General features: G+C 70.3%; 50 protein-coding genes and 1 pseudogene (1 of these 51 only partly in view). 21 read left to right on the forward strand and 30 right to left on the reverse strand.

Annotated elements, in window-relative coordinates:
- Positions 1-224: 224 nt before the first annotated feature.
- The 6 genes from glmU to AB0915_RS11400 all read left to right on the forward strand — a co-directional run bounded on the left by glmU (position 225) and on the right by AB0915_RS11400 (position 5859).
- Positions 225-1658 carry a bifunctional UDP-N-acetylglucosamine diphosphorylase/glucosamine-1-phosphate N-acetyltransferase GlmU gene (glmU, locus tag AB0915_RS11375; RefSeq protein WP_366690857.1) on the forward strand — a complete coding sequence of 478 codons (1434 nt, stop codon included), beginning with the start codon at positions 225-227 and terminating at the stop codon, positions 1656-1658.
- Positions 1659-1778: 120 nt separating this feature from the next.
- Complete coding sequence (locus AB0915_RS11380) at positions 1779-2753, forward strand: ribose-phosphate diphosphokinase (RefSeq protein ID WP_358857551.1); 975 nt, start codon at positions 1779-1781, stop codon at positions 2751-2753.
- 183 nt (positions 2754-2936) lie between these two features.
- On the forward strand, positions 2937-3521 hold the full coding sequence (locus AB0915_RS11385; protein WP_366690858.1) for a 50S ribosomal protein L25/general stress protein Ctc: 585 nt from the start codon (positions 2937-2939) through the stop codon (positions 3519-3521).
- 127 nt (positions 3522-3648) lie between these two features.
- Complete coding sequence (pth, locus tag AB0915_RS11390; RefSeq protein ID WP_358857553.1) at positions 3649-4242, forward strand: aminoacyl-tRNA hydrolase; 594 nt, start codon at positions 3649-3651, stop codon at positions 4240-4242.
- 86 nt (positions 4243-4328) lie between these two features.
- Positions 4329-4799, forward strand: a complete 471-nt coding sequence (locus AB0915_RS11395) for a hypothetical protein (protein WP_366690859.1) — start codon at positions 4329-4331, stop codon at positions 4797-4799.
- 271 nt (positions 4800-5070) lie between these two features.
- Complete coding sequence (locus AB0915_RS11400) at positions 5071-5859, forward strand: LPXTG cell wall anchor domain-containing protein (protein WP_366690860.1); 789 nt, start codon at positions 5071-5073, stop codon at positions 5857-5859.
- Positions 5860-5928: 69 nt separating this feature from the next.
- On the opposite strand, the gene ppc is transcribed toward AB0915_RS11400, so the two are convergent.
- Positions 5929-8658, reverse strand: coding sequence for a phosphoenolpyruvate carboxylase (gene ppc, locus AB0915_RS11405; RefSeq protein ID WP_366690861.1), 2730 nt, complete (start codon positions 8656-8658; stop codon positions 5929-5931).
- Between the two features lie 314 nt (positions 8659-8972).
- Here ppc and AB0915_RS11410 point away from each other — a divergent pair, with 314 nt between their 5' ends.
- The 4 genes from AB0915_RS11410 (at position 8973) to AB0915_RS11425 (ending at position 13163) form a co-directional block, all read left to right on the forward strand.
- Positions 8973-9971, forward strand: coding sequence for a fatty acid desaturase (locus AB0915_RS11410; protein WP_366690862.1), 999 nt, complete (start codon positions 8973-8975; stop codon positions 9969-9971).
- Positions 9968-10654: a TetR/AcrR family transcriptional regulator gene (locus AB0915_RS11415; RefSeq protein ID WP_366690863.1), complete on the forward strand. Its 687-nt coding sequence runs from the start codon at positions 9968-9970 to the stop codon at positions 10652-10654. The genes AB0915_RS11410 and AB0915_RS11415 overlap by 4 nt, the downstream gene beginning before the upstream one ends.
- A 104-nt stretch (positions 10655-10758) precedes the next feature.
- A complete protein-coding gene (locus AB0915_RS11420; RefSeq protein WP_366690864.1) occupies positions 10759-11163 on the forward strand; it encodes a hypothetical protein in 405 nt (134 codons plus the stop codon).
- Between the two features lie 224 nt (positions 11164-11387).
- Positions 11388-13163 carry a VCBS repeat-containing protein gene (locus AB0915_RS11425; protein WP_366690865.1) on the forward strand — a complete coding sequence of 592 codons (1776 nt, stop codon included), beginning with the start codon at positions 11388-11390 and terminating at the stop codon, positions 13161-13163.
- A 68-nt stretch (positions 13164-13231) separates the two neighbouring features.
- Here the strand turns inward: AB0915_RS11425 and AB0915_RS11430 are convergent, their stop codons facing one another.
- Complete coding sequence (locus AB0915_RS11430; RefSeq protein ID WP_366690866.1) at positions 13232-13597, reverse strand: VOC family protein; 366 nt, start codon at positions 13595-13597, stop codon at positions 13232-13234.
- A complete protein-coding gene (locus AB0915_RS11435) occupies positions 13597-14394 on the reverse strand; it encodes a trans-aconitate 2-methyltransferase (protein WP_366690867.1) in 798 nt (265 codons plus the stop codon). Before AB0915_RS11435 ends, AB0915_RS11430 begins: the two co-directional genes overlap by 1 nt.
- A gap of 88 nt (positions 14395-14482) precedes the next feature.
- Between AB0915_RS11435 and AB0915_RS11440 the strand changes: the two genes are divergently transcribed.
- The gene (locus tag AB0915_RS11440; RefSeq protein ID WP_266984776.1) at positions 14483-14980 is read left to right on the forward strand and encodes a MarR family transcriptional regulator; all 498 of its coding nucleotides are present in this window, start codon (positions 14483-14485) and stop codon (positions 14978-14980) included.
- On the opposite strand, the gene AB0915_RS11445 is transcribed toward AB0915_RS11440, so the two are convergent.
- From AB0915_RS11445 to galT, 4 genes are all read right to left on the reverse strand, one after another.
- Entirely contained in the window at positions 14939-15724 is a 786-nt protein-coding gene (locus AB0915_RS11445) for a response regulator transcription factor (protein ID WP_366690868.1), read from the reverse strand. The two genes, AB0915_RS11440 and AB0915_RS11445, sit on opposite strands and share 42 nt — an antisense overlap.
- 357 nt (positions 15725-16081) lie before the next feature.
- Positions 16082-17245 (reverse strand): galactokinase, encoded by a 1164-nt coding sequence (galK, locus tag AB0915_RS11450; RefSeq protein ID WP_366690869.1) that lies wholly within the window; start codon positions 17243-17245, stop codon positions 16082-16084.
- Entirely contained in the window at positions 17242-18222 is a 981-nt protein-coding gene (galE, locus tag AB0915_RS11455; protein WP_366690870.1) for a UDP-glucose 4-epimerase GalE, read from the reverse strand. The genes galK and galE overlap by 4 nt, the downstream gene beginning before the upstream one ends.
- Positions 18219-19262 carry a galactose-1-phosphate uridylyltransferase gene (galT, locus tag AB0915_RS11460; protein ID WP_366690871.1) on the reverse strand — a complete coding sequence of 348 codons (1044 nt, stop codon included), beginning with the start codon at positions 19260-19262 and terminating at the stop codon, positions 18219-18221. Before galT ends, galE begins: the two co-directional genes overlap by 4 nt.
- 318 nt (positions 19263-19580) lie before the next feature.
- Here galT and AB0915_RS11465 point away from each other — a divergent pair, with 318 nt between their 5' ends.
- Positions 19581-19877: a hypothetical protein gene (locus tag AB0915_RS11465; RefSeq protein WP_366690917.1), complete on the forward strand. Its 297-nt coding sequence runs from the start codon at positions 19581-19583 to the stop codon at positions 19875-19877.
- 32 nt (positions 19878-19909) lie between these two features.
- Here the strand turns inward: AB0915_RS11465 and AB0915_RS11470 are convergent, their stop codons facing one another.
- The 5 genes from AB0915_RS11470 to AB0915_RS11490 form a co-directional block, all read right to left on the reverse strand.
- Positions 19910-20605, reverse strand: a complete 696-nt coding sequence (locus AB0915_RS11470) for a LuxR C-terminal-related transcriptional regulator (protein ID WP_366690872.1) — start codon at positions 20603-20605, stop codon at positions 19910-19912.
- A 245-nt stretch (positions 20606-20850) separates the two neighbouring features.
- Positions 20851-22731 carry a PQQ-binding-like beta-propeller repeat protein gene (locus AB0915_RS11475; protein WP_366690873.1) on the reverse strand — a complete coding sequence of 627 codons (1881 nt, stop codon included), beginning with the start codon at positions 22729-22731 and terminating at the stop codon, positions 20851-20853.
- Between the two features lie 85 nt (positions 22732-22816).
- A complete protein-coding gene (locus tag AB0915_RS11480; protein WP_366690874.1) occupies positions 22817-24643 on the reverse strand; it encodes a PQQ-binding-like beta-propeller repeat protein in 1827 nt (608 codons plus the stop codon).
- A gap of 438 nt (positions 24644-25081) precedes the next feature.
- Complete coding sequence (locus AB0915_RS11485; protein ID WP_366690875.1) at positions 25082-26761, reverse strand: PQQ-binding-like beta-propeller repeat protein; 1680 nt, start codon at positions 26759-26761, stop codon at positions 25082-25084.
- A gap of 90 nt (positions 26762-26851) precedes the next feature.
- Complete coding sequence (locus tag AB0915_RS11490) at positions 26852-28669, reverse strand: ABC-F family ATP-binding cassette domain-containing protein (RefSeq protein ID WP_366690876.1); 1818 nt, start codon at positions 28667-28669, stop codon at positions 26852-26854.
- A 219-nt stretch (positions 28670-28888) separates the two neighbouring features.
- On the opposite strand from AB0915_RS11490, the gene AB0915_RS11495 reads away from it, so the two are divergent.
- The gene (locus AB0915_RS11495; protein ID WP_366690877.1) at positions 28889-29530 is read left to right on the forward strand and encodes a lipoprotein; all 642 of its coding nucleotides are present in this window, start codon (positions 28889-28891) and stop codon (positions 29528-29530) included.
- A 54-nt stretch (positions 29531-29584) separates the two neighbouring features.
- On the opposite strand, the gene AB0915_RS11500 is transcribed toward AB0915_RS11495, so the two are convergent.
- The 6 genes and pseudogenes from AB0915_RS11500 to rsmI all read right to left on the reverse strand — a co-directional run bounded on the left by AB0915_RS11500 (position 29585) and on the right by rsmI (position 34165).
- Positions 29585-30478, reverse strand: a complete 894-nt coding sequence (locus AB0915_RS11500) for a 4-(cytidine 5'-diphospho)-2-C-methyl-D-erythritol kinase (RefSeq protein ID WP_366690878.1) — start codon at positions 30476-30478, stop codon at positions 29585-29587.
- Positions 30475-31377: a 16S rRNA (adenine(1518)-N(6)/adenine(1519)-N(6))-dimethyltransferase RsmA gene (rsmA, locus tag AB0915_RS11505; protein WP_366690879.1), complete on the reverse strand. Its 903-nt coding sequence runs from the start codon at positions 31375-31377 to the stop codon at positions 30475-30477. The genes AB0915_RS11500 and rsmA overlap by 4 nt, the downstream gene beginning before the upstream one ends.
- Positions 31374-31679: pseudogene (locus AB0915_RS11510) on the reverse strand (transglycosylase family protein); the annotation flags it as partial. The pseudogene AB0915_RS11510 and the gene rsmA, both read right to left, overlap by 4 nt.
- A gap of 132 nt (positions 31680-31811) precedes the next feature.
- Positions 31812-32678: a TatD family hydrolase gene (locus tag AB0915_RS11515; protein WP_366690880.1), complete on the reverse strand. Its 867-nt coding sequence runs from the start codon at positions 32676-32678 to the stop codon at positions 31812-31814.
- Between the two features lie 53 nt (positions 32679-32731).
- Positions 32732-33112, reverse strand: coding sequence for a hypothetical protein (locus tag AB0915_RS11520; RefSeq protein ID WP_366690881.1), 381 nt, complete (start codon positions 33110-33112; stop codon positions 32732-32734).
- A gap of 159 nt (positions 33113-33271) precedes the next feature.
- On the reverse strand, positions 33272-34165 hold the full coding sequence (gene rsmI, locus AB0915_RS11525) for a 16S rRNA (cytidine(1402)-2'-O)-methyltransferase (protein ID WP_366690882.1): 894 nt from the start codon (positions 34163-34165) through the stop codon (positions 33272-33274).
- Between the two features lie 53 nt (positions 34166-34218).
- On the opposite strand from rsmI, the gene AB0915_RS11530 reads away from it, so the two are divergent.
- The gene (locus tag AB0915_RS11530) at positions 34219-35997 is read left to right on the forward strand and encodes a phospholipid carrier-dependent glycosyltransferase (RefSeq protein ID WP_366690883.1); all 1779 of its coding nucleotides are present in this window, start codon (positions 34219-34221) and stop codon (positions 35995-35997) included.
- On the opposite strand, the gene AB0915_RS11535 is transcribed toward AB0915_RS11530, so the two are convergent.
- The gene (locus AB0915_RS11535) at positions 35994-36164 is read right to left on the reverse strand and encodes a hypothetical protein (RefSeq protein ID WP_366690884.1); all 171 of its coding nucleotides are present in this window, start codon (positions 36162-36164) and stop codon (positions 35994-35996) included. The two genes, AB0915_RS11530 and AB0915_RS11535, sit on opposite strands and share 4 nt — an antisense overlap.
- Positions 36165-36284: 120 nt before the next feature.
- Between AB0915_RS11535 and AB0915_RS11540 the strand changes: the two genes are divergently transcribed.
- The 4 genes from AB0915_RS11540 (at position 36285) to AB0915_RS11555 (ending at position 40511) form a co-directional block, all read left to right on the forward strand.
- On the forward strand, positions 36285-36680 hold the full coding sequence (locus AB0915_RS11540; protein ID WP_366690885.1) for a hypothetical protein: 396 nt from the start codon (positions 36285-36287) through the stop codon (positions 36678-36680).
- Between the two features lie 762 nt (positions 36681-37442).
- Entirely contained in the window at positions 37443-39080 is a 1638-nt protein-coding gene (locus AB0915_RS11545; RefSeq protein WP_366690886.1) for a penicillin-binding transpeptidase domain-containing protein, read from the forward strand.
- A 64-nt stretch (positions 39081-39144) separates the two neighbouring features.
- On the forward strand, positions 39145-39663 hold the full coding sequence (locus AB0915_RS11550) for a YbaK/EbsC family protein (protein ID WP_366690887.1): 519 nt from the start codon (positions 39145-39147) through the stop codon (positions 39661-39663).
- Positions 39660-40511: an EamA family transporter gene (locus AB0915_RS11555; RefSeq protein WP_366690888.1), complete on the forward strand. Its 852-nt coding sequence runs from the start codon at positions 39660-39662 to the stop codon at positions 40509-40511. The genes AB0915_RS11550 and AB0915_RS11555 overlap by 4 nt, the downstream gene beginning before the upstream one ends.
- A gap of 90 nt (positions 40512-40601) precedes the next feature.
- Here the strand turns inward: AB0915_RS11555 and AB0915_RS11560 are convergent, their stop codons facing one another.
- The 5 genes from AB0915_RS11560 to AB0915_RS11580 form a co-directional block, all read right to left on the reverse strand.
- Positions 40602-41396: an SDR family NAD(P)-dependent oxidoreductase gene (locus tag AB0915_RS11560; protein WP_366690889.1), complete on the reverse strand. Its 795-nt coding sequence runs from the start codon at positions 41394-41396 to the stop codon at positions 40602-40604.
- Positions 41393-42556: a serine hydrolase domain-containing protein gene (locus tag AB0915_RS11565; protein ID WP_366690918.1), complete on the reverse strand. Its 1164-nt coding sequence runs from the start codon at positions 42554-42556 to the stop codon at positions 41393-41395. The genes AB0915_RS11560 and AB0915_RS11565 overlap by 4 nt, the downstream gene beginning before the upstream one ends.
- A 194-nt stretch (positions 42557-42750) precedes the next feature.
- The gene (locus AB0915_RS11570; RefSeq protein WP_366690890.1) at positions 42751-43527 is read right to left on the reverse strand and encodes an ABC transporter ATP-binding protein; all 777 of its coding nucleotides are present in this window, start codon (positions 43525-43527) and stop codon (positions 42751-42753) included.
- Positions 43515-44276 carry a cobalt ECF transporter T component CbiQ gene (gene cbiQ / locus AB0915_RS11575; protein ID WP_366135796.1) on the reverse strand — a complete coding sequence of 254 codons (762 nt, stop codon included), beginning with the start codon at positions 44274-44276 and terminating at the stop codon, positions 43515-43517. Before cbiQ ends, AB0915_RS11570 begins: the two co-directional genes overlap by 13 nt.
- The gene (locus AB0915_RS11580) at positions 44276-45331 is read right to left on the reverse strand and encodes an energy-coupling factor ABC transporter permease (RefSeq protein ID WP_366690891.1); all 1056 of its coding nucleotides are present in this window, start codon (positions 45329-45331) and stop codon (positions 44276-44278) included. Before AB0915_RS11580 ends, cbiQ begins: the two co-directional genes overlap by 1 nt.
- Positions 45332-45528: 197 nt before the next feature.
- Here AB0915_RS11580 and AB0915_RS11585 point away from each other — a divergent pair, with 197 nt between their 5' ends.
- A complete protein-coding gene (locus tag AB0915_RS11585) occupies positions 45529-45882 on the forward strand; it encodes an SsgA family sporulation/cell division regulator (protein ID WP_366690892.1) in 354 nt (117 codons plus the stop codon).
- Between the two features lie 142 nt (positions 45883-46024).
- Here AB0915_RS11585 and AB0915_RS11590 read toward each other — a convergent pair whose 3' ends face one another.
- Entirely contained in the window at positions 46025-48253 is a 2229-nt protein-coding gene (locus tag AB0915_RS11590) for an MMPL family transporter (protein ID WP_366690893.1), read from the reverse strand.
- Between the two features lie 116 nt (positions 48254-48369).
- Positions 48370-48942, reverse strand: coding sequence for a TetR/AcrR family transcriptional regulator (locus tag AB0915_RS11595; protein WP_366690894.1), 573 nt, complete (start codon positions 48940-48942; stop codon positions 48370-48372).
- 170 nt (positions 48943-49112) lie between these two features.
- Between AB0915_RS11595 and AB0915_RS11600 the strand changes: the two genes are divergently transcribed.
- Positions 49113-52394 (forward strand): S41 family peptidase, encoded by a 3282-nt coding sequence (locus AB0915_RS11600; RefSeq protein ID WP_366690895.1) that lies wholly within the window; start codon positions 49113-49115, stop codon positions 52392-52394.
- Positions 52395-52564: 170 nt separating this feature from the next.
- Here AB0915_RS11600 and AB0915_RS11605 read toward each other — a convergent pair whose 3' ends face one another.
- The 4 genes from AB0915_RS11605 to AB0915_RS11620 all read right to left on the reverse strand — a co-directional run bounded on the left by AB0915_RS11605 (position 52565) and on the right by AB0915_RS11620 (position 56208).
- A complete protein-coding gene (locus tag AB0915_RS11605; RefSeq protein ID WP_366690896.1) occupies positions 52565-52744 on the reverse strand; it encodes a hypothetical protein in 180 nt (59 codons plus the stop codon).
- A 97-nt stretch (positions 52745-52841) separates the two neighbouring features.
- On the reverse strand, positions 52842-53735 hold the full coding sequence (locus AB0915_RS11610) for an SDR family oxidoreductase (protein ID WP_366690897.1): 894 nt from the start codon (positions 53733-53735) through the stop codon (positions 52842-52844).
- On the reverse strand, positions 53732-54676 hold the full coding sequence (locus AB0915_RS11615; RefSeq protein WP_366690898.1) for an alpha/beta hydrolase: 945 nt from the start codon (positions 54674-54676) through the stop codon (positions 53732-53734). The genes AB0915_RS11610 and AB0915_RS11615 overlap by 4 nt, the downstream gene beginning before the upstream one ends.
- Positions 54673-56208: an NAD(P)/FAD-dependent oxidoreductase gene (locus AB0915_RS11620; RefSeq protein ID WP_366690899.1), complete on the reverse strand. Its 1536-nt coding sequence runs from the start codon at positions 56206-56208 to the stop codon at positions 54673-54675. The genes AB0915_RS11615 and AB0915_RS11620 overlap by 4 nt, the downstream gene beginning before the upstream one ends.
- Before the next feature lie 168 nt (positions 56209-56376).
- On the opposite strand from AB0915_RS11620, the gene AB0915_RS11625 reads away from it, so the two are divergent.
- On the forward strand, positions 56377-56709 hold the 5' portion of the coding sequence (locus AB0915_RS11625; RefSeq protein WP_366690919.1) for a MerR family transcriptional regulator. 330 nt of this gene lie beyond the right edge of the window; the window shows 333 of its 663 coding nt (coding positions 1-333); it begins with the start codon at positions 56377-56379; the stop codon falls past the right edge of the window.

Raw genomic sequence — 56709 nt, forward strand, 5'->3', positions numbered from 1 at the left:
TTAACCGCCCCCTGGGGTGTTTTTGGTGAATTTGGGGGGGTTCCTACCGGGGCGGGGGCCCCCGCCCGGGGCGCCCCCCCCCCCGCCGGGCGGGCGCCCGCGCCCGTTCCGGCCCGTAGCTCCCCCGGTATCCTGCGGATGTCCACCATCCGAAGCCGAAGGGCACATCCGTGTGCGCCGGACCTCCTCAGGTCCCCGGCGCCGCTCGATCAGGGGAGGCCCCCGTGGCAGCCGTCATCGTCCTCGCAGCGGGTGAGGGCACCCGCATGAAGTCGAAGACCCCGAAGGTTCTGCACGAGATCTCCGGGCGCTCACTCGTCGGGCATGTCGTCACCGCCGCACGCGAGCTGAACCCCGAGCACCTCGTCGTGGTCGTCGGCCACGCGAGCGAGCAGGTCACCGCACACCTCGCCACCGTCGACAGCCAGGTGCGGACCGCCTACCAGGCTGTCCAGGGCGGGACCGGCCACGCCGTGCGCACCGCGCTCGAAGAACTCGGCGGCACCGTCGAGGGCACGGTGATCGTCGTCTGCGGCGACACCCCGCTGCTCTCCGGCGCGACGCTCACCGCGCTCGCCGCCGTCCACACCGCCGACGCGAACGCCGTCACCGTGCTGACCGCCGAGGTCCCGGACGCCACCGGCTACGGCAGGATCGTCCGCGACGCCGCAAGCGGCGCGGTCACCGAGATCGTCGAGCACAAGGACGCCACCGACGCGCAACGCGCCATCCGCGAGATCAATTCCGGAGTCTTCGCGTTCGACGGACGGCTGCTCACGGACGCCCTCGGCAAGGTCCGCTCCGACAACAGCCAGGGCGAGGAGTACCTCACCGACGTGCTGTCCATCCTGCGTGAGGCCGGGCACCGCGTCGGCGCCTCCGTCGCTGCCGACCACCGCGAGATCCTCGGGATCAACAACCGCGTCCAGCTCGCCCAGGCCCGCACCCTGCTGAACGAGCGGCTGCTGGAGCGGGCGATGCTCGCCGGCGTGACCGTCGTGGACCCGGCGACGACGCTGATCGACGCCACGGTGACGTACGAGCAGGACGCGATCGTGCACCCCGGCACCCAGTTGCTCGGCACCACACACCTCGCCGAGGACGCCGAGGTCGGCCCGAACAGCCGGCTGACGGACACCGCCGTCCACGCGGGCGCCCGCGTGGACAACACGGTCGCGGTCGGGGCGGAGATCGGCCCGGGCGCGACGGTCGGCCCGTACGCGTATCTGCGCCCCGGCACCACGCTCGGCCCGAAGGCCAAGGCCGGTACGTACGTGGAGATGAAGAACGCCACGATCGGCGAGGGCACGAAGGTGCCGCACCTGAGCTATGTCGGCGACGCGACCATCGGCGACCACACCAACATCGGCGCCGCGAGCGTCTTCGTGAACTACGACGGGGTGTCGAAGCACCACACGACGATCGGGTCACACTGCCGCACCGGGTCGGACAATATGTTTGTGGCTCCTGTCACGGTCGGGGACGGCGTCTACACCGCCGCGGGCTCGGTCATCACGAAGGACGTACCGGCCGGTTCGCTGGCCGTCGCCCGCGGCCAGCAAAGGAATATCGAGGGTTGGGTGGCCCGTAAGCGTCCGGGCAGCGCCGCCGCGCAGGCGGCTCAGGCCGCCGCGGAGGAGACCGACAGCGAAAGCTGACCGGAAACGGGTACGCCGCGCACGGCGTACCGTGATAGATGCTCACCCCATTTCGGCTGGCTCGTTGCACATCGGGACACATGCGTGCGGCGCCAGGAACACGTCTGAGGAGACTGTGCTGTGACCGGGATCAAGACGACCGGCGAGAAGAAACTGATGCTCTTCTCCGGCCGCGCCCACCCCGAGCTGGCCGAGGAGGTCGCGCACCAACTGGGTGTCGGCCTCGTGCCGACGAAGGCCTTCGATTTCGCCAACGGTGAGATCTACGTCCGCTTCCAGGAGTCCGCGCGCGGCGCCGACTGCTTCCTGATCCAGAGCCACACGGCTCCGATCAACAAGTGGATCATGGAGCAGCTGATCATGCTGGACGCGCTGAAGCGCGCGTCGGCCCGCTCCATCACGGTGATCGTGCCGTTCTACGGCTACGCCCGCCAGGACAAGAAGCACCGTGGCCGCGAGCCGATCTCGGCCCGCATGGTCGCCGACCTGATGAAGACCGCGGGTGCCGACCGCATCCTCACGGTCGACCTGCACACCGACCAGATCCAGGGCTTCTTCGACGGCCCGGTCGACCACCTCTTCGCGCTGCCGATCCTCGCCGACTACGTCGGCGCCAAGGTCGACCGCTCGAAGCTGACGATCGTCTCCCCGGACGCCGGCCGCGTGCGCGTCGCCGACCGCTGGTGCGACCGCCTGGACGCCCCGCTGGCGATCGTCCACAAGCGCCGCGACAAGGACGTCGCCAACCAGGTGACCGTCCACGAGGTCGTCGGCAACGTCAAGGGCCGGGTCTGCGTCCTGGTCGACGACATGATCGACACCGGTGGCACCATCTGCGCTGCCGCCGACGCCCTGTTCGCGCACGGCGCCGAGGACGTCATAGTGACGGCGACGCACGGCGTGCTCTCCGGCCCGGCCGCGGACCGGCTGAAGAACTCCAAGGTCAGCGAGTTCGTCTTCACGGACACCCTGCCGACCCCGGGTGAGCTGGAGCTCGACAAGATCACGGTGCTCTCGATCGCGCCGACGATCGCGCGCGCGGTGCGCGAGGTCTTCGAGGACGGCTCGGTCACGAGCCTCTTCGAGGAGCAGTAGAAACACCTGACCCAGAAGATCCACTTTGGGTGCGGCCTCCCCGCCGGGTAGACTCAGCGAGTTGCTCGGCGAGGGAGGCCGTACTCATGGGTACGGTGGTCCGTTATCGACGCGCTCTTCGTAGCAGGCCTGTCGTGGGCCGGGTGACCATCCAGTTTTCGTCACCCCACGAGGAGTGCAGTCATGGCCGAGATCAAGCTCGCCGCCCAGCCCCGTACCGAGTTCGGCAAGGGCGCCGCCCGCCGCGCCCGTCGTGACAACCAGGTCCCCGCGGTCGTCTACGGCCACGGTGCCGAGCCGGTCCACGTCACCCTCCCGGCCCACGAGCTGCTCCTTGCGCTCCGCACCGCCAACGTCCTGATCGGCCTCGAGCTCGACGGCAAGGACACGCTGGTCATCCCGAAGGCCGTGCAGCGCAACCCGCTCAAGGGCGACATCGAGCACGTCGACCTGCTGACCGTCAAGCGCGGCGAGAAGGTCAACGTCGAGGTCGCCGTGCACGTCGACGGCGAGCTGGCCCCGGGCGGCAACCTCCTCGAGTACGTGCAGAGCACCCTGCTCGTCGAGGCCGAGGCCACCCACATCCCCGAGTCCGTCACGGTCTCCATCGCGGGCCTCGACGCCGGTGACTCCATCGTCGCCAAGGACATCCCGCTGCCCGCCGGCTCCGTGCTGGCCGGCGACGAGGACGCCGTCGTGCTGCAGGTCGTCACCGCGCAGGCCGAGGAGCCGACCGCCGAGGCCGAGGCCGAGGGCGCGGAGGCCTGAGCCTCGTTCTTCCCGCTTCACCTGCTTCACTGACGGGGCGGCGGTTCCTTCCCCAGGGAGCCGCCGCCCCGTCCGCCTGTATCCGGGCCATCCGGAACCATCCGTACGCGAAGGAGACCGAGCGCAGATGTCCGACGCCACCGAACCCTGGCTCATCGTGGGCCTCGGCAACCCCGGCCCCGAGCACGCGGCGCAGCGGCACAACGTCGGCTTCATGGTCGCCGACCTCCTCGCCGAGCGGATCGGCGGGAAGTTCAAGCGGGCCCAGAAGGCGCAGGCGCAAGTCGTCGAAGGCCGCATGGGCCCGCCCGGACCGGCCAACCGCCGCGTGATCCTGGCCAAGCCGATGTCGTACATGAACCTCTCCGGCGGCCCCGTCACCGCGCTCCGCGACTTCTACAAGGTGCCGACCGATCACATCGTGGCGATCCACGACGAGCTGGACATCGACTACGGGACGCTCCGGCTGAAGCTGGGCGGCGGCGACAACGGGCACAACGGGCTCAAGTCGATGACCAAGTCGATGGGGTCCGACTACCACCGGATCCGGTTCGGGATCGGCCGCCCGCCGGGCCGGATGCAGGTCGCCGACTTCGTCCTGAAGGACTTCTCGTCCACCGAGCGCAAGGAGCTCGGCTATTTCGTGGACCGGGCGGCGGACTCGGTGGAGTGCCTGCTCGCGGAGGGTCTTGAGCGCGCACAGAGCGCGTACAACTCATGAGATAGCAGGGCGATCCTGGACCATTTCCGACATTGGTCGGACGTGAAGTTGACCGAAAGCGTTCGTCTGCCCAAGGATCGCTCCCCATGAAGCGGAGCACCTCCCACCGCGCACTGTTCTACGGCCGCAGCGCCGCCCTGGGCTGCGTCGTCCTGCTGTTGCTCGTCGCGGGCGTCCTGTCGTCCTGGTCCTCGGCGCAGCACATCGTCCTCGCCAAGGGCCGTGAGCACGGCACGATGACCGTCACCGGCTGCGGCGCCGACGTCTGCACGGGACCTTTCGCCCCCGCCGAGCACGCCACCGCGCGCTCGCGTGTGACGGTCGAGCGGTCCGTCGCGGTACAGAAGGGCGGCAGGTTCCCGGTCGTCGTGAAGCCCGGCACCGACGAGGTCGTACGCACCGGGGTGCCGGGCTTCCTGCACTCCTGGGTGCCGCTCGGCGGCGCACTGCTGCTCGCCGCCCTGATCATCGGCGGCGGCCTGCGGCTCACCCGGACCGCGTGGGGAACCGGGATCGCGGGCGCGGCCCTGCTGGTGGCGACGTTCATCGCGCTCTGAGCCTCACCCTGAGCGGCTCCCGGGCCGCGCGCTCCGAGCCCTTCCCCGGGACGCCCCGAGGCGTGGACTCCCGTACCGGAGTCGCACATTCGCCCGATCGTTACCCGGAACCATTGAGGCAGAGCGCTACACAGGGGGACGGATGCGGACACATCAAACTTGACCGGCGGAAGCAACCACACGAGGCTGGGCCGATCCCCCCACGGCATCCCTACGAGGCTTGGCCGATCCCCCCCACGGCATCCCTCATCCTCTACGTTGGACTGCCCATATGCGCATACTCATTCCCGCCGGCGCTCTGGTCACCGCGGTGACCGCCTCGATGCTGCTGGCACCTTCTGCCCTCGCGACGCCCAAGGGCGACAACGGCACGGTGAAGATCCACGACGCCAAGACCGGCGAGGAGCTTCGCAGGAACGAGCCGAAGGTCTGCTCCTTCTACCTCGACGCCTTCGGCTTCGACGCCGCCCAGAAGGTCCAGTGGCACATCGAGGCCTGGGCCAACAATGACCTGGACAAGGGCGAAACGGTCAAGACGGGCGCCTTCGCGCTCGATGGTTCCGGCCACGGCCGTACCTCCGACATGACCCTGCCCGACGGCCAGTACAAGCTGTTCTGGAACTTCGAGGGCGAGAACGGCAAGGCCAAGCACAAGGTCTTCAAGACCGACTGCGAGCCGGGCAAGCCCGGTGAGGAACCCACCAAGCCCGGCGAAGAACCCACGAAGCCCGGCGAGGAACCCACCAAGCCCGGCGAAGAGCCCACGAAGCCCGGCGAGGAACCCACCAAGCCCGGCGAAGAGCCCACGAAGCCCGGCGAGAAGCCCTCGGCCACGCCGTCCACCAGCCCGTCCGCTCCCGGCGGCGAGCAGCCGTCCGGCGCCCCGTCCCCCTCGGAAAGCACCCCGGCCGGTGCCCCGGCCACCCAGGGCGGCGCGTCCGGCAACCTCGCCGAGACCGGAAGCAGTGCCCCGGTCGGCACGATGGCGGCGGTCGCCGCGGCGCTCGCCGCGGCCGGCGGCTTCCTGGTGATGCGCCGCCGCAAGGCCCAGCAGCACTGACGTCCGCGCAGCGGAGTGCCCCCACCGGATACGTCCGGTGGGGGCACTGTCGTACTGCGGGTGAGAGGGTCAGCCGGTGTTGCGCAGACCCGCGGCGACACCGTTCACCGTGAGCAGCAGGGCCCGGGCGAGCAGCGGGTCGGCTTCCTCGCCGCGCTCGGCGGCACGGCGCTGGCGGGCCAGCAGCGAGACCTGGAGGTACGAGATCGGGTCCAGGTAGGCGTCCCGGATGGCGAACGTCTGCTGGAGCACGGGGCTGGTGCCGAGCAGCTCGGTCCCGCCGGTGACCTTCAGGACTTCCTCCACCGTGAGCGCATGCTCGGCCTCGATGTCGGCGAAGACGTGCTTCAGCTCGTCGGGGACGAGCGTGTCGACATAGTGGCGGGCGATCCGCAGGTCGGTCTTGGCGAGCGTCATCTCCACGTTCGAGATGAAGTTCCGGAAGAAGTGCCAGTGCTCGTGCATCTCGTCCAGAACGCTGTCCAGACCGGCCTCGCGCAGTGCCTTGAGCCCCGAGCCGACGCCGTACCAGCCCGGCACGATCTGCCGCGACTGGGTCCAGCCGAAGACCCACGGGATGGCCCGCAGGCCGTCGAGACCGGCGCCGGAGTCCGGGCGCCGCGACGGGCGGGAACCCAGGTGCAGCTCGGCGAGCTGGTCGACCGGGGTGGACGCGAAGAAGTACGCCGGCAGGTCCGGGTCCTCGACCAGCTTGCGATAGGCGTCGTGCGCGGCGTCGGAGACGGTGTCCATCGCCGCGTCCCAGCGGGCCAGGGCCTCGTCGGACTGGCGGGGCGCGGTGTGCAGCGCGGAGGCCTGGAGGGTGGCCGCGACGGTCAGCTCCAGGTTCTCCCGGGCGAGCGCCGGGATGAGGTACTTGTCGGAGATGACCTCGCCCTGCTCGGTCACCTTGATCTCGCCCTCCAGCGTGCCCCACGGCTGCGCGAGGATCGCGTCGTGCGAGGGGCCGCCACCACGGCCGACGGTGCCGCCGCGGCCGTGGAAGAGCCGCAGCCGAACGCCGTAGCGGTGCGCGACGTCACGCAGCCGGCGCTGCGCCCGGTGGATCTCCCACTGCGAGGTGGTGATGCCGCCGAACTTGGAGGAGTCGGAGTACCCGAGCATGACCTCCTGGACGTCGCCACGGAGCGAGACGAGCCGTCGGTACGAGGGGTCGGCGAGCATCTCGTCGAGGATCACATCGGCGGCGCGCAGCTCGTCGGTGGTCTCCAGGAGCGGCACGATGCCGATCTTGGCCCAGCCGCTGTGCAGATCGATCAGACCGGCCTCGCGGGCGAGGACGGCGGCGGCGAAGACGTCGTCGGCGCCCTGGCACATCGAGATGATGTACGACTCGATGACCTCGGGGCCGAACCGCTCGAACGCCTCCTTGACGGTGAGGAAGACACCGAGGGTCTTCGCGCCCGCGGCGTCCAGCGGGGCCGGGGTCGGGGCGAGCGGGCGGCGCGAGCGGAGCTCCTTGGCGAGCAGCTTCTGCCGGTAGTCGCGCGGCATGTCGGCGTACCGCCAGGACTCCTCGCCGAGCCGGTCGAAGAGCTGGCCGAGGGCGTGATGGTGGGCGTCCGCGTGCTCACGTACGTCCATGGTGGCGAGCTGCAGACCGAACGCGGAGAGCGTGCGGATCGTGCGGTTCATCCGGCCGTCGGCGAAGAGACCGCCGCGGTGCTCGCGCAGCGAGGTCTGGATGAGCACCAGGTCCTCGATGAGCTCGGCGGTGCCGAGGTAGTCGCAGCCGGGGCGGTGCGGGGTGCCCTTGGCCAGCCGCTCGCGGGTGTTGAGGAGCTTCTGCCGGATGCAGGTGGCCTTGAGGCGGTACGGCTCCTCGGAGTTCAGTCGCTTGTAGCGCGGGCTGATCTCGGGGAGCCGCTCCAGGTCGGCCTGGAGGGAGGTGAGCAGCTCGTCGGTGGCGCCCGTGTAGCGGATGGAGTTGGAGAGCAGTCCGCGCAGATTGTCGATGAGCTCCAGCGCGTCGGTGATGCCGTGCTCGTGCTGCAGGATCAGCACGTCCCAGGTGACGGCGGGCGTCACGTTGGGGTTGCCGTCGCGGTCGCCGCCGATCCAGGTGCCGAAGGTCAGCGGGCGGGTGCCCGCGGGAAGTTCGACGCCGACCCGCTCCAGCTCGGCGGCGAGGTCCTCGAGTACGTCCCCGACGGCGTTGGCGTGCAGCTCGTCGAGGTAGTAGATGGCGTTACGGGCCTCGTCGGCCGGCTCCGGGCGGACGACGCGCAGCTCGTCGGTCTGCCAGATGAGGTCGATGTTCTCGGCGAGCCGCAGGTCGTGGCGGCGCCGGTCGGCCTCGATGACGGGGGTATCCAGCAGCTCGGCGATGCGGCGGAGCTTGTTCAGCACGGAGCGCCGCGCGGCCTCGGTCGGGTGCGCGGTGAAGACGGGCCGTACGTTGAGGTTCTTGACGGTCGCGCGCAGGTGCTCGGGGTCCGCGTCCTTCAGCCGGTCGGCGGTACGGGCCAGCAGACCGCCCTCGGCGGCGCGCCGGTCGCGCATCTCGTGGGCGCGGTGGACCTGCTCGGTGACGTTGGCGAGGTGGAAGTAGGTGGAGAAGGCGCGCACCAGCTGCGCGGCGGTCTCCAGGTCCGTTTCGCCGAGGAGTTCGGCGGCTGCCTCGCCGTCGGTACGGGTCAGGGCGCGGACACGCTCGACGAGGTCGAGGAGTTCCTGGCTCTCCTGACGTACGAGGGTCTCGCCCAGCAGATCGCCGAGGCGTCGGATGTCGGCGCGCAGCTCGGGGCTGGCGGCGGGGGTCTGGTCGGCACTGCTCACTGTGTGCGGCTCCTTGCAGTGATTGAGGAGGTGCGTCGCGAAGCGTCTCCCCACAAGGGGGTCCGGGGACCGCGGGCACAGCGGTGCTGTCGCCGCCCCGGAAAGCAGAGTGCGGACCGCGCTGTCCGACGCTTCCAGGATAGGTGTCCGTGCCGTCGGCGTTGCCCGCAGCCCTCGTAGGCCCGGTGGAGCGGTAGCTCCGTCGGCTCAGCTCTCGTGCTGCGGGCCTCCGCGCTGCCATACTTACGAAACCGTAGGTTACGGATGCGTAGCCAGAGTTGTCCTCGTACTCCTCACCCTCCAGGGGACTTCCCATGAACACCAGCCCCGATGTGATCGACGACGCCCCGGCGGCGGCCGACGGTCCGGCAATCCCTTCCGCCACGCTCGGCGGCGACAACAAGCGGTCGATCGAACAGATCGCCCTGCTGCTGTTCATCGTGGTGCCGTTCATGGCCCTGGTCGCGGCGGTGCCGCTGGCCTGGGGCCGCGGTGTGAGCTGGCTCGATCTCGGTCTGCTGGTCGCGATGTACTTCATCGGGTGCCACGGCATCACGATCGGCTTCCACCGCTACTTCACCCATGGCTCCTTCAAGGCGAAGCGCCCGCTCCGCATCGCCTTGGCCGTTGCCGGATCGCTGGCCGTGGAAGGCCCGCTGGTGCGCTGGGTGGCCGACCACCGCAAGCACCACCGCTTCTCCGACGCCGAGGGCGACCCGCACTCGCCGTGGCGGTTCGGCGAGACGCTCCCTGCCCTGATGAAGGGGCTGTGGTGGGCGCACATCGGCTGGATGTTCGACGAGGAGCAGACCCCGCAGCAGAAATACGCCCCGGACCTGATCAAGGACCCCGCGATCCGCGGGATCTCCCGCCACTTCCTCACCCTCACGATCGTGTCGCTGGCGATCCCGCCGCTGGTCGGCGGTCTGGTGACGATGTCGTGGTGGGGAGCGGCGACGGCGTTCTTCTGGGGCTCTCTCGTGCGGGTGGCGCTTCTGCACCACGTCACCTGGTCGATCAACTCCATCTGTCATGCGGTCGGCAAGCGCCCGTTCAAGTCCCGTGACCGGTCCGGGAATGTGTGGTGGCTGGCGGTCCTCTCCTGCGGCGAGTCGTGGCACAACCTGCACCACGCGGATCCGACGAGCGCCCGGCACGGGGTGATGAGGGGCCAGATCGATTCCAGTGCCCGGCTGATCCGCTGGTTCGAGAAGCTCGGCTGGGCGTACGACGTGCGCTGGCCGGACTCCGCCCGGATCGAGTCCCGCCGGATCGACTCCCGGCGCGAGTCCGCGCACGCCGACGCGGCATGATTGACGACGTGGCGACCGACGGCAGCACGAGCAACGAGAAGAACCGTCCCTCCTCCGCCCGGCGTACCCGCCGCGTGAGGATGACCGGCAAGGAACGCCGCGAACAGTTGCTGGACATCGGCCGCACCCTCTTCGCCGACAAGGGTTTCGAGGGCACCTCGGTGGAGGAGATCGCGGCCCGCGCCGGCGTCTCCAAGCCGGTCGTCTACGAACACTTCGGCGGCAAGGAGGGCCTGTACGCCGTCGTGGTCGACCGCGAGATGCGCCAGCTCCTCGACATGGTCACCAGCGCCCTGACCGCCGGCCACCCGCGCGAACTCCTGGAACAGGCGGCGTTCGCGCTGCTCGACTACATCGAGATGTACACGGACGGCTTCCGCATCCTGGTCCGCGACTCCCCGGTCGCCCAGTCGACCGGCACGTTCGCCTCCCTGATCAGCGACATCGCCACCCAGGTCGAGGACATCCTGGGACTGGAGTTCAAGGCCCGCGGCTTCGACCCGAAGCTCGCCCCGCTGTACGCGCAGGCGCTGGTCGGCATGGTGGCGCTGACGGGCCAGTGGTGGCTGAACGTCCGCAAGCCGAAGAAGGCGGAGGTGGCGGCGCATCTGGTGAACCTGGCCTGGCACGGCCTGGAGAACCTGGAGTCGAAGCCGCGCCTGATGGGGCACCGGAAGAACTGACCCGACAGGAGCCGGCCGCACGCGGTACGCCGGTGCCGGACGGGCGGGCGGCGGGGCCGGCCCGAGCTCATCCCTCGGCGTCCCCCACCTGTTTCAATACAAGTGTGATCGAATTCGTGATCGATTGTGTGGTGCTCGGCGTCGTCGGTTCTCTCGTCGGCATGCTGATCCGCCGCAGACACCGGCGGAGGAGGGCCCGGGCGGCCGACGGAGCACCGACCGGGATCCCTTGCATGATCAAGCGGGCGTCCCACGGCAACCGCTGGCGCCCCGGGCAGCTGCTCATCAACGCGAAGCCCCTGACCTGGCGCCCCGCCTACGGCAGGTCGGCGGTCGTTCTCCCCGAGGATCTGCACCGGACCGCGGTGCGCGCGGTATCGACACGTGAGGGCCTGGTCATCAATCCGGGTTCCCGGATCGTGGAGTGCGCGTCATCGGACGGGACTGTCCTGATCGCGGTCATGCCGGTGGATCTGGAGCTGGTGACCGAGGCCGTGAGCGGCGCATAGCCCACCGTGACGCCGCACCGCTGCGGCCTCCGCGGCTTCTGTACTGCCGCCCTGCCGCTCCGAGCAGCAGAAAACCCCACTCATTATCCTTAAACACTTTAGTCCTGTGCGTTACAGCTATAGAGTCTGTGAACATCCCGGGAACAGTTCACTACGCATGTAACACATCCGTGAACTCGTTCGACCCTGTTCCACCACTTACCCCTGGGGGGGCTTTGTCTTCTGTGGAACCCACCCGGTCCGTCCCCGCGCGCCCGAAGCGCGCGCGCCGGATCGCGGCCTGTACCGCTCTTGTTCTCTCGGCCGGCATGCTGCTGGCCGCCCCGGCTTCGGCCGATGACGCTCCCGCACCGCACCGCACCGTGACCGAGCGGCCCACGTCCTCGACGGGACTGCAGCCGACCCTGACCCTGCCGAAGCACACCACCCAGAAGCAGAAGGCGGCAGCGGCGGAGGGTGCGGGCGGCGCGGTCGTTGCGGCAAAGCCTCGTGCGGACTTCGACGATGACGGCTACTCCGACCTGATCTACCGGACGTACGACGCCGAACTCTTCATCTCGCCGAGCACCGCCGATCAGGCGTATGCATTCGAGATCCCCGGCAAGGTTCCGTCGGCGCACAAGGACATCATTCCGGTCGGCGACCAGACGGGTGACGGGGTCGCGGACGTCCTGACCCTGTCGCCCTACGGCTCGCTCTCGTTCCGGGCGGGCATGTCGGCGGCGGGCACCGGCAACGCGGCCTGGACCGGCAAGGGCTGGCAGATCTACAACAAGGTCCTCTCCCCCGGTGACCTGACCGGCGACGGACGGTCCGACCTGCTGGCCCGCACGCCCGCGGGCGAGCTGTACCTGTACGCGGCCACCGGCAACACGACCACCGCCCCGTTCTCCGCGCGGGTCCTGGTCGGCAAGGGCTGGGGCACGTACGACCAGCTCATCGGGGCGAACGACGTCAACGGGGACGGCATCGCCGATCTCTACGGCCGGACCGTCTCCGGCGACCTGTACTTCTACGCGGGCACCGGCTCCAAGGCGGCCCCGTTCGCGGAACGCGTCCGGGTCGGTCACGGCTGGAAGATCTACAACCAGGTCATCGGCGTCGACGACCTGAACGGTGACGGCCGCGGTGACCTGCTCGCCCGCGCGGTGAACGGTGACGTCTTCGTCTATCTCGCCACCGGCAACGGCGGCGAACTCGCGACCCGCGTCGCGAGCGGCACCGGCCTGAACGTGGCGTCGCTCCTCGCCGGCGCCGGTGGCAACCCGGACTTCGGCAAGAACGACCTTCTCGGGCTCGACACCAAGGGCACCCTCTGGTCCTACTGGTCGCTGAACAACGGCACCCTCACCCCGCGCTACAAGTTGAGCGACGACGGCGGCTGGAAGGGTGCCAAGCCCTTCCACGCGTCCTCGCTCAACGAGAACACCCTGGTCGATCTGCTGGAGGTGTTCGACGGCGGGGTCTACAACTACAGCTACGCGCCGGGCCCCGTTCCCAAGATCAGCAGCAACTGGGGCAGCTACAACATCACGGTCGGCCCCGGCGACCTGACCGGCGACGGCAAGGGTGACCTGCTGACCCGCGACACCAGCGGCTACCTGTACGTCCACCCCGGCAACGGCACGGGCAGCGGTTTCGGTGCCCGGGTCAAGGTCGGCGGCGGCTGGAACACGTACAACGTGATCGTCGGCTCCGGTGACTTCACCGGTGACGGCCGTGCCGACATTTTGGCCCGCAACGCCGCGGGCACGCTCTACATGTACCGGGGTACGGGCGACGTGCACCGGCCGTTCCTGTCGCCGTTCCCCGTCGGCAAGGGCTGGAACACGTACGCGAAGCTGGCCACGCCCGGCGACCTCAACGGGGACGGCAAGGCCGACCTCGTCGGTGTCGACCGCAACGGCAGCCTCTACCTCTACACCTCGAACGGCAGCGGCCAGTTCACCGCCCCGGTCAGGATCGGTGGCGGCTGGGGGACGTACTCCATCCTGAACTGATCAGCGGCGCGCCATCGCATGAGCGGGGCCCTGTCACCGGTAGACCCGGTGGCGGGGCCCTCGCGCGTTCAGGCCCCCACCGGCTCCAGGAACTCCAGCCGGTTGCCCACCGGGTCGTGGGAGAAGAAGCGCCGGTGGCCCGGCAGGCCGGTGTCCCAGCGGACCTCCGCGCCATGGGCCTCCAGCCGGGACGCGTACGCCTCGATGCCCGTGACGCGCAAACCGGGATGGGCCTTCCTCGCCGGGCGGAAATCCTTCTCGATGCCCAGATGGAGCTGGACCGGGCCCGCCTGGAACCAGCAGCCCCCGCGGGCCGCCAGGACCGGGGGCTTGGGAAGCTCGGTCATTCCCAGGACGTCCACGTAGTACGTGCGCAGGGCAGGCTCCGAGCCTGCCGGGGCGGCCAGTTGGACGTGGTCCACTGCGGCGATCATCACTTCTCCTTGTGAGCGACGGCGAAGATGCGGCGGAACGGGAAGACGGTGCCGTGCGGACCCTTCGGGTACGCGGTGCGCAGCAGGTCCCGGTATTCGGCGAGGAACGCCTCGTGCGCCTCCGGGTCGTCCGCGAGCGCCGTCAGGACGGGGCGCAGGCCCGTGCCCTTCACCCAGTCGAGGGCGGCGTCCTCACCCTGGAGGAGGTGCAGGTACGTGGTCTCCCAGACGTCCGCCGTGATGCCGGGGGCCGTCAGGGCGTCCAGATAGGCGGTGGGGCTGAGGACCGCGTCGGCGTGGCGCAGGACGCCGGTCAGGCGGGAGCGCCAGCGCGGGGACTCCGCCAGTTCGCGCATCAGGGTGTGGGTGGGCTGGTCGAAGTTGCCGGGGACCTGGAAGGCGAACGTGCCGCCCGGGGTGATGCCGTTCAGCCAGTCGGGGAAGCGGCGGGCGTGGCCGGGGACCCACTGGAGCAGGGCATTGGAGACGATCAGGTCGTACGGTGCCGCCGGCGTCCAGGTCGTCGCGTCGGCCTCGGCGAAGTCCAGGAGGGGTGTGGCGTGGGCGCGGGCCTGTTCCAGCATCTGGGGGGAGTTGTCGTACCCGGTGATCCGGGCCGCCGGCCAGCGGGCCGCGAGGAGTGCCGTGACGTTGCCCGCGCCGCAGCCCAGGTCCGCGATGCGGGGCGCAGGGGCGGCCGGGGGCTCCGGGATGCGGGACAGGAGATCCTGGAACGGGCGGGTGCGGTGGTCCGCGTGGCGCAGGTACTGCTGCGGATCCCAGGCCGGTGTCGTCATGGCAGCCAGGATCGGCGGAAGTTATCTTGATGTCAAGACACTCGGATTCAAGAGACTTCATGTCGACAGACCCTTTACACTGATCCACATGGAGGACGAGGTTGACCGGCTGGTCGCTGCATGGCGTCGCGAGCGCCCCGACCTCGACGTGGAACCGCTTGAGGTGCTCAGCCGCGTCTCACGCCTGGCCCGTCACCTCGACCGGGCCCGCCGGATCGCCTTCTCCGAGCACAATCTCGAGCCGTGGGAGTTCGACGTACTGACGTCGCTGCGCCGCGCCGGGGCCCCGTACCAGCTCTCCCCCGGTCAGCTGCTCACCCAGACGCTGGTCACCTCGGGCACGATGACCAACCGCATCGACCGGCTGACCAAGAAGAACCTCGTCGAACGGCTCCCCGACCCCAGCGACCGGCGCGGCGTGCTGGTCCGGCTCACCGCGGAGGGGCGCGACAAGGCCGACCAGTCGCTGGCCGGACTGCTCGCCCAGGAGCGCGCCATCCTCGGCGAGCTCTCCCGCCACCAACGCGGCGAACTGGCCGGACTGCTACGCCAGTTGACCGCCCCGTTCGACAACATCCCCGGATAGCTCGGCCGGTCCGACACCGGCGCGTCGGGCCAGCGCCACCGCGGCCAGTGTCGAGTGCACGCCCAGCTTCCCCAGCACGTTCTGCATATGCGTACGGACCGTGTGCGGGGAGAGGTACAGCCGCTCCGCCACCGCCTTGCGGCCCAGCCCCGCCACCATGCAGCGCAGCACCTCGCGCTCACGCGGGGTCAGCGACTCGACCAGCTGCTCGCTCTCGGTGCGGTGCTTGCGGGCTGCCGTCAGCTCGCGCAGGACACCGGTGAGCAGCGCCGGAGGCAGATGCGTTTCGTCGCGGAGCACCCCCCGGATGACCGTGAGCAGCCGTTGCAGCGAGCAGTCCTTGGCGACCCAGCCGGAGGCCCCGGCCTGCAGCGCCAGCGCGGCCCGGCGCGGGTCGTCCTTCTCGGCGAGCACCACCGTACGCACGGACGGCTGGCCCGCGCGGACCCCGGCGACCAGCGAGATCCCGTCGACCGGGGCGTGTTCCCCACTTCTCGGGGCGGGGACCGGGACCGGGCCGGGGACGGTGCGTCCATTGGCCGTCGCCAGGATGCCCAGTTCGGCATCGACGAGTATCACGTCGTACCTACGGCCTTCGGCGGCCGCCCGCTCCAGACACCGAAGCGCGGCCGGGCCGCTGCCCGCCGCCGCCACCTCGACGTCCGGTTCCGCCGCGAGTGCCGCCGCGAGCGACTCGGCGAAAATGCGGTGGTCGTCCACCACGAGAACCCGGATACGAACCACAGGGACCCCCACACTGCATCAGTTCCGGGGCCACCCCAGGACCCCCCGAACGGGACGGACCAGTGCGGGCACGACGCCCGGAGCGATGAGGATGAACCGCAGTTCCACGGCCGCCGCCGTGTGCCGACTGCCACCCCGCCCCAGGGCGTCGTGCCCGACTGTCTCGTACCCCTGAATTAGCACCGGCCCCCACCGGTGCTGAGCATCAGCGTACGGCCGGAGGCCCGGAGCGGAAGGCAATTCACAGAACTGATGAACCTCGGTGTTTAGGGTGTGGTTCATGTTTCGTCTTGAGACAGAAGTAGACAAAGATCGTCGCCTTCTGCTGGGTGAGCGGCTGCACCACAGCAATACGCTTCACCCGATGCGACGGGCGCCTGCCGACGGAACCGCCGGGAAGACGCCGGGCGTCGCGTACCCGGCCGAGGTGAATGCCTCCAGCACCGACTTGGTGACCGCGTCCGCGTCCGCCTCGTCCACCAGCACGATCGCCGAACCACCGAAGCCGCCGCCGGTCATCCGCGCACCGAGCGCCCCGGACGCGTTCGCCGTCGAGACCACCAGGTCCAGTTCCGGGCAGGAGACCCGCAGATCGTCGCGGAGCGAGACATGACCCGCGGTGAGCACCGGTCCCGCGGCCCGCACCTCGCCCGCGTCGAGCAGTGCGATGACCTGCTCCACCCGCGCGTTGTCGCTGACCACATGGCGTACGTACCGCACGACCGACTCGTCCGCGCCTGCGGCGAGCGTCTCGAGCGCGGCACCCAGACCCTCGTACGGAAGATCGCGCAGCGTCCCTATGCCCAGCGCCCGGGCGCCCGCCTCGCAGCCGGCCCGCCGCTCCGCGTACGCGCCGTCGCCCAGCGCGTGCTTGACCCGGGTGTCGACCACCAGCAGCTGCAGACCGTGCGCGGCCAGGTCGAACGGGACCTGGCGCTGGGTGAGGTCACGGGTGTCGAGGTGCAGGGCGTGGCCCTCGACGCAGCACGCCGACGCCATCTGGTCCATGACCCCGCACGGCACGCCGACGAACGCGTTCTCGGCACGCTGCGCCAGCACCGCCAGCTCGGCAGCGGACAGGCCGAGTTCGAAGAGGTCGTTCAGCGCGAGCGCGGTGACCACTTCGAGGGCGGCCGACGAGGAGAGCCCGGCGCCGGTCGGGACGGTCGAGGTCAGCTGGATGTCCGCGCCGGTGACCTGGTGGCCCGCCTCGCGCAGGGCCCAGACGACACCGGCCGGGTACGCCGCCCAGCCGTGGCCCTCGTGCGGTACCAGCTCGTCGACCCTCAGCTGGACGACACCGCCTGGCACGTCGGTGGAGTGCAGCCGCAGCTCGCCGTCGGTGCGGCGGGCGACGGCCGCGCGCGCGGTGTGCGGCAGCGCGAGCGGCATCACGAAGCCGTCGTTGAAGTCGGTGTACTCGCCGATCAGGTTGACCCGGCCGGGGGCCGCCCAGACTCCTTCGGGGGCGGTGCCGTACAGCTCGGTGAAAGCGGTGACCAGCTCTGCGTTGTCGGTCATGGGGCGGTGGGCTCCTCTCGGCGGGCGAACGTCCAGGCGTCGGAGACGATTCCGGCCAGGTCGGCGCGGGACGGCTGCCAGCCGAGCCGCTCCCTGGCGGTGGTGGCGGAGGCCACCAGCACGGCGGGGTCGCCGGCGCGGCGCGGGGCCGCAATCTCGGGGACCGGGTGACCGGTGACCTTGCGGACGGTCTCGATGACCTCGCGCACCGAGAAACCGTTTCCGTTGCCGAGGTTGCAGATCAGGTGCTCGCCCGCGGTGGCCGCGTTCAGGGCGAGGAGGTGGGCCTCGGCAAGATCGGCGACGTGGATGTAGTCGCGTACGCAGGACCCGTCGGGGGTCGGGTAGTCGTCGCCGTACACGGAGATCGACTCGCGTTGCCCGAGCGCGACCTGAAGCACGAGCGGGATGAGGTGCGACTCCGGACTGTGGCGTTCGCCGCAACTGCCGTACGCACCCGCCACGTTGAAGTACCGCAGCGAGACCGCGGCCAGTCCGTGCGCGGCCGCCTCGCCGGTGATCATGTGGTCGACGGCCAGCTTCGTGGCGCCGTACGGGCTGGTGGGCGCGGTCGGGTCGGACTCCGTGATGAGGCTGGAGACCGGTTCGCCGTAGGTCGCGGCGGTGGAGGAGAAGACCAGGGTGCGGACCCCCGCGTCGCGCATCGCGGCGAGCAGCGCGATGGATCCGCCGACGTTGTTCACCCAGTACTTCTCCGGGTCGGTGACGGACTCGCCGACCTGGGAGTACGCGGCGAAGTGCAGCACCCCGTCGTAGGAGGAGTCCAGCCAGCGGGCGGCGTCCTGGATGCGGCCCTCGATGAACTCGGCCCCGACCGGGACACCCTCCCGGAACCCGGTCGACAGGTCGTCGAGGACGGTCACCGCGTGACCGGCCTCCAGAAGATGCGCGGCAACCACACTGCCGACATATCCCGCGCCACCCGTGACCAGGTACTTCTTCTGGGGCTTGCTCACTCGCTCGCTACCTCTCGCAGTCGCTGTGCCGCGGCCTCCGGCGGCACATCATTGATGAACACATTCATGCCGGACTCGGAACCCGCGAGAAACTTCAGTTTGCCGGAGGTGCGTCGGATGGTGAAAAGCTCGAGGTGCAGCCCGAACTCCTCCCGCCCGGGCACCCCGAACGGCGCTTGGTGCCAGGCCGAGATGTACGGCGTCGGCGGCTCACCGGGGCCGAAGATCCGGTCGAATCGCCTCAAGAGCTCCAGATAGATCTGTGCGAACTCCGTGCGCGCGGCATCGTCGAGTTCGCGCAGGTCGGGGACGCGCCGGCGCGGGTGGAGGTGGATCTCGTACGGCCAGTGCGCCGCGTAGGGCACGAACGCCACCCAGTGCTCACCGGTCAGCACGATCCGCTCGCCGTCGGCCAGCTCGCGGGCCACGACGTCGTCGAAGAGGTTGCGGCCGGTCCGCTCGCGGTGCGCCTCCGTCGAGCGGAGCATCAGCTCGGTGCGCGGGGTGACGAACGGGTACGCGTAGATCTGCCCGTGCGGATGACCGAGCGTCACGCCGATCTCGGCGCCCCGGTTCTCGAAGCAGAACACCTGCTTGACCTGGGGAAGCTCGGCGAGTTCGGCCGTGCGGTCGGTCCATGCCTCCAGGACCAGGCCGGCCTGCTCCTCGGTGAGGTCGGCGAAGGACGCCTCGTGGTCGGAGGTGAAGCAGACGACCTCGCAGCGGCCGGAGTCCCCGGCGAGCGAGGGGAAGCGGTTCTCGAAGACGGCCACGTCGTAACTGTCGTCGGGGATCTCGCTGAGCCGGCCGTCCCGGGACGGGCAGAGCGGGCACTCGTCGGCCGGCGGGTGGTACGTGCGCCCCTGGCGGTGCGAGGCGATGGCGACGCTGTCCCCGAGAAGGGGGTCGCGGCGGACTTCCGATGAGGTCGAGACGGCATCGAGCGGCCGCCGGTCGACAGCGCCCCGGACCACGTCGTCGCGACTGTCGTAGTAGAGCAGCTCCCGGCCGTCGGCGAGCATGGTAACCGTCTTCTTCACCAGGTTCCTCCAAACATAACCAACCACAACAAACCACAAGTCAACACGGGCGTCAATGATGCGACGCCCTCGCTCCTGCACTTCTTGCGAGGTCACGCACGTTGAATCTGGATCTTTCCTCTCATTCGATCACCATCGAACAAGGAACCCCAGGAAGAATCTTTATTTGCGCAATAACGTGGTTGCTTCGGGTTCAGTTCGTGCAACGAAGCGAGTACCCCCACATGCGATACCTGGCCGAAGGCCTCCGGCTCCCCACAACCGGGGGCGAGGACGCCCCGCCGCTCTCTGCTGCCTGCCCCAGGTCCGATCGGAGGCATCACCCTCTCCGACCGGCACAAGGAAGTCTCCGAACCGGAGCGCACATCCGCGACCGCGGCCCGCCTCTTCGACATCCGGCGGATCGTCGGCGACCTCTTCGTGGTCTACGGGGCGATCGTCACGATCACCGGGATCAACCCGTCCGACGTCGACCCGAAGAAGGCCGAGGGCGTCCACATCAACCTCTGGACAGGGCCGGCCCTGGTCCTCGGGCTGTTCTTCCCGGTGCGTCTGAAGCTGCGCCCGGCCGAGGCTCCGGGCGGCTCCGACACTGGCACCGGCACCGATTCCTGAGCAGTCGGCGCACTGCCCACGGGGACCGAATGTCACACAGGGTCCGGCCCCTTCTGCCCTGTGTCCACCGCCGCCCGTTCCAGCAGCCCGGTGCGGGCCGCGAGCGCCGCGGCCTCCAGCCGGGAGCCGACGCCCAGCTTCATCAGCACCCGCTGCACATGTGTACGGGCGGTGCTCGGCGCGATCCGCATCCCGACCGCGATCAGCCGGGTGTCCTCGCCCTCCGCGACCCGCACCAGGACCTCGATCTCGCGGGGGGTGAGCATCTGCAGGAGCCGCTGTCCTTCGTCGTCCGGCTGGACGGCCGGGTTGAGCAGCTCGGCGAAGGCGCCCTGGAGCAGTTGCGGCGCGACCGCCGTCTCCCCGGCGCGCGCCTTGACCATCGCCCGCTCGACGCCCTCTATCCGCTCGTCGTGCCTGACGTATCCGGTGGCGCCGGCGGCGAAAGCGGCCGCGATCCCGCGAGGGCTGGGCACCGGTCCGAGCACCACGACCGCCACCTGCGGGCGCTCCCGTTTGATCCGGGCGATCGGGTCGAAGGCGCCCGGGTCGGCGGGCGTCGCGGTACCGAACAAGCAGACCTCCGGGGCGCGGCTCACCACGACGTCCGCCGCGCCGGCGGTCGGCGCGGCCGCCGCCAGCACCCGGTGGCCCCGCAATTTCAGCGCCGAGGCGAGCGCCTCGGCAAGCAGTCGGTGGTCATCGACCACCATGAGCCGCACGCCCATCGAGAACCCCCTATCAGGACCCAGGCCCCCCGGCCCTCTTGACCCGGCAAGCTACACGCTTGTTCGACCTCGTGTGCCCCTTACCAGGCAGAAGCCCCCCGGAATGCCCAATCATGTGCCGTTCAGGGGAACTTGGCCGATGCCAAGCGGGCAGAAGGAGGCAGGAACCGGGCGACAAACGAACGGCCCTGCCGGTCGGACGATCGACCGGCAAGGCCGTGGTGCGTGGTGGTTCGGCGCCGGCGTCAGCCGGCGCCGAACGAGACCGCGAGGTGCCGATCGGCGTCGAGCGAGCTGTTGCCCCGCTTGCTCACCATCGTCTCGGAGATGAACAGCCGGCCGCCCGAGTAGAGGAACTCGGCGTAGTCCGCGGAGAAGCTGGTCTCCGCGTCCCGGTCGGCCTCGTCGGCCGGGTTCTCCAGCAGCACGGTCTGCTTGAAGGTGGAGCCGTCGATGGAGACGATCTGGCCGCCCTTGTCGTACGGGGGCTCCTTGTACGCGATGATGTTGGACCCGTCCATACGGATCGGGAACATCGTGTACCGGTCACCCGCGTCGGCCTTGTCGCTGGTCGGCTTGCCGGTGGTGAGGTCGAACGAGACGATCTCGTTGGTGTCGCCGTATTCGCCCGTACTCCCCTCGTGCTGCTCGGTCGGCAGGTAGATGCGGTTGTTGCCGACCGCGAGATGCTGGCAGGTCTCGACCTCGGTGGAGCCGCAGCGGGCGGCGTACTTCGCGCCGTCCGCGGCGATCTTGGTGAGCAGCTTGCCGGTCGACGCGTCGATCGAGAAGAAGTCCGAGATCCCGCTGCCGTCACCGGCGGTGTTGCCGACGTCGGCGGCGACGACCAGCGGCTTGGTGGAGACGATGCTCGCGTACTCGACGCCGGGCGGCATCTTGTACGAGGAGAGCGGGGCTCCGGTGGTCGGGTTCAGCGCCTGGATGACGAGCTGCGGGTCGTCGTACGTACCGCACTTGCGGACCACGGCGAGCGCGTCGCCGCCGCCGTACCCCTTGTCGTAGCACCCGTCGGCGCTGACCTTCGGCTTCCAGCGCTCGGCACCGGTCGCCAGGTCGAATGCGGCGCCGCCCTCGGTGCCGCCCGCGGCGACCGTGGTGCCGCTGAGCGTGATCTCGTCGAACCGGATCGGCGCGTCACCGCCGCTGGCGGCAGTCACCGACTTGCTCCACATCAGCTTGCCGGTGGTCAGGTCGAGCGCACCGACCTGGGTGCACGGCGGGTACTTGTTCGCCTTCGTCGCCTTGCCCGCCTCGAAGGCGATGGCGGTCTTGAAGTCCTCGGACATGTGCCGGGAGGCGGCGCAGAGCTGGCCGTCCAGCGGAATGGACCAGAGCTTGGTGCCCTTGACCTTGTCGTAGGCGACGATCTCGTGCACGCCGGTCTTCACGAACGCCTTGTCGGTCAGCCAGGAACCGTTGACCGACGTGACGTCGGTGACCTTCGGTTCCGGGAGCTGGAAGGCGGCCGTGGCCTTGGTGTTCGCCGGAGCCTTCTCCTTGCCGCCGCCGAGACCGCCGCCGGAACCGCCCTTGTCCTCACCGGTGGTGCCGGTGGAGTTGGACGCCTCCTTCTTCTTGCCGCCGTCGCCCCCGCTGGAGGAGAACCAGACGCCACCGCCGACGATCAGCGCCACAGCGGCCACCGCGGCGACGATGATCTGCGTCTGGGTGCCGAACTTCTTGCCGCCGTTCCCGCCCTGCTGTGGGGGCACATGCTGCGGCTGCATCGGAGCGGTCGGGTAGCCGTACCCCTGCTGCGGGGGCTGACCGGGCGGCATGCCGTACCCGCCGCCCGGAAGTGTCTGCGGGTAGCCGTAGCCGGGCTGCTGCGGCGGTGTCTGCGGGTAGCCGTAGCCGGGCTGTTGCTGCGGTGGACCCGCGGGCGGCGTCTGCGGAGCACCGAACCCACCCGCGGGCGGCGTCTGCGGAGCACCGAACCCACCGGCGGGCGGCGTCTGCGGCGACGCGGGCTGCGGGGCCGGCTGCTTGCCGAACGCGTCGGCGGGCGGCGGGGTCGGTGCCCCGAACCCTCCGGGCGGTGGGTCCTGCGGGGCGCCGAACCCGCCCTGGTGCGGCTCGTTGGGCGGCTGGGGCGGCTGTGTCATGGCGTACGTACCTCGGGGGAAAGGGAGCTGGTCGGTCGGTACCTGGCGTGGTCGGTCATGGTCCGTCGGGTGCCTGCGTGAGCCGTCACTTGCCGAAGGCCATCATGGTCTTCGTCTCCAGCTCTTCCTTGTCGTTGGCCGCGCTGACCCGCCCGCTCGCGATGAAGGAACGGCCGTCCGCGTAGACAATCTTCGGGTTGTAGAACGAGCTCTCGATCTGGGACGTCGACGCCGGGTGCTGCAACAGCACCTGTGGGGTACCACCAGTCGGCGCCAGGGTGGCGATCCCGCCGCCCTTGTTGTACGAGGCCTCCAGGTAGAGCAGCACGTTGCCGCCCTCCATCCGCAGCGGCGTCATCATCCGCTCGGCCGGGGCCGCGGCCTTCCACTTGGGCTTGCCGGTGTTCAGGTCGAACGCCACGACCTTGTTCGTACGGGCGGTGCCGCTGGAGTCGGCCGTGGTCGCCATGTAGAAGGTGTTGGCGTCGGCGGCGACGCCGACACAGCCTTCCAGCGACTTGCCGAAAATAGCGAACGCGCTGCCGCAGTCCGGCGCGAACTTGTCACCCTTGTCGCCGACCAGCTGGGAACGGAGCGTGCCGTTCTCCTTGATGGCGAGGATGCTCCACTTCTTCTTCTCTCTCTGGGTCAGCGAGACGACGAGCGGGCTCACCGAGTAAACCCGGTCGACCTCCCAGCCCACGGCGGGGCGGTACGTCCACTTGGGCTTGCCGGTGACCGGGTCGAGCTCCTGGATCTGGTTCTGGGGCTTCTCGATGTCGGCAGTGCGGCAGCTGGAGGCGGCGATCAGCTTCGTACCGCCGGCGAAGGCGTACGGCTGGCAGTTGCCCGACTGCTTGCCGAACAGCTCCTTGCCGTCGCTGACTCGGTAGGCGTTGGAGTTGCCGGTGCGTCCGACGGTCACAGTGTCGCCGCTGATGGCGAGGGAGATGTCCGACATCATGTCCCAGATGCCGTTCTGCTTGATCGGCTTCTTCCAGCCGGCCTTGCCGGTGTTGAGGTCGATCATCTGCAGGTCCGCGCAGTCGGCCTTGTCGGTCGTGCCGTTCTTGACCCCGATGACGATCTTGCCGTCCGTGGTGGCCTGGGCGGGCGCGGCGCACAGGTCCGCGGGCAGCTTCAGCGTCCACTTCTGCTTGCCGTCGGCGGCGGAGTAGCCGGATATCGCCCGGTACATGCCCTTGACGACGGTGTCGCCGACGACCCACGGACCGTACACGTCGGAGCCGTTGCGCGGCAGGTCGACGTCGTTCTTCTGCAACCAGAGGACCTTCGCCTCGCCTGCCTTGCGCCCGGCGTTGAGGTCGTCGCCGGCGTCACGACCGTCGCCGTTCCCGTTGCCCTCGTTGACGGAGGGCGAGGCGCTCGCCTTCTGGTCGTCGGCGCTCCCGTGCGCGACGGGCTTCTTGTCGTCGTCACCGCCGCTGGTGGCGAGGAACACGCCACCGCCGATGACCAGCAGCGCCGCGACCGCGGCGCCGATGATCACTGCGGGCTTGCCCTTGAAGGGGTTGCCGCCGCCGGGACCCGCCGGACCGCCGGGCACCGGGGCGCCGGGGTACTGCTGCTGCGGCTGGCCGTAACCGGGCTGCTGCGGCTGGCCGTACGGTCCGGGCTGCTGGCCGTACGGTCCGGGCTGCTGGCCGTAGGGGCCCGGCTGCTGGGCGTACGGGCCCGGCTGGCTGTACGGGCCGGGCTGCTGCGGGTGGCCGTAGCCGGGTGCCTGGCCGGGTTCCTGGCCCGGTGCCTGCGGAGAGCCGTAACCCGGCTGGGCAGGAGGCGCGGCCGGCATCTGCGGCGGCTGCGCGGGCGGCTGAGGACTCCCCTGCGGCGGCTCCTGCGGAGCGCCGAAGCCTCCCTGCGGCGGTTGCTGGCTGGGCGGCTGGGTCATCAGCACGTCCCCCTTCGTGCGGTCCGGTGCCCGTTCCGGTCTCCCCCGCGATTCCGCAGGGCTGAATTCCCTTCGGAAAGGAGCGAATCGGGCATGGTTCCCGCGGCGTCACGACAGTCGAGCGGGGCTTCTTTGTACCACCCGTACGCATTCGAACACCGGGTCGGTTCATCCCCTGTTCCCAAGGGAGAACCGCCTCGTGATGCCGCCGTTACGCAGCCGGAGCGCGCCTCTGACGACGGCGGCCAGTGCACCGCACCGGGCGCCGCTCGATGTGCGGGTGCCAACTCTTCGCACACTGACATCACTTCGGGCGGCGGGCGTCCGGCGCATCAAGGACCGTCGCGCATCATCACGTATCGCCAGGAACCTGGACGGACCGTCAGGACCGCAAGAATCCGTAACAAACCATCAGAGACCTCGTGGACCCGCGGACCGTCAGGGACCGAAGGCCATGACGGTCTTCACCTTCTTCTCCTCCTTGTCGTTGATCGCGCTGACGCGTGCGCACACCAGGATGGAGCGGCCGTCGGCATAGACCAGCCTCGCATCGCCGAAGGAGCTCTCGACCTTGGACGCCGACGCCGGATGCCGCAGCAGCATCGTCGGGGCGCCGCCCGTCGGTGCGAGGGTGGCGACGGCTCCGCCCTTCCGGTACGTGCCCTCCACCCGGACGATCACGTTCCGGCCGTCCATCCGAAGCGGCTGCATGATCTGCCCGGCCGGGGCGGCGGCCCTCCACTTGGCCTTGCCGGTGTTCAGGTCGAACGCGACGACCTTGTTGGTGAGAGCGGAGTCCACGGTCACGGGTTTGGTCGCCAGGTAGAACGTGTCGTCGTCGGCCGCGACCCCGGAGCAGCCGTCGAGGTTCCTGCCGCTCACCGCAAGGTCCACGTCGCAGGTGACGGCGTAGTTCTCGTTCGTGCCGCCGATCATCTGGGAGCGGTAGGTGCCGTTGTCCCGCAGCGTGACGATGGCCCACGCCCCGCTCTCGCCCACGCCCTTCTTCAGCGAAATCACCAGCGGATCCGTCGAGTAGACCTGCGCGACCCGCCAGCCGGTCTTGACCCGGTACGTCCACTTCGGCTTGCCGGTGGCCGGGTCGATCCCCTCGACCCGCTCCTTGTCCTGGGTGTCGGCGTCGGTGCGGCAGTTGGTCGCGGCAATCAGCCGGGGACCGCTGGTGAACGCGAACGGCTGGCAGAGGCCCTCCCGCTTACCGAACACCTCCGTGCCGTCACTGACCCGGTATCCCACCGAGTTACCGGCCCGCCCGAAGGTGACCAGGTCTCCGCTGATGCCCATGGCGACGTCCGAGAGCAGGTCGACGACGCCCTTGCGCTCGACCGTCTTCTTCCAGCCCGCCTTGCCGGTGGTGAGGTCGATCATCTGCAGCACGGCACAGTCCGCGTCCGACGCCATGCTGTCGTTGAGGGCGACGACCGTCTTGCCGTCGGTGGTGGGCAGCGTCGGCGCGGCGCACAGGGGGGCGGGAAGGTCCAGCTTCCACTTCCGGGTGCCGTCGGCGGCGGAGTAGCCGGAGACCGTGCGGTACATGCCCTTGGCGAGGGTGTCCCCGGTCAGCCACGGGCCGTACACGTCGGCGCCGAGCCGGGGTACGTCGATGCCATTGTCACGCATCCAGAGGACCTTGGCCTCGCCCGGCTTGCGCCCGGCGTTGAGCTTGCCGACCGGTGCGGAGGTGTCGACGGCATCGGCCTCCTCGGCGGGCGGGGCGGGCTGCGAGGCGGCGGGCGGCTTGGCGTCGGCGCTGCCGTGTGCGGCGGGCTTGCCGCCGTCGTCACCCCCGCGGACGGCGAACCAGACGCCGCCCCCGGCCACCAGGACCACGGCGATCACCGCGGCGACGAACGCGGTGCGGCGGCGCCGGGAGGGGGTGCGCCCTCCCGGTCCGCCGGCCGGCGGACCGGCGGAGTGCGGCGGTTGCTGAGGCGCATATCCGTATCCGTACGGACCGGGCTGGGGCTGCGCCGGGGGCGGGGCCTGCGGGCCGTACCCCTGGGTCGGCCGCATGGGTTCCACCGGCTCGAACGGAGCCCCGAACTCCCCCTGCGGCGGCTGCGGCTGCTGTGGCTGCGGGCCGGGCGGCCAGGTCATCGGGACGTCCCCCTTGGTGCGGTCGAACGGGCCTCCTTTGTACCACCCGTATCGAACACACCATCAGCGCCACCGGCCACTGGCCAGCTGTCAGGCGTCCTCGGCGAGTTCCAGCCAGCGCATCTCCAACTCGTCGCGCTCCGCCACCAGTTCCCGCAGCTCCGCGTCCAGTTTCGCCACCTTCTCGAAGTCCGTGGCGTTCTCCGCGATCTGTGCGTGCAGCGCGGTCTCCCGCGTCGACATCTTGTCGAGCTGCCGCTCCACCTTCTGCAGTTCCTTCTTCGCCGCACGTGCGGCCTGCGGGGAGACGCTCGCGGCCGGCGCCGTCTTCTCCTTCGTCGTCGCGGGTGCGGCGGAGGGGGTGGCCGCCTCCTCCATCCGCTGCCTGCGCTCCAGGTACTCGTCGATCCCGCGCGGCAGCATCCGCAGCGTTCGGTCGCCGAGCAGTGCCATCACCCGGTCCGTGGTCCGCTCGATGAAGAACCGGTCGTGGGAGATCACGATCATCGATCCGGGCCAGCCGTCGAGGAGGTCCTCCAGCTGGGTCAGGGTCTCGATGTCGAGGTCGTTGGTGGGCTCGTCGAGGAAGAGGACGTTCGGCTCGTCCATCAGCAGGCGCAGAATCTGGAGCCGGCGCCGCTCACCGCCCGAGAGGTCGCCGACCGGGGTCCACTGCTTCTCCTTCGAGAAGCCGAACTGCTCGCAGAGCTGGCCCGCGGTCATCTCCCGGCCCTTGCCCAGGTCGACCCGGTCCCGTACCTGCTGAACCGCTTCGAGCACCCGCAGATTCGGGTTGAGCTCGTGGACCTCCTGGGAAAGGTAGGCCAGCTTGACGGTCTTGCCGACGACGACCTTCCCGGCAGCGGGCTGCGCGTCGCCCTGCGTGCGGGCCGCCTCGGCGAGCGCCCGCAGCAGTGACGTCTTGCCCGCGCCGTTGACGCCGACCAGACCGATCCGGTCACCGGGGCCGAGCTGCCAGGTGAGGTGGGTGAGCAGCGTCTTGGGGCCTGCCTGGACGGTCACGTCCTCCAGGTCGAAGACAGTCTTGCCCAGCCGGGCGTTGGCGAACTTCATCAGCTCGCTGGTGTCGCGCGGCGGCGGCACGTCGGCGATCAGTTCATTGGCCGCCTCGATGCGGTAGCGCGGCTTGGAGGTACGGGCGGGGGCGCCGCGGCGCAGCCAGGCCAGCTCCTTGCGCATCAGGTTCTGCCGCTTGGACTCCTCCGTCGCGGCGATCCGCTCCCGCTCGGCACGCGCGAAGACGTAGTCGCTGTAGCCGCCCTCGTACTCGTGGACCGTGCCACGCTGAACGTCCCACATGCGCGTACAGACCTGGTCGAGGAACCAGCGGTCGTGGGTGACGCAGACGAGCGCCGAGCGGCGTGCCCGCAGATGGCCGGCCAGCCAGGAGATGCCCTCGACGTCGAGGTGGTTGGTCGGCTCGTCGAGGACGATCAGGTCCTGTTCGGCGATGAGCAGCTTGGCCAGCGCGATCCGGCGCCGCTCGCCGCCGGAGAGCGGGGCGATGACGGTGTCCAGGCCGTGCTCGAAGCCCGGCAGGGCGAGCCCGCCGAAGAGTCCGGTGAGCACATCGCGGATCTTTGCGCTGCCCGCCCACTCGTGGTCGGCGAGGTCGCCGATCACCTCGTGGCGGATGGTCGCCCCGGGGTCGAGCGAGTCGTGCTGGGTGAGGACGCCGAGGCGCAGCCCGCCGCTGTGGGTGACCCGGCCGCTGTCCGCCTCCTCCAGCCTGGCGAGCATCCGGATGAGGGTCGTCTTGCCGTCGCCGTTACGGCCCACGACACCGATCCGGTCCCCCTCGGACACACCGAGGGACACACCATCGAGCAGGGCACGGGTGCCGTACACCTTGCTGACCTGCTCGACATTGACCAGATTGACGGCCATTTCACTCCTGACTGGGGGGATCGATCGACCTCCCAGGATAATCGCCACGCGGGTGGGTTACGGCCTCGCCCACGATGGGGAGTGGATCAGCGAGCGGCGTCGTGCGGCTTCGACGACAACGCCGCTCACGCAGTCGCAGGGCGTCGGGAGCCCACTCTCTATCGTGGGGCAGGCCGTTGTCGTGCGGCGATCGATCAAGGGCGGGGACAGGGGACTTCCATGGTGCGCAATTCGGTACGGGGCACGGTCACGGGCGTGCTTGCGGCGGTGTCGGTGGCGGTGACCGGCTGCACGTCGTCCGCCCCGGACGACGGCGGGAACGGCGAGAGGACGGCGCCGAAACTGAGGACCGCGGCGAAGAGCGCGGCGAAGGGCGGCAGTATCGGAGGCCCCGGTTCCGACTGCGCCCTGCCCGTCACCTTCGACCTCGCGGCCTCCTGGAAGCCGGCGGCCGTCCAGGCCGTCGAGGACGACGCACTGAGCGGACTGGCCGAGCAGGGCCCGGTCACGCTCGTCTGCGAGATCGATGCGAAGCCCGCCGGGAACATCGGCTTCCTGCGGGTGTGGACGGGGGACCGTACCGGCAGCACCCCGCGCCAGGTCCTGAAGGCGTTCCTGGCCGCCGATCCGAACGCCGGCCGGGCCACGTACACCGATCTGAAGGCCGGCTCCCTGACCGCGGCCGAGGTCGGCTACACCGTCAGCAACGAGCTCTTGGACGAACCCAAGGAGGAGCGGGCCTTCGCCGTCTCCACCCCGAGCGGACCGGTGGTGGTGCACCTCGGCGGGCTGGACTCCCAGGAGCAAAAGGAGATGCTCCCGGCGTACGAGCTGGCGAAGAAGAGCGTGCGGCTCGGCTGAGCCGAGCGTGGGCCCCGGCCGGGTCGAGCGCGACCCGGCCGGCGGCACCCGCGGTCAGAGCACCGTGGCGCCCGGCGCCGGGGACACCGCGACGCGCGCGGTCCGGCAGGTCCCCGAGGTCAGCAGCGCGTCCGCGACCTTCCGCGCCGACTCGGCGTCCGCCACCAGGAACGCGGTGGTCGGCCCGGAGCCCGAGACCAGGGCGGCCAGGGCGCCTGCCCCGGTGCCCGCGGCGAGCGTGTCGGCGAGCGAGGGCCGCAGGGACAGCGCGGCTGGCTGCAGGTCGTTGGAGAGCGCACCGGCGAGCGTGTGGGTGTCGCCGGTGCGCAGAGCATCGAGGAGCGCCGGGGAGGCCGCCGGCGCGGGGAGGTCGGTGTCCGCGGTGAGCCGGTCGAACTCGCCGTAGACGGCCGGGGTGGAGAGCCCGCCGTCGGCGACCGCGAAGACCCAGTGGAAGGTGCCGCCGACGTCGATCGTGGTCAGTTGTTCACCGCGGCCGATCCCGAGGGCGGCGCCGCCGACCAGGGAGAACGGCACGTCGCTGCCGAGTTCCGCGCAGATGGCGAGCAGCTCGTCCCGGGTGGCGCCGGTGGACCAGAGGGCGTCGCAGGCGAGCAGCGCTGCCGCACCGTCGGCGCTGCCGCCCGCCATGCCGCCCGCGACGGGGATGTCCTTGACGATGTGGATGTGCACGTGGGGCGCGATGCCGTGGCGCTCGGCGAGCGCGATCGCGGCGCGGGCTGCGAGGTTGGAGGCGTCCAGCGGGACCTGGGTGGCGTCCGGGCCCGAACAGGTGACCGTCAGCTCGTCGGCGGGGGTGACGGTCACCTCGTCGTACAGGCCGACGGCGAGGAAGACGTTGGCCAGGTCATGGAAACCATCGGGGCGCGCGGCACCTACCGCGAGCTGGACGTTGACCTTGGCGGGGACGCGGACGGTGACGCTCACTCGTTGCTCCCGGCGGGCTGGTCCTCATCGGTCTTCAGGGCGGGCTTGTTCTCGGCGATGGCCGCGAACTCCTCGACCGTCAGCGCTTCGCCCCGGGCCTGCGGCGAGATCCCGGCCGCGACCAGGGCCGCCTCGGCGGCGGGCGCGGAACCCGCCCAGCCGGCCAGGGCCGCCCGGAGCGTCTTGCGGCGCTGGGCGAACGCCGCGTCGACGACGGCGAAGACCTCGGCCCGGCTCGCGGTCGTCGTGATCGGCTCGGTGCGCCGGACCAGCGAGACCAGACCGGAGTCGACGTTGGGGGCCGGCCAGAAGACGGTGCGGCCGATGGACCCGGCCCGCTTGACGTCCGCGTACCAGTTGGCCTTCACCGAGGGCACGCCGTAGACCTTGTTGCCCGGCCGGGCGGCCAGCCGGTCGGCGACCTCGGCCTGCACCATGACCAGGGTCCGCTCAATGGTCGGGAACCGCTCCAGCATCGTCAGCAGGACCGGCACGGCGACGTTGTACGGCAGGTTGGCGACGAGGGCGGTGGGCGCCGGGCCCGGCAGCTCCGTGACCAGCATCGCGTCGGAGTGGACGAGCGAGAACCGGTCGGCGCGGCCCGGCATCCGGGCCGCGACCGTGGCGGGCAGCGCCGCCGCGAGCACGTCGTCGATCTCGACGGCGACGACCCGGTCCGCCGCCTCCAGCAGCGCCAGGGTCAGCGAACCCAGCCCCGGCCCGATTTCCACCACCACGTCGTCCGGGCGGACCTCCGCGGTCCGTACGATCCTGCGGACCGTATTGGCGTCGATGACGAAGTTCTGACCGCGCTGCTTCGTGGGGCGTACGCCCAGCTTCGCGGCCAGGTCGCGGATGTCTGCGGGCCCCAGGAGGGCGTCGGGCTCTGTGCTGCTCACCCGGTAAGCCTACGGCCGCAGTGCGGCCGTGGGCTCGCCCCCCGTTGCACGTAGAGCTTCTTCGCCCGGAACGTCTGCTCGGACGCCGGTGCGTCCTGCAGGCGCCCTCTGCCGCCGAGGGCATGCCAGGTCTGCATGCCGAACCGGTACGGCCCGCCGTACGTGCCGCTGGCATCGACCGCCCCGGGCCGGCCGCCGGACTCGCAGCCACGAGCCCCCTCGGCGCGCACCCCGAGCCGGCGCAGGGCGCCGTCGACCGTGCCGGCGGTGGTCCACACCCGGCGCCGGACCCCGTCGAGGGTGAGGGTCACCGGGCGGCCGTGCCGCACGGTGGTGACCTCGTCGCCGTGTTCGAGCTCACTGCCACGCGGGGGTGATGGCCCTTCCGTCACTCCCCAAAGCGGCGCGACCGCACACCGTCATGGCGCGATGCGTCAGTAATCGAACGCGCGAGCCGTGTTCTCGTTGATCGCCGACGCCAGGGTGTCCTCGTCGACGCCCTTCACCTCCGCCATGGCACGGAGTGTGACGGGAATGAGATACGGCGCGTTCGGGCGTCCGCGGTACGGGGCGGGGGTGAGGAACGGCGCGTCCGTCTCCACCAGGACCAGCTCGACCGGCGCCACGGACAGCGCGTCCCGCAGCGGCTGGGCATTCTTGAACGTCACATTGCCCGCGAACGACATGAAGTACCCGGCGTCCGCGCAGATCCGGGCCATCTCGGCGTCACCGGAGTAGCAGTGGAACACGGTCCGCTCGGGGGCGCCCGCGTCGGCGAGGACGCGCAGCACATCGGCGTGCGCCTCGCGGTCGTGGATGACGAGCGCCTTGCCGTGCCGTTTGGCGATCTCGATGTGGGCCCGGAAGGATTCCTCCTGGGCGGCCATGCCCTCGGGGCCCGTGCGGAAGTAGTCGAGCCCGGTCTCACCGACGCCGCGCACCTGGTCGAGGGCGGCCAGCCGGTCGATCTCGGCGAGCGCCTCGTCGAGTGCCGCCTTCCCGCCGGGTTCGCGGCCGCCCTGCCGCGACCAGCCTTCCGGGTCCCCGTGCACGATGCGCGGCGCCTCGTTGGGGTGGAGCGCCACCGCCGCGTACACACTCGGGTGCGCGGCGGCGGTCTCGGCGGCCCAGCGTGAGCCCTTCACGTCGCAGCCCACCTGGATCACGGTGGTGACGTTCACCGCCGCGGCCCTGGCCAGGCCCTCCTCGACGGTGGCGTCCTGCATGTCCAGATGGGTGTGCGAATCGGCGACCGGTACCCGAAGAGGTTCGGGCAGCGGCGGGGCGTCCTTGGAGCTCATAGGGCGATCCTATGAGAGCCCGGCGTCACCGGGCCCGGACCTCACTTACGGCGCTACTTACGGCGCTGCCGCGCGCGAAACGCATGCACGAAACGCCACTGGCGCGGGGCGCGCTCCGACGCGCTCTCCGAGGACGGTATGGGCCCGGCGGTGGCGCCGGTCGGGGTCGCGAAGTTCAGGCGTCGCAGGGTTTCCGCGATGGAGGAAACCTGCCCGGCGCGCATGATGCGGACTTTGTGCCCGTCGCAGTTGAGGCAGGTGAGCCGGTTCAGCGGTGAGGGAACGAGCTGCCCCTGCACGCGGTACACGACGAAGGGCTGACCGTGGCCGTCCGTGTGGTGCTCGATGTCGTAGACCTGTTCCCAGCCATGTCCGCAACTCATGCAGGCGAAGGCATACGCCTCATGCACGGTGGTTGCTGCGATCTCGCTCATGCCTGCTCCTCTTGTCCGTCGGACAAGCACTCCGGAGAATGCGTCCCAGATTCAGTGGACGCCTTTACCGGCGGGAGCGCACCAGGTCCTGTCGAGTGTTGGAGCGGTCTTGGCCCTCTCGTGGCAAAAGTGGCCGGTGCGCGGCTCTCACTTTGCTTTTCACGATAGACCTTTGCCGTCTGCTGGGCCGGTCCGAGCCGCGTTCTTTGCCGCGACGACCGCATCGAAAACGTCGCGTTTGGGCAGCCCGGCGGCGGCGGCGACGGCGGCGATCGCCTCCTTGCGCCGCTCCCCCGCCTCCTCGCGCACCTGCACCCTGCGTACCAGCTCGGCGGCGTCCAGTTCCTCCACGGATTCCGCAGCGCCCTCGACGACGACGGTGATCTCGCCGCGTACGCCTTCGGCCGCCCAGACCGCGAGATCGCCCAGCGGGCCGCGCTTCACTTCCTCGTACGTCTTGGTCAGCTCCCGGCACACGGCGGCCCGGCGGTCGCTGCCGAACACCTCGGCCATCGCGGCGAGGGTGTCGTCGAGCCGGTGCGGGGCCTCGAAGAAGACCATGGTGCGGCGCTCGTCGGCAACCTCTCGGAGCCGGCCGAGCCGTTCGCCGGTCTTGCGCGGCAGGAAGCCCTCGAAGCAGAACCGGTCGACGGGCAGCCCGGACAGGGCAAGTGCGGTGAGCACAGCGGACGGGCCGGGGACCGCGGTGACCTTGATGTCCTTCTCCACGGCGGCGGCGACGAGCCGGTAGCCGGGGTCGGAGACCGACGGCATCCCGGCGTCCGTGACCAGCAGCACCCGGGCGCCGCCCATCAGCGCCTCGACGAGTTCGGGTGTACGGGCCGACTCGTTGCCCTCGAAGTAGGAGACGACACGCCCCGTGGTGTGGATGCCGAGCGCCTGCGTCAGACGGCGCAGCCGACGGGTGTCCTCCGCGGCGACGACATCGGCCGTCTCCAGTTCGGCGGCAAGCCGTGGCGGGGCGTCCGCCACATCGCCGATGGGGGTCCCTGCGAGTACCAGCGTTCCAGTCGTTCCAGTCACATCAGCCATCCTCCCAGCACGGGCGACAGCAGTCGCACAGACGCGTTCCCTACGATGGCGCGGTGACGAGTACTGCGCCCGATGCCCAGCAGGGTCAAGACGCCGGCAACCAGCATGGTGAAGAGCTGTCGTCCTGGCAGCAGCGACTGCGCCGCTTCGGCCATGCGCCCCGGTCCGTGATCGGGCTGCGAGAACGGCTGGTCCCGCCGTACACCCGGCCGGGACAGCAGCTCTGGGCTGTGCTGGGGGTGTCCCCGCCGACGGCCGACCGGCTGGTGCGGTGGTCGGCCTGGGGCGGGCCACTGCTGGTGGCGCTGGTCGCCGGGGTGCTGCGGTTCTGGCATCTGGGCAGCCCGAAGGCGGTGATATTCGATGAGACCTACTACGCCAAGGACGCCTGGGCCCTGATCAAGCAGGGGTACGAGGGGTCCTGGCCGAAGGACGTCGACAAGTCGATCCTGGCCGACCCGTCGCTGGTGCCGGTGCCGACGGATCCCGGTTACGTGGTACATCCGCCGGTCGGCAAGTGGATCATCGGGTTCGGTGAGCAGCTCTTCGGGTTCACGCCGTTCGGCTGGCGGTTCATGGTGGCGGTGCTCGGCACGCTGTCGGTGCTGATGCTGTGCCGGATCGGGCGGCGGCTGTTCCGGTCGACGTTCCTGGGATGTCTGGCGGGCGCGCTGCTCGCCGTCGACGGACTGCACTTCGTGATGAGCCGCACGGCGCTGCTCGACCTGGTGCTGATGTTCTTCGTGCTGGGAGCGTTCGGCTGCCTGCTGATCGACCGGGACTGGGCGCGGCGCAGGCTGGCTGCGGCGCTGCCGGTCGACGCGGAGGGCGTGCTGCGCCCGGATGCTCAGGTCGCGGAAACGCTGCGGCTGGGGTGGCGGCCGTGGCGGATCGCCGCGGGGGTCTCGCTGGGCCTGGCGTCCGCCACGAAGTGGAACGGGCTGTACTTCCTGGTCGCGTTCGGCCTGATGACGGTGTTGTGGGATGTCGGCGCCCGCCGGACGGCCGGTGCGGTCCGCCCGTACCAGGCGGTGATCAAGCGCGATCTGCTGCCGGCGTTCGTCTCGACGGTGCCGGTCGCGATCCTGACGTACCTCGCGTCCTGGACCGGCTGGATCATCCAGAACGACCCCAAGCACCACGGCTACTACCGGGACTGGGCGACGACCGACGGAGCAGGCGGCCACTGGACCTGGCTGCCGGACTGGCTGCGCAGCCTGTGGCACTACGAGTACCAGGTCTACGAGTTCCACGTGAACCTGACCTCGGGGCACACGTACCAGTCGAACCCCTGGAGCTGGATCGTCCTGGGCCGTCCCGTCTCGTACTTCTACGAGGAGCAGAACGGCTGCCCGGGTTCGGCGACCGGCAAGTGCGCCCGCGAGGTCCTGGCGATCGGCACACCGCTGCTGTGGTGGGCCGCGTGCTTCGCACTGCTGTACGTGCTGTGGCGCTGGTTCTTCCGCCGCGACTGGCGGGCGGGTGCGATCGCGTGCGGGGTGGCGGCGGGCTGGCTGCCCTGGTTCCTCTACCAGGAGCGGACGATCTTCTTCTTCTACGCGGTCGTCTTCGTGCCGTTCCTCTGTCTCGCGGTGGCGATGATGATCGGCGCGATGATCGGCCCGGCGGCGGGCACCGGGACCAAGCGGGAACTGGGTCTGGTGTCCGGCGACCCGTCCGGTGAGCTGCGCCGGACCTTGGGTACCGTTGCGGCCGGCGTACTGGTTCTGCTGATTGTCTGGAATTTCATCTACTTCTGGCCGATCTACACGGGCACGCCGATCCCGGACGGGTCGTGGCGGGACCGGATGTGGCTGGACACCTGGATCTAGCTGGGCAGAACCACCGAGAGGCCGCAGTCGATGACTGCGGCCTCTCGGTGGTTGTTGGTCATCGTTGGTGTTCGTTGGCCGCCCTTGGACGACCCACAGGCGGCCCACATCGACATCCGCACCGCACGCTCACGCAACTCCAGCGGGTACTTCCTCGGGGCAGGCATCGTCTGGGCTCCTCTCATGAGACCCATCTGACCTGCTGTCACCACTCCCCGCATCTCGGGGTAACCTCACAGCGAAAATTGATTCATTGCCGACAAAGTCTGGCTGCAAGGCGAGGGGCGATGAGCCGCCGTATATCCCAAGGTGTCCTGGTCGTCGGGTCGATCGGCGCTCTGATCAACATCGTGGACGCGATCGGGACGGGGCGCCTGGAGCCACACGATGCCTTCGCCGCGCTGATCGTGCTCGGTGCGGGTGGTGAACTGCTCAAAGAGCGGCGGCCCAGGGCCGCGAAGGCGCTGTACGCCGTGGCATCGGTGCTGCTGGTGGTTGCCGGATCCGTCGCGGGGGCCAGGGCGTGGGCCTCGTTCTTCAGGGGCGCAGCCTATGACTGGCTCGACCTCGGACTCGGGGTTCTGGTCGTGCTCTACTTGGCCGTCGGCGCGGGTCAGCTGCTCGCGCACCTGTCCCGCGGAGCATCGAAGTCTCGCAGAAATGCCGGCATGCTCAGCGAGTAGCACCGACACCGGTCAAACTTCGGTGGCAATGGATCAATCTTCACTGTCACAGGTCAGTCACGCGCCCTGACACTGGCCCTGACACCCGCGTGACACCTGCGCGTGACACTCCCTGACACCCGTGGGCCCGGTCCTCTCGGCGGCGCCGGCCGACCGGTAGTTCGGCCGTGTCGCGGGCGGTGGTACGGGTGGAGCGGCGCGGGTCGAGCGCCCGACCGGTGGCCACGTTCTTGTCGGGCGGCGAGCTCCTCGGGAGCGGCGGTGGCGGGCCACTCCGGCGCGTCTGCCCACTCGGCGCGGCCTCCCTGTCTTCCGGGCTTGTCGGATCAGCGCGCGGATCCCCCGGCCCCTAGGGGTTAGGGGAGGGATACGCGACGTCGCGCGTCCAGCAAGATCCGGAAGAGACGGCGGCTGCGATTGCTCGCCTACCCGTACATCGGTACCCGACCGCTCCCATCCTTCCAGCCGGGTCACATCCGCACATGGCTGGGCGAGTCGGAGCCCGCCGCGCCTGCCGCCTCGCATGGCCGGCTCGTGTTCGATCACGCGGATCCCGGCCGCTGTATACGGGAACGCCCATTCCAGAGAATTCCTGGCGCAACCGCATGTGGCTGGATACCTGGATTTGACCGGCCTGTTCATCCCCTTGTGGATCGCGTTCCGATAACAACAGCACCCGCTGCCGCCACCGTCCCGTAAGGTGCCCACAAGCGCTCTCTTGAACGTGTTCAAGAGAGCCTCCTGGGGAGGGGGACTGCACAGATGCGCAGTGGAGCGAAGGTCGCTGTCATCGGCGGAGTGTTCGCGCTGGTGGTCGGCGGGGTGGGGTACGGGGCGTACAACGTCCTCGACGGGTTCGGCGGCAGCGGGGGCGGCGGTACGGACGGACGCTCCACCTCCGCCGAGGTGAAGACCGGTCCGCCGAGCAAGGCGGAGATCAGCGAGACGTCGAAGAAGTTCCTCAAGGCCTGGGCAGCCGGCCAGGCGTCCGAGGCGTCCCAGCTCACCAACAACGCCGTCGAGGCCGAACCGGCCCTCAGTGGCTACAGCGCCATGGCCCACGTCACCGAGGCCGTGATCACCCCGGGCCCTGCGACCGGCTCGAAGGTTCCGTTCACCGTGAAGGCGACGGTGAACTTCGAGGGGAAGTCCAAGCCCTGGTCGTACTCCTCGGAGCTGACCGTCGTGCGCGGCCTGACCACCGGCCGGGCGCTGATCGACTGGAAGCCGTCCGTGATCCATCCGGACCTGGCGGACGGCGAAACGCTGAAGACAGGCGAGGCGTCGGCCCCGTCCATCGAGGCGCTCGACCACAACGGCCGGGTGCTGACGAAGGAGAAGTACCCGTCGCTGGGGCCGATCCTGGACACGCTGCGCGAGAAGTACGGGCAGAAGGCCGGCGGCACCGCGGGCATCGAGACCTGGATCGAGTCGACGGACGAGAACACCCCGGACAAGACGCTGCTGACGCTGTCCAAGGGGAAGCCGGGCACGCTGCAGACCACGCTGGACGCGCGTGTCCAGGCGGCGGCCGAGGAGGCCGTCAAGCGGTACACCCAGGCCTCGGTGGTCGCCATCCGACCGTCCACCGGCTCGATCCGCGCAGTCGCCAACAACCCTGCGACCGGGTTCAACGCGGCCATGCTCGGCAAGCAGGCGCCCGGTTCGACGATGAAGATCGTGACAGCGTCGATGCTGATCGAGAAGGGACTCACGGGCGCGAACCAGAAGATCGAGTGCCCGAAGGACGTGATGTACCGGGGCCGCACGTTCCAGAACCTGGACGGGTTCTCCATCCCGGACTCCACGCTCACCACCAGCTTCGCCCGGTCGTGCAACACCGCCTTCATCAAGCTCATCGACGACACCAAGGACGACGCCGCACTGGCCAAGGAGGCCCGGGACGTCTTCGGTATCGGCCTCGACTGGAAGACCGGCGTCGCGTCCTTCGACGGCAGCGTGCCCGAGGCCGCCGGCGGTGAGGCCGCCGCGCAGTACATCGGCCAGGGCACCATCCAGATGAACGCACTCACCATGGCGTCGATCACCGCCACCGCGAAGAACGGCACCTTCCGGCAGCCGGTCCTCGTACCGCAGGACCTGGACGGCCGTCCGCTCGCCACCGCGTCCCGCTCGCTGCCCCGTTCCGTCTCGCAGCAGGTGACCAACATGATGCGGCAGACCGCGAGCTGGGGCACCGGAAGGGCGGCGATGGCCTCGGTCGGCGGCGACAAGGGAGCGAAGACCGGTTCGGCGGAGGTCGACGGACAGGCCACGTCCAACAGCTGGTTCACCGGCTTCAGCAACGATCTCGCGGCCGCGGCGGTCGTCCAGTCCGGCGGCCACGGCGGCGACGCGGCGGGGCCGGTGGTGGCCCAGGTACTGCGCGCGGGGCCGTGACACGTTCCCCCGGTGCCCGAAACCGGATCGCCTGCCCCGCCGGGCGGCCGCTAGCGTGCGGGGCATGAGTACTCCCGACGCGACCACTCCCGCGACCGAGGCCACCGTTTCGGCCGCACACCCCCGATTCGCCGAGGCCCTGCGCGAGCTGGGGCTCGATGTCGAGATCCGCCGCTTCCCGGTCGCCACCCGTACCGCCGCCGAGGCCGCCGCGGCCATCGGCTGCGAGCTCAGCGCCATCGTCAAGTCTCTGATCTTCGAGGCCGACGGGGCTCCCGTGCTGGTCCTGATGGACGGCTCCTCGCGGGTCGACGTCGAGCTCGTACGGCGGGAGCTGGGCGCCGGGAAGGTCAAGCGCGCCGGGGCCGATCTGGTCCGGGAGACCACCGGCTACGCGATCGGCGGTGTGCCGCCGTTCGGCCACCGTACGAAGACCCGGGTGCTGGCCGACCGCGGGCTGCTGGACCACGACGTGGTGTGGGCTGCGGCGGGCACCCCGAACACCGTCTTCCCGCTCGATCCCAAGGCAGTCATCAGGCATGCCGGCGGCACCGTGGTGGACGTGCGCGAGCAGTCCAGGTGACGCCGCTGGTCGCATGCGCGGTCCTGATCGCGGCGATCACGCACGCCGGCTGGAACGCCATCGCGCACGCCATCAAGGACCAGCTGCTCTCCTTCACCCTGATCTCGGGGGGCGGGGCGCTGCTCGGCGCGGTTGCCGCCTGCTTCACACCGCTGCCGGCCGCGGCGGCATGGCCGTATCTGATCGTCTCCGCGATCCTGCACATCGCCTACATGGCGCTGCTGATGAGGTCGTTCACGCTCGGCGACTTCGGCCAGATGTATCCGATCGCACGCGGCACCGCGCCCCTGGTGGTGACGGTCCTCGCGGCGGTCTTCGTCGGCGAGCGGCCCGACGGCTGGGCGACGGCCGGGGTCGCGGTCGCCTGCGCCGGGCTCGTCGGCGTCGCGCTGTGGGGCATCCGGGGCTCGGAGACCCGCCCGCACTGGCCGGCGATCACCGCGGCGCTCGCGACGGGTCTGGCGATCGCCGGGTACACGACCGTGGACGGGGTGGGGGTCCGAGCCTCCGGCACCTCGCTCGGCTACATCGCCTGGCTGATGATCCTGGAGGGGCTCGCCGTCCCCGCCTACACGTTCTACCGCCGCCGCGGGCAACTGGCCGCCCAGCTGCGGCCGTACGCGGCACGGGGGCTGGGGGGCGCGGCCATGTCGGTGGCCGCGTACGGGCTGGTCCTGTGGGCGCAGACGAAGGCGCCGCTGGCCCCGGTCGCCGCCCTGCGCGAGTCGTCGATCATTGTGGGCGCGGCGATAGGGACGGTGTTCTTCAAGGAGCGGTTCGGCGCGCCGAGGATCGCGGCGGCCGGACTGATGGTGGTCGGGATCGGGCTCATGCTGCACGCGAGTTGAACGCGGCGGCCTCCGGAGAAGCACCGGCGCGGACAGCAGGCGCCGGTGCCGGTGCAATCCGCGCAGCCCGCCGGTCCGCCCGACAGGCTCTCAGTCCTGCGCGATCGCCCTCCGGAAGCCCGCGTTCACGGCGAGCAGCCCGCCGTCCACCCGCAGCGTCGTCCCGGTGATCCAGGCGGCGTCGCGGGAGGCGAGGAAGGCGACCGCCGCCGCGACGTCGTCCGGTTCGCCGACCCTGCCGAGGGGGTAGAGCGGGCTCACCCGGTCCAGGACGTCGGCGCGGTCCGCCCACGCGTCCGTGCGGATCGTGCCGGGGGCCACGAGGTTGACGCGGACCCCGCGCGGGCCGGCGTGGCCGGCGAGCGTACGAGTCAGGCTGCCCAGGCCCGCCTTGGCGGCGCTGTAGGCGTGGTTGCCGAAGTCCTGCTCCCCGTTGACGGAGCCGATGTTGACGATCGCGCCCCTGCCCGACGCCACCAGGTGCGGCAGTGCCGCCCGTGAGCAGCGGTACGGGCCGGTGAGCGTGGCGTCCAGATCGCCCTGCCAGACGTCGTCGGGCTCGTCCTCGAAGAGCGGGGTGTCGGAGGTGCAGCGGTACGCGTTGTTGACCAGCACGTCGAGCGTGCCGAACACCTCGATCGCACGGGCCACCGCTGCCTCGACCGCCTTCCGGTCGCCCACGTCACAGGGCAGCGCCTCGGCGGTGGCGCCCGTCTTCCGTATCGCCGCCGCCGTGTGCTCGGCGCGCTCACCGTCCAGATCGGTCACCAGGACGCGTGCGCCCTCGGCGGCCAGCCGACGGGCCGTGGCAGCGCCGATGCCCTGCCCCGCGCCCGTGATGAGTACGCCGTATCCGTCGAACCTGGAATCACCGGTAGGAGTCATAGCGCCGACCGTACTGCTCTGACCAGGGCCTGGGCACGAGGGTCGGCAGTGACTCCCTTCTGCAGACCGTTCGTCACATAGCCGAGCGAGATGCCCGATTCGGGGTCGGCGAAGCCGAGCGAGCCGCCGCGGCCCGGGTGACCGAAGGAGCCGGGGGCGAGGAGCGGGGCGGCCGGGCCGTGCAGCATGTAGCCGAGCCCGAAGCGGGTGTTCACGACGAGCACCCGGTCCGGGCCCGCGGACTCCTCGGTGCGGGCGAGAGTGAGCGTGGCCGGGGCGAAGAGCCGGTGACCGTCGACCGGGCCGATCATCGCGGCGTAGGCGCGGGCCAGCGCGCGGGCGGTCGCGATGCCGTTGGAGGCGGGGAGTTCGGCCGCCCGGTAGCCGGCGTCGTTCTCGTCGGGGAACGGGTCGATGGCGCCGAACGCGCGGCGGGTCAGCGACTCGGGATCACGGTAGGCGTCCACGACCGACCGCTTGGGGCGCATCCGCAGCGCACCGCCGTTGCCGCCCGGGACGGGCGGCTCGACCGGTCCGATCCGGCCCACCCGGTGCGCCTCTTCCTCCGGGAGCCCGAACCAGAAGTCGAGGCCGAGCGGGCGGGCGATCTCCTCGGCGATCCAGCGGCCCACGGTTCGCCCGGTGACCCGTCGCACCAGTTCGCCGATCAGCCAGCTGTACGTCTGTGCGTGGTAGCCGTGTGCGGTACCGGGCTCCCACTGCGGGCGCTGCGCGGCGACGGCGTGCGCCCCGGAGCTCCCGTCGGCGGCCTCCTGGGGCGTCAGCGGCCGGTCGAGGGCGGGGACTCCCGCACGGTGGGCGAGGAGGTGCCGCACGAGGACGCGCTCCTTGCCGGCCGCCTTGAACTCCGGCCAGTACGTGCCGACCGGGGCGTCCAGGTCCACCTGTCCGCGCTGGTGCAGCAGCAGCGGTACGGCCGCGGCGATGCCCTTGCCCGCGGAGCGGACGATCTGCACCGTGTCGACCGCCCACGGTTCGACGCCGTCGACGTCTCTCGTACCGGCCCACAGGTCGACGACCTTGCGCCCGTCCCGGTAGACGGCGACCGCCGCCCCCCGCTCCCCCCGCTGCTCGAAGTTACGGATGAAGGCGTCCCTGACCGGTTCGAATCCGGTCGCCACCGTGCCCCGTACGTCCACGCCTGCTCCTGCACTCCCGCTCATCCCCCCATGGTGCATCGCTGCGCAGGTGAGCTGTACCGCGGGTGACCCTGACGGCCTGCCGCGAGCGGCGTCGGGTACGGGCAGACCCGGTGCGCGCTGTCGACCGGCCTGGCGGCCGGGTCCTGGTCGACGGGCGGCAGCGAGGCCGGGACGGCTGGTGTCGTCGTCGGTCACGCGCCCATGGTCACGGAGCGCGGGTCGAACCCGAAGGGCAGCTCGAGCCGGTGAGCACGCATCAACTCCTCGTCGCACAGCAGGTCCTGAGTACGGTTGTCGGCCGCGATGGCGCCTTCGCTGAGGATGACGGAGCGCGGGCAGAGCTCCAGGGCGTACGGCAGGTCGTGCGTGACCATCAGCACGGTGACGTCCAACGACCGCAGGATGTCTGCGAGTTCGCGCCTCGACGCGGGGTCCAGGTTGGACGAGGGTTCGTCCAGGACGAGGATTTCCGGCCGCATGGCGAGCACGGTGGCGACGGCGACGCGGCGGCGCTGACCGAACGACAGATGGTGCGGGGGGCGGTTCGCGTACCCCGCCATGCCGACCTGTTCGAGTGCCTCGGTGACCCGCTCCTCCAGTTCGGCGCCGCGCAGCCCGGATGCGGCGGGCCCGAAGGCGACGTCCTCACGGACGGTCGGCATGAAGAGCTGGTCGTCGGGGTCCTGGAAGACGATGCCGACGCGGCGGCGGATCTCCGCGAGATTGCGCTTCTCCACCGGAAGACCGGCGACCCGGACGGTGCCCGCGCCCGCGTCGAGGATGCCGTTGAGGTGGAGGACGAGCGTGGTCTTGCCGGCGCCGTTCGGGCCGAGCAGGGCGACGCGTTCGCCGCGGGCGACGGTCAGGTCGACGCCGAAGAGCGCCTGGTGACCATCGGGGTAGGCGTAGGCGAGGCCACTGACCTCAAGGGACGGCACGGTGCTGCTGGACGGGCTCATAGGGTCCATCCCAGCAGACAGACCGCGAGGGCGAGCACGGGGAGTGCCGAGGCGTACGCCCACTGCGCGCCGGACGCCGTCACCTCGTCGATGACCGGCATCGAGCCGGTGTAGCCGCGGCTGACCATCGCGAGGTGGACGCGTTCGCCGCGCTCGTAGGAACGGATGAAGAGCGCGCCCGCCGACTTGGCGAGGACGCCCCACTGCCGTACCCCGCGCGCCTCGAAGCCGCGGGAGCGGCGGGCGATCGACATCCGTCGCATCTCGCCGGTGATCACATCCCCATACCGGATCATGAAGGAGGCGATCTGGACGAGCATCGGCGGCAGCTTGAGCCGCTGCAGACCGAGCAGCAGGGAGCGCAGCTCGGTGGTGGACGCGAGGATCACCGAGGCGGCGACGCCGAGGGTGCCCTTGGCGAGGACGTTCCAGGCGCCCCAGAGACCGGGGACACTGACGGAGACGCCGAGGAGCTCCGTCTGCTCGCCCGGCACCACGAACGGCATCAGCACGGCGAACGCGACGAACGGCACCTCGATGACCAGCCGCTTGAGCAGGAACCCGGCGGGGATCCGGGCCACCGCCGCGACCCCGGCGAGCAGCGCGGCGTACAGCGCGAAGGCCCAGACCGCCTCGCGCGGCGTCAGGACGACGACCAGCACGAAGCTGAACACAGCGGCGAGCTTGCAGTGCGGGGGCAGGTCATGGACCGGCGAGTGCCCGTGCCGGTAGAGCTTGTGAGCGTGGCCTGCGCCCATCAGACGGCTTCCTTGGTACGGATGTCGGCGGGTGCGTCCGGCGTACGGCGGCGGCGGACGGCCCAGAAGACCCCGCTGCCGACCACGATCGTGGCGCCGACCCCGATCACCCCGGCGAGACCGCCGGAGAGCCGCGCGTCGGAGATGTCCTTGACGCCGTAGTCGGCGAGCGGCGAGTCCTTGGCCGCGTGCTCCTCGACCTTCTTGTCGATGCCCTTGTCGGCGGCGACCTTCTCCAGGCCGTCCGGGTTGGCGGAGGCGTAGAAGGAGACGAAGCCCGCCAGCACGAGGGCAGTGACCAGGCCGGTGGCCCAGAGCCCGCGCGTGGAGCGGGCGGCGACCGGCGCGACGGACTGCCGGGCGGGGGCGTCGACGAGCTCGCCGTCGATCCGAAGCTTGAGCGGGGAGGTGAGACCGCGGGCGCCGTGGACCAGATCGGGGCGGACGGCGAGGACGGCTCCGACGGTCAGTCCGGTGATCACAGCCTCGCCGATGCCGATCAGGATGTGCACGCCGACCATCGCGGTGAGGACCTTGCCGATCGGGATGTCGGTGGTGCCACCGATCCAGTAGATCAGCGTGAAGACGCAGGCCGCGGCCGGTACGGAGATCAGTGCGGCGACGAATGCCGCGGCGGTCGTGGAGCGGCGGGTGCGCGGCAGGACGGTGACGAGACCACGGAAGATTGCGTACGAGACGACGGTGGTGGTGACGCCCATGACGGTGATGTTCACACCGAGCGCGGTGAGCCCGCCGTCCGCGAAGAGGATGCCCTGCATGAGCAGCACGACGGATATACAGAGCACCCCGGTGTACGGCCCGACCAGGATCGCGGCGAGCGCCCCGCCCAGCAGATGCCCGCTGGTACCGGCCGCGACCGGGAAGTTCAGCATCTGCACGGCGAAGATGAACGCGGCGACGAGCCCCGCGAGCGGCGCGGTGCGTTCATCAAGTTCGCGGCGGGCGCCCCGCAGACTGAGCGCCACGGCACCCGCGGCGACCACACCGGCGGCGGCGGAGACGGGGGCGTTGATGAATCCGTCGGGTACATGCATAAGGGAGGCTCCGCTTCCTGCGTTCCTGCACTGCTGCGCGGGGTCATGAACCTCTCAATGATAGGGCCTTGTTGCGAATGGCTCGCAAGAGCGCATTCGCAACAAGTACCCGACTTCCTCGTCGCGCTCTTTGGCCAAAATATGCGACATTAGATATCAAACATTCATAAACAGTCGGTAACAGGAGGATTCGGCCTATGCCCCCCGTGATCGAAGAACAGGCCGAAGCCCGGCTCATCACCGAGGCGACCGACACCTTCTCCGTCCCCGTCGACCTGCGGTACGACGCGGCCGTCGACCCGCTTACGGTGCATCTCACCTTCCCCGGCGGCATCGACTGGGCCTTCGGCCGAGACCTGCTGGAGGGCGGGCTGCACTCGCCGACCGGGCACGGCGCGATACGGATCTGGCCGTGCGGACGGGCGCAGCTGGTCGTGGAGCGGCACTCGCCGGACGGCGTCGAGGTGGTGCAGTTCGACAACGCGCCGCTGATCCGCTTCCTGGACCGCACCCACGGCGAGAGCAAGAAGTCCGAGACCACACCGGCGTGACCCTGACGGAGTGACGGCATGCAGGAGCCCCCGTGCCGCTCGCACGGGGGCTCATCGCCGCTCCGGCCCCACGTCCCCACAGGTAACCGGCGCATTCCGGGGCCGCGTTCCGCTCGGACGCGGACCCCGGGTCTCGTACGGATCAGACGCGCGTCAGCTGACGCTCGCCCTGCGCGTCGCCCTGCCCGCCTTCGCCGGACGTCTCGCCGAGTTGCTTGCGCAGCCCCTCGCCCTCCACGTCGACATTGGGCAGCAGCCGGTCCAGCCAGCGCGGCAGCCACCAGGCGCGCTTGCCGAGCAGGGCGAGGACCGCGGGCACGATCGCCATCCGGACGACGAACGCGTCGAAGAAGACGGCGATGGCGAGCGAGAAGCCGATCATCTTGATCATCGACTCGCTGGAGCCGATGAACCCGGCGAAGACCGCCATCATGATCACGGCCGCGGCGGTGACGACGCGGGCGCCGTGCTGGAAGCCGGTGACAATCGCCTGCGGGGCGCTCTCCCCGTGGACGTACGCCTCGCGCATCCGGGTGACGAGGAAGACCTCGTAGTCCATGGCGAGACCGAAGACCACACCCACCATGAAGATCGGCATCATGGACATGATCGGGCCGGTCTGTTCGACGCCGAAGAGCGAGGCCAGCCAGCCCCACTGGAAGACCGCGACGACCGCGCCCAGGGCCGCGACGACCGAGAGCAGGAAGCCGAGGGCCGCCTTCAGCGGCACCAGCACCGAGCGGAAGACGAGCATCAGCAGCAGGAACGCCAGGCCGACGACGAGCGCCAGATACGGCAGCAGCGCGTCGTTCATCTTCTGCGAGAAGTCGATGTTCATCGCCGTGGATCCGGTGACCAGGACCTCGGCGCCGGTGTCGGACGTGATGCCCGTGCCCGCGTCACGGATGGCGTGAACCACGTTCTCCGTCTCGGCGGAGCTCGGCCGGTCCTTCGGGATCACGGTGATCATGGCGGTGTCGCCGGCCTTGTTGAAGTGGGCCGGGGTGACCGCGACGACGTGCGGGATGCCGGAGATCTCGTCGGAGACCTGCTTGACCGCGGCCTTGCCGTCCGAGCTGTTCGCCGTGTCCACGACGACCATCAGCGGCCCGTTGAAGCCGGGGCCGAAGCCGTCGGAGAGCAGGTCGTAGGCGCGGCGCTGGGTGGTGCTGGTGGGCTGGGAGCCGTCGTCGGGCAGACCCATCTCCAGCGAGGCGGCCGGTACGGCGATGGCCCCGAGGCCGAGGACTCCGACCAGCAGCACCCAGACCGGCTTGCGCAGGACGAACCGCGCCCACCGGGTACCCATGTTCGGCTTCGCCTCGGGCCGGCTCGACGTCTCGGCGGCCTTGCGCGCCTTGCGTCCCATGACCCGCTTGCCCGCGAAGCCCATCACCGCCGGGACAAGGGTGAGCGCGATCAGGACGGCGATCGCGACCGTGCCGGCCGCGGCGAAGCCCATCTTCGACAGCATCGGAATGTTGACGACAGCCAGGCCGACCAGGGCGATGACGACGGTGAGACCGGCGAAGACGACCGCGGAACCCGCCGTGCCGACCGCCCGCCCCGCCGCTTCCTCGCGCTCGCGGCCCTCGGCCAGCTCGGCGCGGTAGCGGGAGACGATGAAGAGCGCGTAGTCGATGCCGACCGCGAGGCCGATCATCATCGCGAGGGTGGAGGTGGTGGAACCCAGGTCGAGCACGTTGGCCAGGGCCGTGATCGTCGAGACGCCGATGCCGACGCCGATGAGCGCGGTGAGCAGCGGCAGACCCGCCGCGACGAGCGAGCCGAAGGTGATGACCAGCACCACTGCGGCGATCGCCACACCGATGATCTCGGTGGCCCCGGTCTCCGGCATCACCTGGAGGGCGTCGCCGCCGATCTCCACGGTCATCCCGCTCTTCTGCGCCGCGTGGCCCGCGTCCTCCAGGGCGCTCCGGGTCGCATCGGTCAGCGCCATCGAGTTGACCTTGTAGGACACGGAGATGTACGCCGTGGAGCCGTCCTTGCTGACGGCGTTGCCGGTGTACGGGTCGGTGACCGAGGCGATCTGGTCCGAACCCGACTTCAGCTCGTCCGCGATCCTGTTGACCTCGGCCTTGTTCGCCGGGTCCGTCATCTTCTGGCCGTTGTCGGCCTTGAAGACGACCCGCGCGGTCGCGCCGTCGGCGCTGGAGTCGGGGAAACGCTGTTCCAGCAGGTCGAAGGCCTTCTGAGCCTCCGTACCCGGAATGGAGAAGGAGCTGGAGGTGGCGGTGGACGCGGAGGCGGCGCCGAATCCGGCGAGCGCCAGCAGTGCCACCCAGACAAGGGCGACATAGCGGCGGCGCCGGAAAGCGAACCGTCCGAGCTTGTAAAGGAATGTGGCCACGGAGGTGTACTCCCGGTCAGGTCGTGTGGGTGGAAAAGGGCGTGAGGAACCAGCCCGACGACGAGAGCGGCGTGTCAGGTGAGGCTTGGGGAGAGGGCCGTACGGAAGGGACGGGGTCAGACGCCGAGAGCGGGGAGGATCACGGAGTCGACGTAGTCGGTGAGAAACGCATGGTCGATGGGGCGGTCCTCGACCAGCTGCCGAGCGGTGAAAGCACCGACCAGCATGTGCGGTACATATTTCAGCGCCGGGTTGTCCGGACGCAGTTCACCCCGGTCCACGGCTCGGCGGAGCAGCACATCGAGGCTGGATATCTCCGGCTCGATGAGCTGTTCACGCAGCGCCTGGTACAGATCGGGACTGTCGTGGACGGCTTGCATCAGGCCCCGCATCAGCGCGGAGTTCTTCTGCATCTTGCAGTCGTCGGTCCGGGCCAGCGCGGCATGGAAATCTCCGCGCAGCGAACCGGTGTCGATCTCGGAAAGGTCGCCCGGCTTGTTGTGGCGCAGCGCCTTGACGACCAGCTCCGGCTTGCTCCCCCACTGGCGGTAGAGGGTGGCCTTGCTGGAGCGGGTACGGGCAGCGATGGCATCCATGGTCAGGGCGTCGTAGCCGCCCTCGCTCAGCAGGTCGAGGACTGCGGCGTAGAGCTCGCTCTCGCGCTCGGGCGTGAGACGGGTGCGTGCCATGGGCCGACCTCCTGTCCTGTCACTGGTATGTCAGCAAAACGAAACTGTTTCGTACACCTCGAAGGTACCCCGCCACTGAACGAAACTGCATCGTTTCGCTTGTGTGTTGCACCACAACGTCTTCCGCACCACGAGTTGCCGCGTCCCGCTCACGCGGAAAGCATTGGGGGGTGAGTGACGACGTCGCGTATCTCCGTTTTCCGCACCTTCACAAGGACCTGCTCTGCTTCGCGGCCGAGGACGACCTCTGGGTCTCTCCGCTCGCCCCCGAGGGGCAGCAGCCCGGCCGGGCGTGGCGGGTGACCGTCGACCGGACGCGGGTCAGTCACCCGCGCTTCTCGCCCGACGGGACCCGTATCGCATACACGACCTGGCGCACCCTGGATCCCGAGATCCATCTCGCCCCGGTCGAGGGCGGACCGGCCCGCCGGCTCACCTACTGGGGGTCGACCGACGCCCGGGTCTGCGGCTGGACCCCCGATCCGGACGAGACGTCGCACATCCTCGCCGTGTCCTCGCACGCACAACCGTTCTCGTACTTCTCCTGGGCCTACAGCCTTCCCACGGACGGCTCCCCCGGCGGCAAGCTCCCGTGGGGTCCGGTCTCCGACATCGCGGTCGCGGACATCGAGGGCGAACGGCGCACGCTGCTGCTCACCGGCACACCCCCGCACGAACCGGCCGCCTGGAAGCGGTACCGGGGCGGGGCGATGGGGCGGCTGTGGCTGCACGGCAAGCGACTGCTGCCCGATATCGGCGGCCATCTGGACTCGCCGATGTTCGTCGCCGGACGGATCGCGTTCCTCTCCGACCACGAGGGTGTCGGCAACCTGTACTCCTGCCTGCACGACGGCTCCGACCTGCGCCGCCACACCGACCACGATGCCTTCTACGCCCGGCACGCGTCCAGCGACGGAAGCCGGGTGGTCTACCAGTGCGCGGGCGAGCTGTGGCTGGTCGACGACCTCGAATCACCGGACGCGGCGCCGCGGAAGCTGCAGGTGCGGCTCGGCGGGCCGCGGGCCGGGCGGCGTACGTACCAGGTGCCCGCCGCCACCAATGTCGACTCGCTGTCCGTGGACGAGACGGGCCGGGCGAGCGCCGTCTCGGTCCGCGGCAGTCTGTACTGGCTGACCCACCGCGACGGGCCCGCCCGCACGATCGCCGACACCCCCGGGGTCCGGGTCCGGCTGCCCGAGATGCTCGGCAGCATGGGCCAGGTCGCCTACGTGACGGACGCGGACGGCGAGGACGCCATCGAGATCGCGTACCTGCCGCGCGCCAGCGGTGACCGGGCACCGCGCCGGCTGGCCTCCGGGCAGGTCGGCCGGGTCCACGAACTGATCGCCGACCCTGAGGGCGAACGGCTCGCGATCGCCACGCACGACGGCCGGCTACTGCTCCTCGACACGGCCGAGGAGTCCACCGGCGAACCGACCGAGCTGATCCGCTCCATCAACGGACCGGTCCGCGATCTGGCGTTCTCACCGGACGGCGCCTGGCTGACCTGGTCGCATCCCGGGATCGGCCGCTCGCTGCGGCAGATCAAACTGGCCCGGATCATGGGACCGGGTGCCCCGGTGATCGTCGATGTCACCAACGGCCGCTTCGAGGACCAGAACCCGGTGTTCACCGGCGACGGCCGGTATCTCGCGTTCCTCTCCTGGCGCGGCTTCGACCCGGTGTACGACGTCCACACCGGCGACCTCTCCTTCCCGCTCGGCTGCCGCCCGTACCTGGTGCCGCTCTCCTCCGCCACCCCGTCCCCCTTCGCTCTCTCACCGGAGGGGCGCCCGGCAGCGGGCGGCCTCGACCCGGGCGAGACTCCGGAAGCGACTCCGGCCGAAGGGGCCACGGTCACGGTCGAGTTCGAGGGGCTGGAGAACCGGGTGACGCCGTTCCCGGTCACCGCGTCGAAATACTCGGCGCTGCATCCGGTCAGCGGCGGCGGGCTCGTCTGGCTGCGCTGGCCGATCTCGGGCGCGCTCGGCGAGACGTTCGCCAACCCGGCCGACATGTCGGGCCGTCCCACGCTCGAACACTTCAACATCACGAAGGCCAGGAAGACCGAACTCGTCGGCCATCTCGACTGGTTCGCCGTCAGCGGCGACGCGACCCGGCTGGTCGTCATGGACGACGGAGAACTGCGCGCCGTACCGGCCACCGAGGCCGGCGACAGCGACTCGACGGTCTACCTCGACCTGCGGCGGATCCTGCACGATGTCGACCCGGCGGCGGAATGGCGGCAGGCGTACGGGGAAGCGGGCCGCATCATCCGCTCCTACTTCTGGGAACCCGACATGTGCGGCATCGACTGGCCGGGCGTGCTCGACCAGTACCGTCCGCTGGTCGAACGGGTCGCGACCCCCGACGAGTTCGCGGACCTGCTGCGCGAAGTCCTCGGCGAACTGGGCACCTCGCACGCGTACGTGGGACCCGCCCGCCGCAACGAGGGCCCACCGCACTACCAGCGGGCGATCGGACTGCTCGGCGCGAACCTGGTGTGCCGGGACGGCAAGTGGCTGGTCCGGCGGATCCTGCCGGGCGACTCCTCGGACTCCAAGGCGCGTTCACCGCTCGCCGGCACAGGCATCCGGGACGGCGCGATCCTCACCCACGTGGACGGCCGCCCGGTGGATCCGGTCGCGGGCCCCTACCCCCTCCTCTCCCAGGCGGGCGGGACAACCGTCGAACTCACCTTCTGCCCGCCCGAGGGCGAAGGCCCCTCCCGCCGCGTCGCCGTCGTCCCCCTGATCGACGAGCGCCCGCTCCGCTACCAGGACTGGGTGGCCAAACGCCGCGAAGTCGTACGGGAGCTGAGTGCCGGCAAGTGCGGCTACCTGCACATCCCCGACATGGGCGGCTCCGGCTGGGCCCAGTTCAACCGGGACCTGCGGATGGAGGTCTCCCGCCCCGCCCTGATCGTCGACGTACGCGGCAACGCGGGCGGCCACATCAGCGAGCTGGTCGTCGAGAAACTGACCCGCACGATCCTCGGCTGGGACCTGACCCGCGACGCCCAGCCGGTCTCGTACGCCTCCAACGCCCCCCGCGGCCCGGTGGTGGCTCTCGCCGACGAGGCGACCTCCTCCGACGGCGACATGATCACCGCCGTGTTCCGCCTGCTGGAACTGGGCCCGGTGGTGGGCCAGCGGACCTGGGGCGGGGTCGTCGGCATGACGGGCCGGCACCGGTTGGGCGACGGCACGGTGATCACGGTGCCGATGAACGCGGCGTGGTTCGACGCGTACGGATGGTCGATCGAGAACCACGGTGTCGAACCGGACCTGGAGGCGCTGCGCACTCCGCTGGACTGGGCGGAGGGCCGGCACGCGGTGCTGGACGACGCGGTGCACATCGCGCTCGAACTCCTGAAGTCCCACCCGGCGTCGACCCCACCGACCTACGAGGACGCCCCGAACCGCGCACGGCCACCGCTGCCGCCACGATAGGCACCACATCAATCCCGTCCGACGAACACATCAAGCCTGTCCGGCGATTGAGGACAAAAAGGAGGTCCGGGGGCGTGCCCCCGGTTTCGGGAAGGGGTGGGGTGGGGAAACAGGCCCACGCACGCGAAAGGCGCGTCCGGTCTCCCGAACGCGCCCCTCGCACCGACGAGTCAGGACTCGTCGTCGTACCGGTCGCGCGCCCCCTGCGCCGCGTCCCGGGCCTTGTCACGCGCCCGTTCCGACGCAGCGGACGTCCGCCCGCGCGGCTCGCCCTTCTTCTCGCCCGTGTTCTTCTTCGCCTGCTCGGCGAGCTCCTGCGCCTTGTCCTTGAACTGGTCTGCGATACCCATGCTGTTCACTCCTAGTGGGGTGCTCGGGATGCGTTGGGGGGTGACCCCGTTGGGGCCTCGACCAGACTTACACGGCAGGACATCCCACGCATTTCGATCACTTACGCTGCGTGCTCGCACCCCGCGCGACCTCGTCTGCCGCACCTCCAGCGCCCACAAGCCCCTTGCTCACGCCCTCGAGCCGCGAGCCGAACCGCTTCATCTCGCGCTGTCCGACCACCCCGATGACCGCCGGCAGGTATCCCCGCACCGATTGCATGCCGCGCAGCCACCACTGCGCGTACACGTGCGCCGAACGCCGCTCGATGCCGGCCACGATCCGGTCGACCGCCGGGCCCAGCGGATACGTGCGGTTCGCCGGCCACGGCAGCCGCTGCCGCAACTCCCGCATGACGTCGTCCTCGTCGGCACCTCGCACCATGTCGGTGTCCGTCCAGGACAGGTAGCCGACACCGACCTTCACGCCCCGGTATCCGACCTCCGCCCGCAGACTGTGTGCGAACGCCTCCACGCCCGACTTCGACGCGCAGTACGCGGTCATCATCGGCGCCGGAGTGATCGCGGCGAGCGACGCGATCTGCAGGAAGTAGCCGCGGCTCTCCATCAGTACGGGCAGGAACGCCCGCCCTGTCACCGCGCCGCCGATCAGATTGACCTCGATGACCCGCCGCCACGCCTGCGGGTCGGAGTCGGCCAACGGCCCGCCCGAGGCGACCCCGGCATTGGCGACGACCACGTCGACCTTGCCGAAGCGCTCCTTCACCTCCTGCGCGACCCGTGCCATCGCCACATGGTCGGTGACGTCCGCGTACCAGTGGTCGCTCTCCGCGTGCAGCCGCTCGGAGACCTTTTTCAGCTCGTCCGGCTCCAGGCCGACCAGCGCCAGCTTCGCGCCGCGCGCCGAGAGCTTGCGGGCCAGCAGTTCGCCCACGCCGCGCGCCGCGCCGGTGACGACCACGACCTGTCCTTCGAGACTGCGCCTGCCGCTCATGCGACCTCCTCCTCAACAGTGCCACTGACCGTCCCGGTGGCAGCGGTGACATACCCGGCGACCAGTTCCCGGATTCTCGCGGTGACCGCCTCCGGCGCCTCCACCGGTGTCATGTGGCCCATCCCCACCAACTCGGTGAGCCCCAGGCATTCGGGCAGCGCCGCCGCGAGGGCGTGCGCGTGGACGGGCGGCGTCAGCCGGTCGTCCGTACCCGCGATCACGGCGGTCGGCACCCTCAACTCCCTTACGCCCGCGTCGAGATCGAGCTCCGCGAGCACATGCCCCCAGGAGACCCGGACCGCCCGCGGGCAGGCGTGCACGATCCGGGCACAGGACTCGACCCGCTCCGGGGCCGAACCGGCGCCCATCGTCGCGTACTTGAGGATGCGCTTCGAGACGGGTGTGACCGGCCCGAGCGGAGCCCGCGACCCGAGGATCGCGCGGGTCATCCGGGTGCGGACCGCACCGGCCCGCATCGGTACGACGCGCGACTCGGCGATCAGCCGCGAACTGCCGGTGCTGCAGAGCAGTACGGCTGCCGCGTGCTCGCGCAGCCCGGCCCGCCGCGAGGCAGCCATCAGCGTCATGCCGCCCATGGAGTGCCCGGCGAGCACCGCCTGCTCGCCGGGGGCCAGTGCGGCGGCCAGCACCGCTTCGAGGTCGTCGGCGAGCGCGCCGGTGCTGTACCCCTCCGGGCGGACGGCGGGCGTGCGGCCGTGGCCGCGCTGGTCGTAGGCGACGACCCGGTGGTCGACCGCCAGGTCCCGGATCTGCTCGGCCCAGAAATGGGTGTTGCAGGTCCAGCCGTGCGCGAGCACGACCGCGGGGGCGCCGTCCGGCCCGTGCAGCTCGACGTGGATGCGGGAGCCGTCGGCGGAGACGGCGGTCAGTTCGCGCGCGGGCGCCAACGGGGCGTCCTCGCTCCGCAGCGGCCGGCTCATCGCGCGGCCTCCTCGGCGACGGCCTTCCCGTCGACGGCGGTCTCGGCGGCATCGGCCGACCGGGGCCGGATGACCTCGTACTCCCCGAGGTCCACCGTCCGCGTCTCCCGGCGGAACTCACCTGTCGTTCCGGGCCAGACCGTGGTGTTGCGCCCGCCTGCGTCCAGATACCAACTCGTGCAGCCACCGGTGTTCCACACGGTCCGCTTCATCCGCTCCTGGACCCGCCGGTTCCACGCCCCGACCGCCGACGTCCGCGCACCGAGCGCGGCCCGCCCGCCCAGGACGTTCAGCTGGCGCAGATAGTCCGCCATGTAGTTCAGCTGGGACTCGATCATCAGGATCATGGAGGAGTTCCCGAGTCCCGTGTTGGGGCCGATGATCGTCATCCAGTTGGGGAAGCCCGCCGCGGTCGCGCCCCGCAGCGACTGCATGCCGTCCTTCCAGGACTCGGCGAGCGTGATGCCTTCCGCGCCGACGACCCGGTCGGCGATCGGCATGTCCGTCACATGGAAGCCGGTGCCGAAGATGATCGCGTCGACCTCGGCCTCCGTGCCGTCGGCGGCGACGACGGCCCTGCCGCGCACCTCGGTCAGCCCGGAGGCGACCACATCCACATTGGGCTGGGCGAGCGCCGGGTAGTACGTGCTGGAGAGCAGAATCCGCTTGCAGCCGATGCGGTACGAGGGCGTCAGCTTGGCCCGCAGCCCCGGATCCTTGATGGCCCGTGCGATGTTGGACGTGGCCATCCTCTCCACCAGGCCGAGCTCGTCGGGGTGTTTGGTGAAGGCGCCGACCTGCAACTCCCTTATGCCCCACAGCAGTCCACGGCGCGCGGTGCCGGTGAACGGAAGCGCGCGGTGCAGCCACCGCTCGGCGCCACTGATGTTCCGGTCCATGCGCGGCATGACCCACGGCGGGGTGCGCTGGAACAGGGTCAGCCTGCCGGCCTTCGGCTGGATCGCCGGCACGATCTGGATCGCGGAGGCGCCGGTGCCGATCATGGCGACGCGCTTGCCGGTCAGGTCGTAGTCGTGGTCCCAGCGGGCCGAGTGGAAGACCTTGCCGGGGAAGCCGGCGAGACCGGGTATGTCCGGCATCTTCGGGTCGGAGAGCGGGCCGGTCGCGGAGACGACGACATCGGCGACGATCGTCGTCCCGTTCGCGGACTCGATCACCCAGTTCAGCTCGTCGTTGTCCCACCGCATCATGGTCACTTCATGGCCCAGCCTGATGTGCGGGCGTAGCCCGAAGGTGTCGGCGACACGTTCCAGGTAGGCGCGGATGTGCTCCTGTCCGGAGAAGGTGCGCGGCCAGTCCGGGTTGGGGGCGAACGAGAACGAGTAGAGGTGGGACGGTACGTCGCAGGCGCAGCCGGGGTAGCTGTTGTCGCGCCAGGTGCCACCGACGGATTCGGCCCGCTCCAGGACGACGAAGTCGGTGATGCCTTCGCGGCGCAGCCGGACCGCGGCCCCCAGGCCCCCGAATCCGGATCCGATCACCGCCACTCGTACATGCTCGTGCTGGGCCATGCCGGCGCCTCCCGCGGTACGTCACACGACTCCGCCAGCAATCGCTGGCATCGTTGGGAGAGTAGAGGAGCCCCGTACCGATGGGTAGGGGTCCGGCCAGGGAAAGTTACCAGCGGTACAACATAGGGTGCGGTGGTGGCTGAAGGACGCGAACACCGCGAATACCGCATGGAGGAGCTGGCCAAGGAGGCCGGCATCCCCGTGCGGACCCTGCGCTTCTACCGGGAGCGCGGTCTGATCGCGCCACCGCGCCGGGAGGGGCGCATCGCCTGGTACGACGACCACCACCTGGCCCGGCTGCGGACCATCGCCGGGCTGCTGGAGCGCGGCCACACCCTCACCGGCATCGCCGATCTGGCCCGCACCTTCGAGAGCGGCCGCGATGTCGCCGAGGTGCTGGGGCTGGGCGAGCCGACCGAGGAGACCCCGGTCCGCCTCACGCCCGAACAGCTCGCGGACCACTTCGAGGGCGAGGTCACCCCGGAGAACCTCGCCGCCGCC

It is taken from the genome of Streptomyces sp. NPDC048411, from assembly GCF_040704695.1.
Taxonomy (GTDB): domain Bacteria; phylum Actinomycetota; class Actinomycetes; order Streptomycetales; family Streptomycetaceae; genus Streptomyces.

Excerpts from the sequence above, each read along its gene's own strand:
- AB0915_RS11385 (WP_366690858.1), top strand. The coding sequence starts at position 2,937 with ATGGCCGAGATCAAGCTCGCCGCCCAGCCCCGTACCGAGTTCGGCAAG.
- pth (WP_358857553.1), top strand. The coding sequence starts at position 3,649 with ATGTCCGACGCCACCGAACCCTGGCTCATCGTGGGCCTCGGCAACCCC.
- AB0915_RS11395 (WP_366690859.1), top strand. The coding sequence starts at position 4,329 with ATGAAGCGGAGCACCTCCCACCGCGCACTGTTCTACGGCCGCAGCGCC.
- AB0915_RS11400 (WP_366690860.1), top strand. The coding sequence starts at position 5,071 with ATGCGCATACTCATTCCCGCCGGCGCTCTGGTCACCGCGGTGACCGCC.
- AB0915_RS11410 (WP_366690862.1), top strand. The coding sequence starts at position 8,973 with ATGAACACCAGCCCCGATGTGATCGACGACGCCCCGGCGGCGGCCGAC.
- AB0915_RS11415 (WP_366690863.1), top strand. The coding sequence starts at position 9,968 with ATGATTGACGACGTGGCGACCGACGGCAGCACGAGCAACGAGAAGAAC.
- AB0915_RS11430 (WP_366690866.1), bottom strand. The coding sequence starts at position 13,597 with ATGATCGCCGCAGTGGACCACGTCCAACTGGCCGCCCCGGCAGGCTCG.
- AB0915_RS11435 (WP_366690867.1), bottom strand. The coding sequence starts at position 14,394 with ATGACGACACCGGCCTGGGATCCGCAGCAGTACCTGCGCCACGCGGAC.
- AB0915_RS11440 (WP_266984776.1), top strand. The coding sequence starts at position 14,483 with ATGGAGGACGAGGTTGACCGGCTGGTCGCTGCATGGCGTCGCGAGCGC.
- galK (WP_366690869.1), bottom strand. The coding sequence starts at position 17,245 with ATGACCGACAACGCAGAGCTGGTCACCGCTTTCACCGAGCTGTACGGC.
- AB0915_RS11470 (WP_366690872.1), bottom strand. The coding sequence starts at position 20,605 with ATGGGCGTGCGGCTCATGGTGGTCGATGACCACCGACTGCTTGCCGAG.
- AB0915_RS11475 (WP_366690873.1), bottom strand. The coding sequence starts at position 22,731 with ATGACACAGCCGCCCCAGCCGCCCAACGAGCCGCACCAGGGCGGGTTC.
- AB0915_RS11480 (WP_366690874.1), bottom strand. The coding sequence starts at position 24,643 with ATGACCCAGCCGCCCAGCCAGCAACCGCCGCAGGGAGGCTTCGGCGCT.
- AB0915_RS11485 (WP_366690875.1), bottom strand. The coding sequence starts at position 26,761 with ATGACCTGGCCGCCCGGCCCGCAGCCACAGCAGCCGCAGCCGCCGCAG.
- AB0915_RS11490 (WP_366690876.1), bottom strand. The coding sequence starts at position 28,669 with ATGGCCGTCAATCTGGTCAATGTCGAGCAGGTCAGCAAGGTGTACGGC.
- AB0915_RS11495 (WP_366690877.1), top strand. The coding sequence starts at position 28,889 with ATGGTGCGCAATTCGGTACGGGGCACGGTCACGGGCGTGCTTGCGGCG.
- AB0915_RS11515 (WP_366690880.1), bottom strand. The coding sequence starts at position 32,678 with ATGAGCTCCAAGGACGCCCCGCCGCTGCCCGAACCTCTTCGGGTACCG.
- AB0915_RS11520 (WP_366690881.1), bottom strand. The coding sequence starts at position 33,112 with ATGAGCGAGATCGCAGCAACCACCGTGCATGAGGCGTATGCCTTCGCC.
- rsmI (WP_366690882.1), bottom strand. The coding sequence starts at position 34,165 with ATGGCTGATGTGACTGGAACGACTGGAACGCTGGTACTCGCAGGGACC.
- AB0915_RS11535 (WP_366690884.1), bottom strand. The coding sequence starts at position 36,164 with ATGCCTGCCCCGAGGAAGTACCCGCTGGAGTTGCGTGAGCGTGCGGTG.
- AB0915_RS11540 (WP_366690885.1), top strand. The coding sequence starts at position 36,285 with ATGAGCCGCCGTATATCCCAAGGTGTCCTGGTCGTCGGGTCGATCGGC.
- AB0915_RS11545 (WP_366690886.1), top strand. The coding sequence starts at position 37,443 with ATGCGCAGTGGAGCGAAGGTCGCTGTCATCGGCGGAGTGTTCGCGCTG.
- AB0915_RS11550 (WP_366690887.1), top strand. The coding sequence starts at position 39,145 with ATGAGTACTCCCGACGCGACCACTCCCGCGACCGAGGCCACCGTTTCG.
- AB0915_RS11560 (WP_366690889.1), bottom strand. The coding sequence starts at position 41,396 with ATGACTCCTACCGGTGATTCCAGGTTCGACGGATACGGCGTACTCATC.
- AB0915_RS11570 (WP_366690890.1), bottom strand. The coding sequence starts at position 43,527 with ATGGACCCTATGAGCCCGTCCAGCAGCACCGTGCCGTCCCTTGAGGTC.
- cbiQ (WP_366135796.1), bottom strand. The coding sequence starts at position 44,276 with ATGGGCGCAGGCCACGCTCACAAGCTCTACCGGCACGGGCACTCGCCG.
- AB0915_RS11580 (WP_366690891.1), bottom strand. The coding sequence starts at position 45,331 with ATGCATGTACCCGACGGATTCATCAACGCCCCCGTCTCCGCCGCCGCC.
- AB0915_RS11585 (WP_366690892.1), top strand. The coding sequence starts at position 45,529 with ATGCCCCCCGTGATCGAAGAACAGGCCGAAGCCCGGCTCATCACCGAG.
- AB0915_RS11595 (WP_366690894.1), bottom strand. The coding sequence starts at position 48,942 with ATGGCACGCACCCGTCTCACGCCCGAGCGCGAGAGCGAGCTCTACGCC.
- AB0915_RS11605 (WP_366690896.1), bottom strand. The coding sequence starts at position 52,744 with ATGGGTATCGCAGACCAGTTCAAGGACAAGGCGCAGGAGCTCGCCGAG.
- AB0915_RS11610 (WP_366690897.1), bottom strand. The coding sequence starts at position 53,735 with ATGAGCGGCAGGCGCAGTCTCGAAGGACAGGTCGTGGTCGTCACCGGC.
- AB0915_RS11615 (WP_366690898.1), bottom strand. The coding sequence starts at position 54,676 with ATGAGCCGGCCGCTGCGGAGCGAGGACGCCCCGTTGGCGCCCGCGCGC.
- AB0915_RS11620 (WP_366690899.1), bottom strand. The coding sequence starts at position 56,208 with ATGGCCCAGCACGAGCATGTACGAGTGGCGGTGATCGGATCCGGATTC.